The 54,359-nt window shown below is 68.8% G+C and carries 55 protein-coding genes and 6 pseudogenes (1 of these 61 running past the window's edge); 29 read left to right on the top strand and 32 right to left on the bottom strand.

Annotated features, from left to right (window positions below):
* Together BMG07_RS11300 and BMG07_RS11295 are read left to right on the top strand one after the other, a co-directional pair.
* Positions 1 to 765, top strand: the 3' portion of a protein-coding gene (locus BMG07_RS11300) for a crotonase/enoyl-CoA hydratase family protein (protein WP_374221263.1). It extends 12 nt beyond the left edge of the window; 765 of the gene's 777 nt are visible here — the last part of the coding sequence; its start codon lies beyond the left edge, outside the window; it ends in the stop codon at positions 763 to 765.
* A 49-nt stretch (positions 766 to 814) separates the two neighbouring features.
* A complete protein-coding gene (locus tag BMG07_RS11295; RefSeq protein WP_198084649.1) occupies positions 815 to 2,347 on the top strand; it encodes a class I adenylate-forming enzyme family protein in 1,533 nt (510 codons plus the stop codon).
* On the opposite strand, the gene BMG07_RS11290 is transcribed toward BMG07_RS11295, so the two are convergent.
* Positions 2,344 to 3,732, bottom strand: coding sequence for a PLP-dependent aminotransferase family protein (locus tag BMG07_RS11290; RefSeq protein ID WP_198084648.1), 1,389 nt, complete (start codon positions 3,730 to 3,732; stop codon positions 2,344 to 2,346). The genes BMG07_RS11295 and BMG07_RS11290 overlap by 4 nt on opposite strands.
* Before the next feature lie 149 nt (positions 3,733 to 3,881).
* Between BMG07_RS11290 and BMG07_RS11285 the strand changes: the two genes are divergently transcribed.
* From BMG07_RS11285 to BMG07_RS11275, 3 genes are read left to right on the top strand one after another with little or no spacing between them, the layout of a single operon-like run.
* Positions 3,882 to 5,171 (top strand): hydroxymethylglutaryl-CoA reductase, degradative, encoded by a 1,290-nt coding sequence (locus BMG07_RS11285; RefSeq protein WP_198084647.1) that lies wholly within the window; start codon positions 3,882 to 3,884, stop codon positions 5,169 to 5,171.
* A gap of 55 nt (positions 5,172 to 5,226) precedes the next feature.
* Complete coding sequence (locus BMG07_RS11280) at positions 5,227 to 5,709, top strand: hypothetical protein (RefSeq protein ID WP_198084646.1); 483 nt, start codon at positions 5,227 to 5,229, stop codon at positions 5,707 to 5,709.
* Positions 5,706 to 7,094: a tripartite tricarboxylate transporter permease gene (locus BMG07_RS11275; RefSeq protein WP_198084645.1), complete on the top strand. Its 1,389-nt coding sequence runs from the start codon at positions 5,706 to 5,708 to the stop codon at positions 7,092 to 7,094. The genes BMG07_RS11280 and BMG07_RS11275 overlap by 4 nt, the downstream gene beginning before the upstream one ends.
* On the opposite strand, the gene BMG07_RS41920 is transcribed toward BMG07_RS11275, so the two are convergent.
* On the bottom strand, positions 7,078 to 7,761 hold the full coding sequence (locus tag BMG07_RS41920; protein ID WP_269758853.1) for a hypothetical protein: 684 nt from the start codon (positions 7,759 to 7,761) through the stop codon (positions 7,078 to 7,080). The two genes, BMG07_RS11275 and BMG07_RS41920, sit on opposite strands and share 17 nt — an antisense overlap.
* Positions 7,762 to 8,493: 732 nt before the next feature.
* Between BMG07_RS41920 and BMG07_RS11265 the strand changes: the two genes are divergently transcribed.
* Positions 8,494 to 8,916 carry a hotdog fold thioesterase gene (locus BMG07_RS11265; protein ID WP_198084644.1) on the top strand — a complete coding sequence of 141 codons (423 nt, stop codon included), beginning with the start codon at positions 8,494 to 8,496 and terminating at the stop codon, positions 8,914 to 8,916.
* Between the two features lie 9 nt (positions 8,917 to 8,925).
* Here BMG07_RS11265 and BMG07_RS11260 read toward each other — a convergent pair whose 3' ends face one another.
* Positions 8,926 to 9,381, bottom strand: a complete 456-nt coding sequence (locus BMG07_RS11260) for a lysozyme inhibitor LprI family protein (RefSeq protein WP_198084643.1) — start codon at positions 9,379 to 9,381, stop codon at positions 8,926 to 8,928.
* Positions 9,382 to 9,608: 227 nt separating this feature from the next.
* Here BMG07_RS11260 and BMG07_RS11255 point away from each other — a divergent pair.
* The 4 genes and pseudogenes from BMG07_RS11255 (at position 9,609) to minE (ending at position 12,970) form a co-directional block, all read left to right on the top strand.
* Positions 9,609 to 10,891 (top strand): annotated as a pseudogene (locus tag BMG07_RS11255) (solute carrier family 23 protein).
* 139 nt (positions 10,892 to 11,030) lie between these two features.
* Positions 11,031 to 11,801, top strand: a pseudogene (minC, locus tag BMG07_RS11250) (septum site-determining protein MinC).
* Positions 11,802 to 11,872: 71 nt separating this feature from the next.
* A complete protein-coding gene (gene minD / locus BMG07_RS11245) occupies positions 11,873 to 12,688 on the top strand; it encodes a septum site-determining protein MinD (protein WP_198084642.1) in 816 nt (271 codons plus the stop codon).
* Positions 12,689 to 12,691: 3 nt separating this feature from the next.
* Positions 12,692 to 12,970 carry a cell division topological specificity factor MinE gene (gene minE, locus BMG07_RS11240; protein ID WP_093242098.1) on the top strand — a complete coding sequence of 93 codons (279 nt, stop codon included), beginning with the start codon at positions 12,692 to 12,694 and terminating at the stop codon, positions 12,968 to 12,970.
* Here the strand turns inward: minE and BMG07_RS11235 are convergent.
* Positions 12,948 to 14,591, bottom strand: coding sequence for a rhodanese-like domain-containing protein (locus tag BMG07_RS11235; RefSeq protein ID WP_198084641.1), 1,644 nt, complete (start codon positions 14,589 to 14,591; stop codon positions 12,948 to 12,950). The genes minE and BMG07_RS11235 overlap by 23 nt on opposite strands.
* Before the next feature lie 315 nt (positions 14,592 to 14,906).
* A complete protein-coding gene (locus tag BMG07_RS11230) occupies positions 14,907 to 15,887 on the bottom strand; it encodes a tripartite tricarboxylate transporter substrate binding protein (RefSeq protein WP_198084640.1) in 981 nt (326 codons plus the stop codon).
* 150 nt (positions 15,888 to 16,037) lie between these two features.
* Here BMG07_RS11230 and BMG07_RS11225 point away from each other — a divergent pair, with 150 nt between their 5' ends.
* Positions 16,038 to 16,973: a fatty acid desaturase gene (locus tag BMG07_RS11225; RefSeq protein WP_198084639.1), complete on the top strand. Its 936-nt coding sequence runs from the start codon at positions 16,038 to 16,040 to the stop codon at positions 16,971 to 16,973.
* A 7-nt stretch (positions 16,974 to 16,980) separates the two neighbouring features.
* Here the strand turns inward: BMG07_RS11225 and BMG07_RS11220 are convergent, their stop codons facing one another.
* Together BMG07_RS11220 and BMG07_RS11215 are read right to left on the bottom strand one after the other, a co-directional pair.
* Positions 16,981 to 17,904, bottom strand: a complete 924-nt coding sequence (locus BMG07_RS11220) for an alpha/beta hydrolase (RefSeq protein WP_198084638.1) — start codon at positions 17,902 to 17,904, stop codon at positions 16,981 to 16,983.
* 217 nt (positions 17,905 to 18,121) lie between these two features.
* A complete protein-coding gene (locus BMG07_RS11215) occupies positions 18,122 to 18,724 on the bottom strand; it encodes a TetR/AcrR family transcriptional regulator (RefSeq protein ID WP_198084637.1) in 603 nt (200 codons plus the stop codon).
* Between the two features lie 179 nt (positions 18,725 to 18,903).
* Between BMG07_RS11215 and BMG07_RS11210 the strand changes: the two genes are divergently transcribed.
* Positions 18,904 to 19,848, top strand: a complete 945-nt coding sequence (locus BMG07_RS11210) for a CysB family HTH-type transcriptional regulator (protein WP_198084636.1) — start codon at positions 18,904 to 18,906, stop codon at positions 19,846 to 19,848.
* Positions 19,849 to 19,974: 126 nt separating this feature from the next.
* Positions 19,975 to 20,238, top strand: coding sequence for a hypothetical protein (locus BMG07_RS11205; RefSeq protein WP_130427739.1), 264 nt, complete (start codon positions 19,975 to 19,977; stop codon positions 20,236 to 20,238).
* 81 nt (positions 20,239 to 20,319) lie between these two features.
* Here BMG07_RS11205 and BMG07_RS11200 read toward each other — a convergent pair whose 3' ends face one another.
* A complete protein-coding gene (locus tag BMG07_RS11200; RefSeq protein ID WP_198084635.1) occupies positions 20,320 to 20,736 on the bottom strand; it encodes an RcnB family protein in 417 nt (138 codons plus the stop codon).
* A 126-nt stretch (positions 20,737 to 20,862) separates the two neighbouring features.
* On the bottom strand, positions 20,863 to 21,456 hold the full coding sequence (locus BMG07_RS11195) for a dihydrofolate reductase family protein (protein ID WP_198084634.1): 594 nt from the start codon (positions 21,454 to 21,456) through the stop codon (positions 20,863 to 20,865).
* 113 nt (positions 21,457 to 21,569) lie between these two features.
* Between BMG07_RS11195 and BMG07_RS11190 the strand changes: the two genes are divergently transcribed.
* Entirely contained in the window at positions 21,570 to 21,887 is a 318-nt protein-coding gene (locus BMG07_RS11190; protein ID WP_269758852.1) for a helix-turn-helix domain-containing protein, read from the top strand.
* Between the two features lie 166 nt (positions 21,888 to 22,053).
* Entirely contained in the window at positions 22,054 to 22,446 is a 393-nt protein-coding gene (locus tag BMG07_RS11185; RefSeq protein WP_198084633.1) for a VOC family protein, read from the top strand.
* Here BMG07_RS11185 and BMG07_RS11180 read toward each other — a convergent pair.
* The 7 genes and pseudogenes from BMG07_RS11180 to BMG07_RS11150 form a co-directional block, all read right to left on the bottom strand.
* Positions 22,443 to 23,879 carry a hypothetical protein gene (locus BMG07_RS11180; protein WP_198084632.1) on the bottom strand — a complete coding sequence of 479 codons (1,437 nt, stop codon included), beginning with the start codon at positions 23,877 to 23,879 and terminating at the stop codon, positions 22,443 to 22,445. The two genes, BMG07_RS11185 and BMG07_RS11180, sit on opposite strands and share 4 nt — an antisense overlap.
* 94 nt (positions 23,880 to 23,973) lie before the next feature.
* Positions 23,974 to 24,891, bottom strand: coding sequence for a VOC family protein (locus tag BMG07_RS11175; protein ID WP_198084631.1), 918 nt, complete (start codon positions 24,889 to 24,891; stop codon positions 23,974 to 23,976).
* A gap of 24 nt (positions 24,892 to 24,915) precedes the next feature.
* Positions 24,916 to 25,761, bottom strand: a complete 846-nt coding sequence (locus BMG07_RS11170; protein ID WP_269758851.1) for an ABC transporter ATP-binding protein — start codon at positions 25,759 to 25,761, stop codon at positions 24,916 to 24,918.
* Positions 25,758 to 26,599 (bottom strand): annotated as a pseudogene (locus BMG07_RS44805) (ABC transporter ATP-binding protein). The gene BMG07_RS11170 and the pseudogene BMG07_RS44805 overlap by 4 nt, the downstream one beginning before the upstream one ends.
* Positions 26,583 to 27,161, bottom strand: coding sequence for an OsmC family protein (locus tag BMG07_RS11160; protein WP_198084630.1), 579 nt, complete (start codon positions 27,159 to 27,161; stop codon positions 26,583 to 26,585). The pseudogene BMG07_RS44805 and the gene BMG07_RS11160 overlap by 17 nt, the downstream one beginning before the upstream one ends.
* Positions 27,162 to 27,175: 14 nt before the next feature.
* Positions 27,176 to 29,005 carry an ABC transporter permease gene (locus BMG07_RS11155; RefSeq protein ID WP_198084629.1) on the bottom strand — a complete coding sequence of 610 codons (1,830 nt, stop codon included), beginning with the start codon at positions 29,003 to 29,005 and terminating at the stop codon, positions 27,176 to 27,178.
* Positions 29,006 to 29,066: 61 nt separating this feature from the next.
* Entirely contained in the window at positions 29,067 to 30,251 is a 1,185-nt protein-coding gene (locus BMG07_RS11150) for an ABC transporter substrate-binding protein (protein WP_198084628.1), read from the bottom strand.
* A gap of 164 nt (positions 30,252 to 30,415) precedes the next feature.
* Between BMG07_RS11150 and BMG07_RS11145 the strand changes: the two genes are divergently transcribed.
* Complete coding sequence (locus tag BMG07_RS11145; RefSeq protein ID WP_198084627.1) at positions 30,416 to 31,069, top strand: GDSL-type esterase/lipase family protein; 654 nt, start codon at positions 30,416 to 30,418, stop codon at positions 31,067 to 31,069.
* Positions 31,070 to 31,072: 3 nt separating this feature from the next.
* On the opposite strand, the gene BMG07_RS11140 is transcribed toward BMG07_RS11145, so the two are convergent.
* The 4 genes from BMG07_RS11140 to BMG07_RS11125 all read right to left on the bottom strand — a co-directional run bounded on the left by BMG07_RS11140 (position 31,073) and on the right by BMG07_RS11125 (position 33,305).
* Positions 31,073 to 31,588 (bottom strand): class IV adenylate cyclase, encoded by a 516-nt coding sequence (locus BMG07_RS11140; RefSeq protein WP_198084626.1) that lies wholly within the window; start codon positions 31,586 to 31,588, stop codon positions 31,073 to 31,075.
* A 243-nt stretch (positions 31,589 to 31,831) separates the two neighbouring features.
* Positions 31,832 to 32,191 carry a hypothetical protein gene (locus BMG07_RS11135; protein ID WP_198084625.1) on the bottom strand — a complete coding sequence of 120 codons (360 nt, stop codon included), beginning with the start codon at positions 32,189 to 32,191 and terminating at the stop codon, positions 31,832 to 31,834.
* Positions 32,188 to 32,784, bottom strand: a complete 597-nt coding sequence (locus BMG07_RS11130) for a cob(I)yrinic acid a,c-diamide adenosyltransferase (RefSeq protein ID WP_198084624.1) — start codon at positions 32,782 to 32,784, stop codon at positions 32,188 to 32,190. Before BMG07_RS11130 ends, BMG07_RS11135 begins: the two co-directional genes overlap by 4 nt.
* Before the next feature lie 20 nt (positions 32,785 to 32,804).
* Positions 32,805 to 33,305 carry a DinB family protein gene (locus tag BMG07_RS11125; protein WP_198084623.1) on the bottom strand — a complete coding sequence of 167 codons (501 nt, stop codon included), beginning with the start codon at positions 33,303 to 33,305 and terminating at the stop codon, positions 32,805 to 32,807.
* A gap of 76 nt (positions 33,306 to 33,381) precedes the next feature.
* Between BMG07_RS11125 and BMG07_RS11120 the strand changes: the two genes are divergently transcribed.
* A complete protein-coding gene (locus BMG07_RS11120) occupies positions 33,382 to 34,806 on the top strand; it encodes an FAD-binding oxidoreductase (RefSeq protein WP_198084622.1) in 1,425 nt (474 codons plus the stop codon).
* A gap of 83 nt (positions 34,807 to 34,889) precedes the next feature.
* On the opposite strand, the gene BMG07_RS11115 is transcribed toward BMG07_RS11120, so the two are convergent.
* From BMG07_RS11115 to BMG07_RS11070, 10 genes are all read right to left on the bottom strand, one after another.
* Complete coding sequence (locus BMG07_RS11115) at positions 34,890 to 35,789, bottom strand: CsgG/HfaB family protein (RefSeq protein WP_198084621.1); 900 nt, start codon at positions 35,787 to 35,789, stop codon at positions 34,890 to 34,892.
* A gap of 114 nt (positions 35,790 to 35,903) precedes the next feature.
* On the bottom strand, positions 35,904 to 36,872 hold the full coding sequence (locus BMG07_RS11110) for a ParB/RepB/Spo0J family partition protein (RefSeq protein ID WP_198084620.1): 969 nt from the start codon (positions 36,870 to 36,872) through the stop codon (positions 35,904 to 35,906).
* The gene (locus tag BMG07_RS11105; protein ID WP_198084619.1) at positions 36,872 to 37,417 is read right to left on the bottom strand and encodes an alpha/beta hydrolase; all 546 of its coding nucleotides are present in this window, start codon (positions 37,415 to 37,417) and stop codon (positions 36,872 to 36,874) included. Before BMG07_RS11105 ends, BMG07_RS11110 begins: the two co-directional genes overlap by 1 nt.
* A gap of 19 nt (positions 37,418 to 37,436) precedes the next feature.
* Positions 37,437 to 38,375, bottom strand: a complete 939-nt coding sequence (locus BMG07_RS11100; RefSeq protein ID WP_198084618.1) for a ParA family protein — start codon at positions 38,373 to 38,375, stop codon at positions 37,437 to 37,439.
* 18 nt (positions 38,376 to 38,393) lie between these two features.
* Positions 38,394 to 39,008: a LysE family transporter gene (locus BMG07_RS11095; protein ID WP_198084617.1), complete on the bottom strand. Its 615-nt coding sequence runs from the start codon at positions 39,006 to 39,008 to the stop codon at positions 38,394 to 38,396.
* A 128-nt stretch (positions 39,009 to 39,136) separates the two neighbouring features.
* On the bottom strand, positions 39,137 to 39,778 hold the full coding sequence (gene rsmG / locus BMG07_RS11090) for a 16S rRNA (guanine(527)-N(7))-methyltransferase RsmG (RefSeq protein ID WP_198084616.1): 642 nt from the start codon (positions 39,776 to 39,778) through the stop codon (positions 39,137 to 39,139).
* The gene (gene mnmG, locus BMG07_RS11085) at positions 39,775 to 41,721 is read right to left on the bottom strand and encodes a tRNA uridine-5-carboxymethylaminomethyl(34) synthesis enzyme MnmG (RefSeq protein WP_198084615.1); all 1,947 of its coding nucleotides are present in this window, start codon (positions 41,719 to 41,721) and stop codon (positions 39,775 to 39,777) included. The genes rsmG and mnmG overlap by 4 nt, the downstream gene beginning before the upstream one ends.
* A 176-nt stretch (positions 41,722 to 41,897) precedes the next feature.
* On the bottom strand, positions 41,898 to 42,785 hold the full coding sequence (locus BMG07_RS11080) for a transglutaminase family protein (protein ID WP_198084614.1): 888 nt from the start codon (positions 42,783 to 42,785) through the stop codon (positions 41,898 to 41,900).
* A 12-nt stretch (positions 42,786 to 42,797) separates the two neighbouring features.
* Positions 42,798 to 42,944, bottom strand: a complete 147-nt coding sequence (locus BMG07_RS11075; RefSeq protein ID WP_198084613.1) for a hypothetical protein — start codon at positions 42,942 to 42,944, stop codon at positions 42,798 to 42,800.
* Between the two features lie 2 nt (positions 42,945 to 42,946).
* Positions 42,947 to 43,132, bottom strand: a complete 186-nt coding sequence (locus BMG07_RS11070; RefSeq protein WP_013538518.1) for a DUF1328 family protein — start codon at positions 43,130 to 43,132, stop codon at positions 42,947 to 42,949.
* Between the two features lie 195 nt (positions 43,133 to 43,327).
* On the opposite strand from BMG07_RS11070, the pseudogene gstA reads away from it, so the two are divergent.
* The 9 genes and pseudogenes from gstA to BMG07_RS11030 all read left to right on the top strand — a co-directional run bounded on the left by gstA (position 43,328) and on the right by BMG07_RS11030 (position 50,186).
* Positions 43,328 to 43,935 (top strand): annotated as a pseudogene (gene gstA / locus BMG07_RS11065) (glutathione transferase GstA).
* A gap of 157 nt (positions 43,936 to 44,092) precedes the next feature.
* Complete coding sequence (locus tag BMG07_RS11060; protein WP_198084612.1) at positions 44,093 to 44,878, top strand: enoyl-CoA hydratase/isomerase family protein; 786 nt, start codon at positions 44,093 to 44,095, stop codon at positions 44,876 to 44,878.
* Positions 44,875 to 46,064 (top strand): annotated as a pseudogene (locus tag BMG07_RS11055) (acyclic terpene utilization AtuA family protein). Before BMG07_RS11060 ends, BMG07_RS11055 begins: the two are co-directional and overlap by 4 nt.
* A complete protein-coding gene (locus tag BMG07_RS44800; RefSeq protein WP_374221262.1) occupies positions 46,046 to 46,690 on the top strand; it encodes a hypothetical protein in 645 nt (214 codons plus the stop codon). Before BMG07_RS11055 ends, BMG07_RS44800 begins: the two are co-directional and overlap by 19 nt.
* An 85-nt stretch (positions 46,691 to 46,775) precedes the next feature.
* A pseudogene (locus BMG07_RS11050) lies at positions 46,776 to 47,878 on the top strand (alkene reductase).
* 103 nt (positions 47,879 to 47,981) lie between these two features.
* A complete protein-coding gene (locus BMG07_RS11045) occupies positions 47,982 to 48,452 on the top strand; it encodes a DUF2007 domain-containing protein (protein WP_198084611.1) in 471 nt (156 codons plus the stop codon).
* 29 nt (positions 48,453 to 48,481) lie between these two features.
* Positions 48,482 to 48,970 (top strand): RidA family protein, encoded by a 489-nt coding sequence (locus BMG07_RS11040; protein WP_198084610.1) that lies wholly within the window; start codon positions 48,482 to 48,484, stop codon positions 48,968 to 48,970.
* Positions 48,967 to 49,428 carry an N-acetyltransferase gene (locus BMG07_RS11035; RefSeq protein ID WP_198084609.1) on the top strand — a complete coding sequence of 154 codons (462 nt, stop codon included), beginning with the start codon at positions 48,967 to 48,969 and terminating at the stop codon, positions 49,426 to 49,428. Before BMG07_RS11040 ends, BMG07_RS11035 begins: the two co-directional genes overlap by 4 nt.
* A gap of 8 nt (positions 49,429 to 49,436) precedes the next feature.
* Positions 49,437 to 50,186, top strand: a complete 750-nt coding sequence (locus BMG07_RS11030) for a VOC family protein (RefSeq protein WP_198084608.1) — start codon at positions 49,437 to 49,439, stop codon at positions 50,184 to 50,186.
* Positions 50,187 to 50,202: 16 nt separating this feature from the next.
* Here BMG07_RS11030 and BMG07_RS11025 read toward each other — a convergent pair whose 3' ends face one another.
* Together BMG07_RS11025 and BMG07_RS11020 are read right to left on the bottom strand one after the other, a co-directional pair.
* Positions 50,203 to 51,594, bottom strand: coding sequence for a sensor histidine kinase (locus tag BMG07_RS11025; protein WP_198084607.1), 1,392 nt, complete (start codon positions 51,592 to 51,594; stop codon positions 50,203 to 50,205).
* A 7-nt stretch (positions 51,595 to 51,601) separates the two neighbouring features.
* On the bottom strand, positions 51,602 to 52,291 hold the full coding sequence (locus BMG07_RS11020; RefSeq protein WP_198084606.1) for a response regulator transcription factor: 690 nt from the start codon (positions 52,289 to 52,291) through the stop codon (positions 51,602 to 51,604).
* A gap of 136 nt (positions 52,292 to 52,427) precedes the next feature.
* Here BMG07_RS11020 and BMG07_RS11015 point away from each other — a divergent pair, with 136 nt between their 5' ends.
* The 3 genes from BMG07_RS11015 to BMG07_RS11005 all read left to right on the top strand — a co-directional run.
* Positions 52,428 to 53,288, top strand: coding sequence for a carboxylesterase (locus tag BMG07_RS11015; protein WP_198084605.1), 861 nt, complete (start codon positions 52,428 to 52,430; stop codon positions 53,286 to 53,288).
* Positions 53,289 to 53,322: 34 nt separating this feature from the next.
* The gene (locus tag BMG07_RS11010) at positions 53,323 to 53,625 is read left to right on the top strand and encodes an acyl carrier protein (RefSeq protein ID WP_198084604.1); all 303 of its coding nucleotides are present in this window, start codon (positions 53,323 to 53,325) and stop codon (positions 53,623 to 53,625) included.
* Positions 53,622 to 54,359: beta-ketoacyl synthase N-terminal-like domain-containing protein (locus tag BMG07_RS11005; RefSeq protein WP_269758850.1), on the top strand; the 738-nt coding region annotated here is incomplete at its 3' end. The genes BMG07_RS11010 and BMG07_RS11005, both read left to right, overlap by 4 nt.

Below are 54,359 nucleotides of genomic sequence, written 5' to 3'. Positions count from 1 at the left end.
AACTGTGAGGTGGATCGCTCGGTCTTCACCATCACGCTGAACCGGCCCGACAAACGCAATGCCGTCGACGGCGCCGTGGCCGCCGAGCTGCGCGAGGCCTTCGCGCGCTTCGAGGCCGACGACGCACTGCGCGTGGCGGTGCTGACCGGCGCGGGCGGCAACTTCTGCGCCGGTGCCGACCTCACCGCCGTGGGCGACCCGGCGCGCCGCAACGAGCTGGACCTGGAAGGCGGCGGCAGCGGCCCGATGGGGCCGACGCGCATGGCGCTGTCGAAGCCGCTGATCGCGGCGGTCAACGGCTACGCGGTGGCGGGCGGGCTCGAGCTGGCGCTGCTGGCCGACCTGCGCGTGGCCGACGACGACGCGGTGTTCGGCGTGTTCTGCCGCCGCTGGGGCGTGCCGCTGATCGACGGCGGCACGGTGCGCCTGCCGCGCATCGTGGGCATGGGGCGCGCGCTCGACATGATCCTGTCGGGCCGCCCCGTGGGCGCGGCCGAGGCGCTGGGCATGGGCCTGGTCAACCGCGTCACGCCGCCGTGCGGCGCGCTGGCCGCCGCACGGGAGCTGGCCCACCAGCTCGCGGCGTTCCCGCAGCAATGCATGCTGGCCGATCGCCGCAGTGCCTACGCGCAATGGGACATGCCGCTGGCCGAAGCGCTGCGCCGCGAAGGCGCGCAGGGCACGCCGATGGTCTTCGCCGAGGGCGAGGCCGGTGCCGCGCGCTTTACCGGCGGCGCCGGCCGCCACGGCGAGTTCAAGCGCTGAGCGCACCCCAGCGTTCCCGCATCCACAAAGAACCGACAGGAGACAAGCCTTGCATTCCCCCGCCCCGACCTACCTCGAGCTGATCCGCCGCGGCGCGCTGCAGCACGGCCCGCGCACCGCCATCGTGTTCGGCGACAGGACGCTGACGTTCACCGAGGTCGACCACCTGAGCAGCCGGCTCGCGCATGCGCTGCACGCGGCGGGTGCGGCGCCGCGCACGCGCGTGGCGCTGCTGCTCAACAACGGCCTGCACAGCGTGCCGCTGGACTTTGCCTGCGTGAAGGCCGGCATCAACCGCGTGCCGCTGAACTCGCGGCTGTCGCTGGCCGAGCATGCGCGCATGGTGGCGGAAACGGGCAGCACGCACCTGGTGTTCGGCCCCGACCTTGCCGAGCGCGCGGCCGCTCTGCGCGATGCGGTGCCGGGGCTGGCCTGCATGGGCATGGGCGCATCGCTCGAAGGCGCGGCCGACCTGCTGGCGCAAGCCGCCTCGCACCCGACCGAGGCGCCGGCCTTCACGCCGTCGCACGACGACGTGGTGCTCACGCTCTTCACCTCGGGCACCACCGGCACGCTGAAGGCCGCGCAGCACACGCAGGCGTCTTATGCGGCCATCTGCCGCAACGTGCTGCTCAACCTGCTGCCGGCCACGCCCGACGACGCGATGCTGCACGCGGCCTCGCTGATCCACGCGAGCGGCGTGTTCGTGCTGCCCTTCTGGCTGCGCGGCGCGCGCACGGTGATCCTGCCGGGCTTCGAGCCGGGGCTGTTCCTGCGCACGCTGCAGGCCGAGCGCATCACGGCCATCAACCTGGTGCCGACGATGCTGCAGATGCTGTTCGAGCACCCCGACGTCGCCACCACCGACGTGGCCGCGCTGCGCTACGTGATCTACGGCGCCTCGCCGATGCCGCGCCCCGTCATCCAGCGCGCCATGGCCGCCTGGGGCCGGCACCGCTTCTGGCAGTACTACGGCCAGACCGAGGTGCCGCTGTGCCTGGCCGTGCTGCGGCCCGAGGACCACACCGACGACCTGCTCGACGCCTGCGGCCAGCCCGCGATCGACATCGAGATGCGGCTGGTCGACGAGGCCGGCCGCGAGGTGCCGCACGGCACGCCCGGAGAAATCGCGGTGCGCGCGCCCTCGGCCGTGTCGGGCTACCACAACGCGGCGGGGCTCAACGCCGAGACCTTCACCGCCGACGGCTGGGTGCGCACGCGCGACGTGGGCGTGTTCGACGAACGCGGTTATCTGCACCTGAAGGACCGCACGTCCGACATGATCATCAGCGGCGGCTACAACGTGTACCCGCGCGAGGTGGAGAACGCGCTGAGCTCGCACCCGGCCGTGCGCGAATGCGCGGTGGTCGGGCTGCCGCACGAGAAGTGGGTGGAAGTCGTCACCGCCGTGGTGGTGCTGCGCGCCGGCCAGCAGGCCACCGAGGCCGAGCTGGTCGCGCATGTGGCCGGGCAACTGGCTTCGTACAAGAAGCCGCAGCGCGTGATCTTCGCCAGCGAGATCCCGAAGACGGCCGTGGGCAAGCTCAACCGCAAGCAGTTGCGCGAGCAGTACCGGGGCTAGCCGCCGAGCCGGCGCAGCGTGGTGCGCAGCGCCTTCGCGAAACGCGGGTCGGCCATGGCGCCGACGTTGAAGCGCGACCAGCGCGAGACCTGCGTCGAATCGACGCTGAAGATGCGCCCCGGCGCCATCACGATCTTGCGCGGCAGCAGCTCTTTCGCGAAGGCCAGCGAGTCGGCCACGCCGGGCAGCGCCGCCCACACATAGAGCGACTGCGGGCTGCGCGCGAACACCTCGGCGTCGAGCGCATCGAACAGCTTGATGGCGTTGCGCGTGGCCTCGCCGAGCCGGGTCTGCAGGCGGTTCAGGTGGCGCTGGTAATGGCCCTCGCTCAATATGACGTCGACCGTGCGCTCGCAATACTCCGAGCTGCTCACGTGGATCAGCGCCTTCAGGTCCGCCAGGTCGCTGGCCAGGTCGGCGCCGCAGGCGATGAAGCCCACGCGCAGCGCGGCCGAGAACGACTTGGAGAAGCTGCCGATGTAGATCGTGCGCTCCAGCTGGTCGAGCGCGGCCAGGCGCGGCAGCGACGTGGGCTTGAAGTCGGCCAGCGGGTCGTTCTCGACGATCAGCAGGTCGTGCTTCTGCGCGAGCTGCAGCACGCGAAAGGCCTTGGCCGGCGAGATGTCGGAGCCCGTGGGGTTGTGCGCGATCGACTGCGTGAAGAACAGGCGCGGCCGCTCGGCAACGAGCAGGCGCTCCAGCGCCTCGAGGTCGGGCCCGTCGGCCAGGCGCGGCACGGCCAGCATCTGCGCGCCCGCGAGCTTGAGCTTGCCGAACAGCGGGTAGTAGCCGGGGTCGTCCACCAGCACCTTGCCGCCGGGCGGCACGAAGTAGCGGATGACGATGTCCATCGCCTCGTTGGCGCCGTGCGTGAGCACGATCTGCCGCGGCTCCGCGCCGATGCCGAAGTCGGCCAGCTTGCGCACGAGGTGGTCGCGCAGCGGCGCATAGCCGAAGCGGCTGCCGTAGCGGAACAGCGCGCCGAGCCCCGTGCGGACCACCTTGGGGTGGTACTTGTCCAGGCGCACGTCGGCCAGCCACTCGACCGGCGGAAAGCCGTCGCCCACGGCAACGGCGTCGGGCTGCGTTTTCAGCTGCTCGCGCATGAGCCACACGATGTCCATCGCGCGGCCGAGGCTGCCCGCGTCTTCTTCCGCCGGCCTGGCGGCTGCTTGCCGCGCCAGCACGAAGTAGCCCGAACCGCGCCGCGGCTCGACCAGCCCGCGCGACACCAGCAGCTCGAAGGCGGCCACCACGGTGTTCTTGGCGTAGTTGTGCAGCTGCGCCAGTTCGCGCAGCGACGGCAGCTTGTCGCCGGCCTTGTAGGCACCGCTCGCAATCTGTCGTTCGAGGGCGTTGGCGAGCGAATCGGCAATGGTCGTCATGGGCTGTGACTGTGACACAGCGGGCGCGAAATGCCGGTCACTGTCCGCACTGTCCCGCCAAACTGTGCCTTCCGCCGGCGGTACAGCCGACCTAAATTGCCTGCTCCCGAATTCGCCTTCCGAACCCTTTTTCGAAGAGACACGCAACGATGGTCGCCGACTCCCGCATTCCCAATTTCCGCGCGCTGACACCCGCGCAGCGCTTCGCGCACATCGCGCGCGCCGCATCGCTCACCGACGACGAGGTGGCGCTGCTCGCCGCGCCCGGCGCGCTGAGCGTGGACCGTGCCAACGGCATGGTCGAGAACGTGATCGGCACCTTCGAGCTGCCGCTGGGCGTGGCCGGCAACTTCCTGGTGAACGGCCGCGAATACCTGGTGCCGATGGCGGTGGAAGAGCCCTCGGTGGTGGCCGCCGCGTCGTTCATGGCCAAGCTGGCGCGCGAAGGCGGCGGCTTCGAGACCTCGAGCACCGGGCCGCTGATGCGCGCGCAGGTGCAGGTGATCGGCCTGGCCGACCCCTGCGGCGCGCGGCTGGCGCTGCTGCGTGCGCGCGAACAGATCCTGGAAGTGGCGAACAGCCGCGACAAGGTGCTGATCGGCCTGGGCGGCGGTTGCCGCGACATCGAGGTGCAGGTGTTCGACAGCACGCCGCGCGGCGCGATGGTGGTGATGCACCTGATCGTCGACGTGCGCGACGCGATGGGCGCGAACACCGTCAACACCATGGCCGAGGCGGTGTCGCCGCTGGTCGAGAAGCTCACGGGCGGCACCGTGCGCCTGCGCATCCTGTCGAACCTGGCCGACCTACGGCTGGCGCGGGCGCGCGTGCGGCTGGAGCCCGCCGCGCTCGCCACGCGCGAGCGCAGCGGCGAAGAGGTGGTGGAAGGCGTGATCGACGCGTACACCTTCGCGGCCGTCGACCCGTACCGCGCGGCCACGCACAACAAGGGAATCATGAACGGCGTCGACCCGGTGATCGTCGCCACGGGCAACGACTGGCGCGCGGTCGAGGCCGGCGCGCATGCCTACGCCTGCCGCAGCGGCCGCTACACCTCGCTCACCACCTGGGAAAAGGACAACGCGGGCGCGCTGGTCGGCACCATCGAGATGCCGATGCCGGTCGGGCTGGTGGGCGGCGCGACCAAGACGCATCCGCTCGCGCGGCTGGCGCTGAAGATCCTGGGCGTGCAGTCCGCGCAGGAGCTGGGCGAGGTGGCCGTGGCGGTCGGCCTCGCGCAGAACCTCGGCGCCCTGCGCGCGCTGGCCACCGAAGGCATCCAGCGCGGCCACATGGCGCTGCACGCACGCAACATCGCGCTGGTCGCGGGCGCCACGGGCGACGAGATCGATGCCGTGGCCAGGCAGATGGCGGCCGAGCACGACGTGCGCACCGACCGCGCGGTGGCGCTGCTCGACGCGCTGCGCACACAGAAATAAGCAGGCAGGCAAACATCGCGGGAGGGCCCGCATCAACAACGACGGAGACAACAACATGAAGACGGACAGTGCAGGCCGCGCGAGCTGGCGGCTGGTGGAAATATGGGGCGACACGGCCGACCTGGGCCACCTCGCGTGGTCGATCGCGATCGGCGTGGCCGTGAGCCTCGCGGGCTTCCTGGTGGCCAGCCGCGTGCTCGCCAGCACGGTGGGCACGCCCGAGCTGGCGCGGGCCTACGCCATGCTCGCCGGGCTGGCGGGCTGCGTGGTGTCGGGCGTGATCTGCGCCTTTCTGTTCGCGCCCAAGCGCGAGGTGGTCGAGGGCACCGACGCCGACCCGCGCTGGCGCGAAGAGGTGCTGGCCGAGCTGGCCGGCGAGCACGGCACGCTGGGCTCGGTCGACGACCTGCCGCCCTCGGTGGTGCGCGAGATGAAGGAACTGGAAATCTACGACCTGTTCGCGTCGTACCAGCCTCGTGCCCGTGCCCGTGCCCGTGCCCGCGCCGCGAACGGCGCCGCCGAAGGAGCCGCCTCGTGATCGACGCCGCGCTGCTCAACCAGATCCTCGTTGCCACGGGCATGGGCCTTGTCGGCGCCGTGGTGTTCGCGGCCATCGGCCTCGTGTCGGGCACCGACGAGACCACCACGCTCGCGCCGCTCACGCTGCTGGTGGTGCTGCTCGGCGTGCCGCCCGAGGGCGTGTTCACCTTCTTCCTGGCGGCCGCCGTCGCCAAGCACATGACGCACGCGGTGCCCACGGCGCTGCTGGGCATTCCGGGCGACACCATGGCCACGCCGCTGCTGCAGGACGCCAACGTGCTGCGCAACCTGGGCGTGCCGCACATCGCGCTGCGCAAGATGGTGTCGGGCGCGATCATCGCGGCCTTCATCGCGGTGCCGCTGGCCGTGCTGTTCGCGGTGCTGCTGGCGCCCTACGGCGCGGCCATCACCAAGGCGGCGCCGTGGATCTTCGTGGTGGCGGCCGTGGCCATTGCCTACTTTTCCAGCGGGCGCTGGGCCTCGGTGGCCACGCTGGTGCCGTTCGTGGTGGTGATCGTGGCGCTGCAGGCGCTCACGGGCAAGTACGGCGTGAAGCTCAGCATCAGCTACTTCCTGGGCATTGCCATCGGGCCGCTGGTGGCCGATTTGTTCTCGGTGATCTCGCCGGCGGCGCGTGCGCGCATGAAGCGCGAGAAGGTACGCACCTTCTCGCTGGCGCCCGACGTGAAGGGCTGGTCGGGTTACTTCCCCAACCCGTTCAAGGTGCTCGACCGCGGCCAGGTGAAGTGGACCTTTGCCACCGCCGCCATCTCCAGCGCCACCTTCGTGTTCAGCCCGGTCGCGATGACGGTGGTGCTGGGCGAACTGGTGGGCTCGCGCATCAAGCATGCGTACCACCGGCTCACCACCACGCTGGCCGCGCGCAACGGCGTGACCGAGGCCACGTACATCGCCGAGGCGCTGATTCCGCTGATTGCCATCGGCCTGCCGCTGAGCCCGGTGGCCGCCGGGCCGGCCGCGCCGCTGTTCAATGCGCCGCCGGTGTTCACCATCGATTCGGCCACGGGCCAGACCCACAACCTGCACAACCTGCTGAGCCACTGGGAGTTTCTGGGCTACGGCATGCTGGCGGTGGTGCTGGCGGCGCTGGTGGCCTACCCGTTCACGATGAACTTCGCGCGCCGCGCGGCGCTGTTCGTGTCGCGCAAGGTGAGCCACGAGGCGATCATCGCGACCTTCGTCGGGCTGATCGTGGTCATCAGCGTGTGGGAAGGCCAGCTGCTCGGGCTGCTGGTGATCCTCACGATGGGACTGCTGGGCGGGCTGCTGTCGCGCGCCATCGGCTTCAACACCGGCGTGCAGTTCATGGGCTACTACACGGCGGTGCTGACGGTGCCGGCGGTGATCAAGGCGTTTTCCTAGGCGGGGCAGGTTTGGCGGGCGGCTTCTTGTCCCCGCCGAACAGCTTCTCGACCTGCTGCCCCACGCGCGCGCCGATGGCCGTGCCCACGCCCGGCAGCACCGCGCTGCCGATGGCCGCGCCGGTGAGCGCGGCGCCGGTCAGCGACAGCTCGGGGTCGCTCATGGTGCCGCCGATCTTCAGCGGCACGCCGACCACGCCGTCGACCAGGTCCACCGCGATCTCGCCGTCGAGCTTGCGGTTGAACATCTTCAGGTGGCCGCTGGCCGTGAGCACGCCCGAGCGGGCCTTGAGGTTGGTGTACTGCAGCACCACGCCGTTGTCGGTGCCCTGGGTGTCGAGCGTGCCGGTGAGTTCGTCCAGCGGCGTGCGCCCGCCCCGGCTGATGCCGGCGGTGGTCACGGCCTTGGCCACGTCCAGCCTGGTGAGCGTGGCGGGCTGCACCGAGAAGGTGGTGCGGGTGTGCAGGCTGCGGATCAGCGCGCCCAGTTCTTCGGTGCCGCCGGCCTCGGCCGTGAGCGTGGTGTGGCCCGAGACCTTGCCCGCCACCGAGGTGCGGCGGTCGAAGGCCTGCACCAGGCTTTCGATGTCGATCTGGCGCGGGTCGAGCTCGGCCGACACGCGCAGCGTGCCGTTGGCCAGCGTCTCGAAGCGCGCACCCCGTTCCACGTGCCGCCGCCGACGTCGATGCGGGTGCGCCAGCGGTCCTGCCCGGCCTCGCGGTCCAGCCGCAGGCGCGCGGGCGGCGTGACCCCGGCGCGCTCGATGCGGGCCTGGCGCGGGCGCACTGGGGGTCGAAGGCGATGTCGCCGTCGTAGGCCAGCGCGATGTCGCGCCGGTCGATCCAGGTCAGGTCGCGCCAGCGCACCCGTTCCACGGGGATGGCCGCCAGCGTCCAGGGCGCGGGCAGCGCGATGGGGGCCGCGCCCTCGGCGGGCTTGGGGCCCTTGCCGCGAAAGGCCTGCACCGAGGCGCGCGGCAGCACCAGGCCTTCGAGCTCGACGTCGTCCAGCGCGATGACGCGGTGCAGCAGCGGCGCGAGCTTCAGCCGCAGCGCCACCCGGCTCAGGGTGATCGGGCGGGGCTGCCCGGTGGCGATGTCGGTCAGCACCAGCACAGGCGCCGGCAGCAGCGACCAGTGGGCGCCGCCCACCTTCAGCGGCACGCCGAAGCGCTGCTCGAAGCCCTCGGCGATCTTGGCGGCCACCTCGGCGTCGGTGGGCAGCTTGGCGCGCACCACCAGCACCAGCACGCCCGCGCCGATCACCAGGGCGGCGGCGATGCCAATGAGCCAGCGGCGGACGGGGTGCTTCATCGGGCCAAGGTACCACGCAAAGGCGACTGCCGATGTCGGCGGTCGTCGCTATAGTTTTGGGCACATCCACTGGAAAGAAAACCCGAATGCGTATCTGGAAAAAAGAGATCTCCGTCGAACAGCTGACCCAGAACCATGTCGGCACCGCCGTCTCGGCGCTGGGCATGGAATTTCTGGAGGTGGGCGACGACTTCATCCGCGCCCGCTGCCCGGTCGACGAGCGCACCCGCCAGCCCTACGGCATCCTGCACGGCGGCGTGTCGGTGGTGCTGGCCGAGACCCTGGGCTCCTGCGGCGCCCACTATTCCGCCCCCGAGGGCGACCGCGCCGTGGGCCTGGACATCAACGCGAACCACATCCGCTCGGTGACCAGCGGCTGGGTGATCGGCACCGCGCGGCCGATTCACCGGGGGCGCACCACCCAGGTCTGGCAGATCGACCTGACCAATGAAGCGGGAGAGCTGACCTGCGTGTCGCGGATCACGATGGCGGTGCTGCAGCCGCGCTGAGCCCGTTTCCTATCGGCGGGGGCAGGCGCTCATGCGCAGCATCTGCCCGGCCATGCGCCGGGTGCTGTCGGCAAGGCAGAGGTTGCGCGCGGTGGGCTCCATCGAGCCACCGCCCCATTCCTTGGCGGCGCTGCGGGCGCACATCTTGTCGCGCCGCGACTTCCAGCGCGCCACCCGGGCTTCGGTGGCGGCCTGGCAGGCGGGGAACCGCCGCTCCTTTTCCGCGACGACGCGCTGGAGCTTCAACTCGGCCGCGACGACATCGCGGTAGGCACAGAAATACATGCTCTGCTGACCGGCCGCGCAATCGGCGGTCAGGCGGCGGAGTTCGTCTTCGGGGAGCTTGCTGCGGGCGGAGAGCTCGGACATGACCTCCCCGGCGGAAGCGCCCTCCTGCGCATGCGCCACCGCACCGAGGCCCAGCGCAAGCGTCAGGGCCAAGGCGATCAAGCCTGATGTTTTCACGGTGCGCGCCTTGCCGGATGTGGTGACGCCCGAAGAATAGGGGCCCGTCCCCGAGCCCCCAACCCATTCCGTCACGGTCCGGCGGCAAATCAAGGCGGCGCATGCGGATGTTCAGCCCCAGTCGCTTCGACCACAATCACGCCCCGGGAGCGCCAGGGCGCGCTGGCACAAGCGCAGGCACATCGACCACAACCACCACTCACACCCCCACAAGAGGAGCAAGAAGAATGTTCAACTGGACTGAAAGGCCCGCGTCCGCGCTGGCCAACGGCGCGGTCATCGCGCCCGACGAGCGGCTGCCCTGGCTGCAGACCGGCGCCATGGGCGTGCAGCACGTCATCGCCATGTTCGGCGCCACGGTGCTGGCGCCGATTCTCATGGGCTTCAGCCCCAACATCGCGATCCTGATGAGCGGCATCGGCACGCTGATCTTCTACTTCGTGACCGGCGGCAAGGTGCCCAGCTACCTGGGCTCGAGCTTCGCCTTCATCGGCGTGGTGATCGCGGCCAGCGGCTACGCGGGCAAGGGGCCCAACGCCAACATCGCGGTGGCGCTCGGGGGCATCGTGGCCTGCGGGGTGGTCTACATCCTGATCGGGGCGCTGGTGCAGGCCATCGGCACGGGCTGGATCGAACGCTTCATGCCGCCGGTGGTCACGGGCGCGTGGTGGCGGTGATCGGGCTCAACCTGGCGAGCGTGCCGATCAAGAACATGGCGGCCAGCAACTTCGACTCGTGGATGCAGGCCGTGACCTTCCTGTGCGTCGGGCTGGTGGCGGTGTTCACGCGCGGCATGCTGCAGCGGCTGCTGATCCTGGTCGGGCTGATCCTGGCCACGCTGGTGTATGCGGTGCTGACCAACGGCATGGGCATGGGCAAGCCGGTGGACCTGAGCGGCATCGCCAACGCGGCCTGGGTCGGCCTGCCGACCTTCACGACGCCGGTGTTCACGGCCAACGCGATGCTGCTGATCGCCCCGGTGGCGATCATCCTGGTGGCTGAAAACCTCGGCCACCTGAAGGCGGTGACGGCCATGACCGGCCGCAACCTGGACGCCTACATGGGCCGTGCCTTCATCGGCGACGGCATTGCCACGGTGGTCAGCGGCAGCGCCGGCGGCACGGGCGTGACCACCTACGCCGAGAACATCGGCGTGATGGCGGCCACGCGCATCTACTCGACCGCGGTGTTCGTGGTGGCGGCGCTGATTGCGCTGGTGCTGGGCTTCAGCCCCAAGTTCGGCGCGCTGATCCAGGCGATTCCGCTGCCGGTGATGGGCGGGGTGAGCATCGTGGTGTTCGGCCTGATCGCCATCGCGGGCGCCAAGATCTGGGTCGACAACAAGGTCGACTTCTCGCAGAACAAGAACCTGATCGTGGCGGCCATCACGCTGATCATCGGCACGGGCGACTTCACGCTGAAGTTCGGCGACTTCGCCCTGGGCGGCATCGGGACCGCCACTTTCGGCGCGATCATCCTGTACGCCCTGCTGGGCCGCTCGAAGAACTGACGCCAACCGGCGCGCCGCACCCCGGAAAAGTGCAACCTCATGAAAGAAGTGTTGTCCGGGGTGCTTCAGGCGGGGCCCGGTCACCGGGGTTTGGCCCGCGCCCGTTAGACTCCAACGCTTTTCGCACCGACGTTTTCCAATGGCCGATGTCTCCGCCGCGCGCACCAAGGCGGTTTTCGAATTCAAGAGCGCCACGCTGCCGCTGATCGCAGTGATCCTCAAGACGTCCGACCTGGACGTGCTGGCCGAGGCGCTCGACGCCCAGCTGGCGGATTCGCCCGACTTCTTCGAGCAGGAGCCGGTGGTGATCGACCTCTCGCTGCTGCAGGAAGCACAGGGCGAGAGCGGCGAGCCGCCGGCGACATCGACTTCGCCGCCCTGCGCAGCCTGCTGGCGCGCCACCAGACCCAGCCCATCGCGGTGCGCGGCGGCAATGCCGACCAGCATGCCGCGGCGCGTGCCGCAGGCCTGTCGGTGGCGGCCATGCCGTCCGCTCCCGCGCCGCGCGCCCCGCCCGCCCGCCGAGGCCCCCGTGTCGGAAGCCCCGCAGATCGTGCGCGAGGTGCCGGTGCCGGCCAACGGCACGCTGCTGATCGACAAGCCGCTGCGCTCGGGCCAGCAGGTCTACGCCCGTGGCGGCGACGTGGTGGTGACGGCCGTGGTGAGCTTCGGCGCCGAGGTCATCGCCGACGGCAACGTGCACGTGTATGCGCCGCTGCGCGGCAAGGCCATTGCCGGCGCCCGCGGCAACACCGAGGCCCGGATCTTCTCGACCTGCATGGAAGCCCAGCTGGTGGCCATTGCCGGCATCTACCGGACCAACGAAGTCGCGCTGCCCGACGCGGTGCTGGGAAAATCGGCCCAAGTTCGCCTGGACGGCAAAAAAATAGCGATCGACCCCATTCCGTGAGCCCCCAGCTGACTCACGAAACGCGGCGACCCTGACAACAAACAACTGAATCGAAACAAGAAGGAATGGCCATGGCCAAAATTGTGGTGGTGACTTCGGGCAAGGGCGGCGTCGGCAAGACGACGACGAGCGCCAGCTTCGCATCCGGCCTCGCGCTCGCGGGCAAGAAGACGGCGGTGATCGACTTCGACGTGGGCCTGCGCAACCTGGACCTGATCATGGGCTGCGAACGCCGCGTGGTGTACGACCTGATCAACGTCATCCAGGGCGAAGCCAACCTGAGCCAGGCCCTGATCAAGGACAAGCAGTGCGACAACCTGTTCGTGCTGGCCGCCTCGCAGACGCGCGACAAGGAAGCGCTGACGCAAGAGGGCGTGGAAAAGGTGCTGGCCGACCTGGCCGCGATGGACTTCGAGTACATCGTGTGCGACTCGCCCGCGGGCATCGAGACCGGCGCCATGATGGCCATGCACTTCGCCGACGAGGCGCTGGTGGTGACCAACCCCGAGGTGTCTTCGGTGCGCGACTCGGACCGCATCCTGGGCATGCTCAGCAGCAAGACCAAGCGCGCCAAGGACGGCGGCGACCCGATCAAGGAGCACCTGCTGATCACCCGCTACAACCCGAACCGGGTGGCGGGCGGGCAGATGCTGTCGCTGGAAGACATCCAGGACATCCTGCGCATCAAGCTGATCGGCGTGATTCCCGAGTCGGAAAGCGTGCTGCATGCCTCCAACCAGGGCGTGCCGGCGATCCACGACAAGGACACCGACGTGGCGCAGGCCTACAGCGACGTGGTGGCGCGCTTCCTGGGCGAAGACAAGCCGATGCGCTTCGTCGACGCCGAGAAGCCGGGCTTCTTCAAGCGGATTTTCGGAGGCAAGTAGGCCATGTCCTTTCTCTCGTTCCTGCTGGGCGAAAAGAAGAAGACTGCCAGCGTCGCGAAGGAGCGGCTGCAGATCATCCTCGCGCACGAGCGGTCCAGCCTCAGCGGCAAGAAGCGGCCCGACTATCTGCCCGAACTCCAGCGCGAGCTGGTGGCGGTGATTTCCAAGTACGTGTCGATCAACGCGGACGACATCAAGGTGCACCTGGAGACCCAGGACAACCTCGAAGTGCTCGACATCAAGATCGAGCTGCCCGACCCTACGCCAGCGCCCGCGCGCTGAGCGCGGCCGAAAAGAACCGGAAGCGCACGGACGGGTCCCGCAGGACCCGTTCGGCCAGCGCGCGCTCCCACGCGAGGTAGTCGGCCCAGGCCGCATCGCGGCGCGGACCGAAGACGCGCATCACCGAGCCCCAGTCGTCGTCGAAGGGGGTCAGCAGCTGGGGCGGCACGAAAGCGGTCGCCAACGGCCGTCCTGACGCCTTCCAGCCCTGCGTTCCGCCCTGGAGCCAGGTGAACACCGCCCCCGAACCCGGCCATTGCTGCCGTGCATCGCGCGCCACGCGGGCGGCGGCCGTGCCGTCGGGCGAGGCAAAGACCAGCGTGCGGCCGGCGACGGCATGCGAGGCCAGCGGCGCGAGCGAGGCCGCCAGCATATAGAGCGCGCCCGGCAGGTGGCCGCGCTCGTAGTCGAGGCTGGGGCCGACGTCGATGACGGTGACGGCGCCGCTTCGGCGCAGCTGGGCCAGGGCGTCGGGGGTGAGCGGGGCCGGGGCGCCCGTCACCGCCGTGGCGGTGGAAGGCGGGGCCTGGTCGGCGCTCAGCGCGCCTTCGAGGACGTAGACCTCGGCCTGGTTGAGCTGCGTGAGCCAGAAGCTCGTGATGGCCGCGCGCAGCCGGTGGGCGGGGTCGTCGAGCAGCACGATGCGGGCGCCGCGCGTGCCGACGAGATTCTCGAAATGCATCAGCAGCTGGCCGCCCGGCACCTGCTGCACGCCCGTGCCCGCCAGGGCCGCGTCGGCGCCGGGGCGCACGTCGAAGACGTAGAGGGTGCGGCTGTCGTCGTCGCGCCAGCGGGCGAGTTGCGCGGCGTCGGCCACGGGCAGCCCGAAGCGCTGGAGCAGGTCGTCGGCGATGCGGCGCAGCTGCTCGGGAGATTCGGGCGGCAGTTCGTCTTGCGGGGCGGCGTTCTGCACGGTCGGCGCGCCTTGCAGGCCCCAGGCCATGACGCCGTCTTCCACGAACACCGCCTCGGGCGCGCGGCCCAGCAGCCGCAGCGTGGTGGCGCCGACGATGCCGCGCGTGCGGCTGAAGCAGTTGATGGCCCAGAGGTGGTCGGCCCCTTGCGGCTCGAAGCGGCGCAGGGCGAGCTCGGTGCCGGCGTGGTTGCGCGCGCCGGGCAGCGAGAGAAACTCGAACTCGGCGCGTGGGCGTGCGTCGACGAGCGTGGTCGGGCGGCCTTCGCGTTGCCGGGCGCGCAGTGCATCGACGGGCAGCGAAGGCGTGCCGTAGTGCAGCCGGGCGCGGTCGCCGAAGGCCTTGACCAGGGTGCCGTAGCCGTCGATGGCGGGCAGGCCCTCGGTCACCCAGCGCTGCAGGCCGCCGTCGAGGGTGCGCACGTCGGTGTAGCCCAGGCGGGCGAGCACTTGCGCCGCGGCCAGGGCAGCGCCGTCGGGCGCGTTGTAGTCGTCGTAGAGCACGACGGGGGTGGCGCGGCGCGGCACGAGGGTGCCGATCTGCAGTTCGAGTCCGCTGAAGGGTGCGTTGCGCGCGAGGTTGGGGTGTCGCTGCACGAACCAGCGGGTTTCTCGCACGTCGAGCAGTGCGAGTTCTTTTGTCGACTCTTCCAGCAGGCGCTTGTTCAGTTCCGCGGGGGTGATGGGCTTTTCGAGGGGGCGGCTCATTTTGGTTTTCTACTACGCTGGGGTTGCTTCGGGTTGCTGTGAATGCGTTTGGGGCGGGTGCACAGGACACCGGGTACTTCCCTCCGCGAATGTCCCCCGGGCTTCGCCCTCCTCCTTTATTTCGCTGCGGGAAGCACCCGATGCCCTGTGCACTTGGGCACGCTGCCGGTGTGCGGCCGATCAACCAGTGCTCTGAAAACGCTCACGTCGGCGGTGTGCTCTGCGCAGCGAAATAAAGGAGGAGGGGCGAAGCCCCGGGGGACATTCGCGGAGCAGAGCACACCGTCGGCGTGAGCGCACCACGAACACCCGTCGTCAGTTCGGCTGAATACCGGCCTGCTTCACAACCGCAGTCCACTTCACAGTCTCCGTCTGGATGAAGCGACCGAACTCCTCCGGCGTATTGCCGACCGTGAACGCGCCGATGTCGTCATAGCGCTTCTTGAAGTCCGCCGTCTGCACGATGTCATGCAGCTCGCGCGACAGCCGCTGCACCAACGGCGCGGGCGTGCCGCTGCGCACCACCACGCCGTACCACGACGTGACCTCGAAATTGGGCAGGCCGGCCTCGGCCGTGGTGGGCACGTCGGGCAGCCACGGGGCGCGGGTCTTGTAGGCCACGGCCAGCGGCTTGAGGGTGCCGGCCTTCACGAACGGAATGGCGGTGATCACCTCGTTGAAGATGAACTGCGTCTGGCCACCGAGCAGGTCGTTGAGGGCCGGGGCGCTGCCCTGGTAGGGAATGGCCGTGAAGTCGGCGCCGGTTCGGGTCTTGAGCAGTTCGCCCGCGAGGTGCGAGTACGCGCCCACGCTGATGCCGTAGTTGACCTTGCCGGGGTTCTTCTTCGAATAGTCGATCAGCTCGCGCGGGGTGCTGACTGGCAGCCTGGGGTTCACCAGCAGCACCTGCGGCGTCTGCACCAGCAGCGACACGGGCGTGAAGTCGCGCGCGAGGTCGTAGGTCAGCTGCTTGAAGAGCGCGGGCTGCACCGTGAGGTTGGACGCCGGCGCGAGCAGCAGCGTGTAGCCGTCGGCGGGCTGGCGCGCCACGTGGTCGAAGCCGATGTTGCCGGCCGCGCCGCTGCGGTTCTCGACCACCACCGGTTGCTTCAAACGCTGCTGCAGCTGCTCGGAGACCTCGCGCGCGATCTTGTCGGCGATGCCGCCGGCCGGGTACGGCACGACCACGCGGATGGTCTTGCTGGGGTAGTCGTCCGGGGCTGCGGCGTGGGCTTGCGCAAGGCCGGTCAACGCGACGGACAGCACGAGGGCCAGGCGAGGGAAAGAGGGTTTCATGGGGAGCGCAAAAGGCACGCGAGAACGCGGCAAAAGCGGCTGAGCGTAGGTCTCGCCCGCGCTGCGGGGAACGAAGTTTCACGTTCATGCTTATGAGAAAAGCGCGCATGCAAGGCGTCGCTTGCTACCTAGCATCGCAGTCTTTTCCCCATGACCTCGACTGCCGTTCCCCTCACCGCAAAGCAGCCCGTGCGCCGGCACTGGTGGTGGCACTACGAAGTGCCCACGCTGCTGCTGGCCGGCGCGCTCTATGGCGCGTGGGCCGCGCTGGTGTGGTGGCATGCGGCGCTGCCGGGCTGGGCGCTGTTCGTCGTCGGCGGGTTTCTGGCGCAGCTGCATTTCTCGCTGCAGCACGAGAGCATCCACGCGATGCGGCATCTGCCGAAGGGGTTGCGCCATGCGGTGGTGTGGCCGCCGCTGAACCTGTGGCTGCCCTACCCTTTCTACAACCGCGGCCACAGTTCGCACCACGTCAACTACCACCTCACGCACCCCGAGCGCGACACCGAGAGCGCCTACCACTCGGCACCCGCGTGGGCGAGCTACGGGCCGGCGTGGCGATGGATCTACATGGCGAACCAGACGATCGCGTTTCGCGTGGTGCTGGGGCCGTTTCTTCGGCTGTGGAAGCTGGTCCGGTTCGAAACGGCGCAAGTTCTGTCGGGCAATTTCTCGCGGCTGCCGACATGGTTCTGGCATGCGCTGAGCGTGGCGCCGGTGCTGTACTACGTGATCGGCGTCTGCGGCATGGGGCTTGGCGAGTACCTGCTGTACTTCGTGTACCCCGGGATGATGCTGGGCTCGCTGCGCACCTTCACCGAGCATCGCTGGGCCGACACGCCGCACGAGCGCGTGGCCATCGTGGAGTCGAACCTCGTGTTCGGGCTGCTGTACCTCTTCAACAACCTGCACCACGTGCACCACCGCGCGCCGACCATGCCCTGGTACGAGATCCCGGTGTACTTCCGCCGGCACCGCGCGGCGGTGCTGGAGGCGAACGGCAATTTCTACTACCGGGGGTACGGAGAGATCGTGCGGCGGCACCTGTTCAGGCCGGTGTTCACGCCGGTACACCCGACCTGGTAGCGTGGCTTCAGTCCGCCGGCGCCGCCACGAAGCGCGCAACGCGCGCCAGCACCTCGGCCTCCTTGAGGATGCGGCGGTGGCCCCAGCCTTGTGTCTCCATCAGTTGCGCGTGGCGAATCGCATCGCGGTAGGCCTCGGCATCGGCGAAGCGGTTCACGCGGTCGTCGCGGTCATGCACGATCAACGTGCGCTGCGCGATGCGCGGCCCCACGGCGGCGGGCTCCAGTTGCGGCATCAGCACGCCTTCGCGCGACTCGAACAGGCGCTGCATCGCAAGGCGCGTGGCTTCGTTCAGGCCGAAGGTGTGCGCGAAGTAGCGCGTGTATTCGCGCGGCGATGCGGGCGGCGCGAGCAGCACGAGCCGGTCGGCCGGCAAGCCGCGCGAGGCCGCGAGTGCCAGGCCGTTGGCGCCCAGCGAATGCGCGACGGCCGCGCGCAGCGCATGGCCGTCGGCCGCGAGCCGCGCCGCGACATACGCGATGGCGCGTGCGAACTGCGGCGAATTGCTCATCGTGCCCGCGCTGCGGCCGTGCGCCGGCAGCTCGAGCAGCACGGGCCTCAGGCCCGCATCGGCCACGGCCTGCGCGAGCGGCAGCATCTGCCCCGCGTGCCCGCCCCAGCCGTGCACCAGCAGCACGACGGGCGCCGACTCGGCCCCCGAGTCTTGCGCGGCCAGGTGGTAGATGCCGACGCTCGCGTCCTCGAAGGCCCAGCCTTCGCGGCGCCATTCGACGCCCGGCCCCTGCCCGCGATAGAGCCACTTGGGCGGCAGCGGCGTGCCGAACAGGCGATACGCGGCGCGCACGCCCAGCGCGGGCCACAGGCGCTGCGAGGTGGTCAGGCCGAAGCGCAGCGTGCGCATGGTGCGGCTGGGGCGGTAGTAGTTCGACTGCGCGGCATGGCCGGCCGCGGGGGTGGAAGTGCTCGTCATGGGGTGCGGTTCCTGCGGGCGTTCAATACCAGACCCAGTCGCTGTTGCTGCGGGGCAAGCTGCGCAGGGTGTCCCGGAAGCACCGGACACCGACGACGCCGGCGTAGGCGGCGAGAAAGAGGGCAATGATCAGCATGGTGCTTCTCCTTTTTATCGCACGACTGTGCGAAATTCTGGCAAATGGAAACGTGGGAAATCCGCCTGCTTCGCGAGCGACTCAGGCGCGGTAACTGGAAAGAAGCCGCTGCCAGGTCTGCGTGGCGCGGTCGGCGGCCTGCGGGTCGCGCAGGAAGCGCGCGTCGTGCAGCTGGGTCATCATCACGCCGTTGAGCTCGCTCACGAGCTGCGCGGGGTCGGTGTCGGCCTTCAGCTCGCCGCTGTCGACGGCCTGCAGCACGGTGCGGCGCAGCGCGGCGCGCCAGCGGGTGATTTCGTCGAACAGCAGGTCGCGCAGTTCGCCTTCGCGGTCGTCGAACTCGAAGGCGCCGGCCGTATAGAGGCAGCCTGTGTACATCTCGACGTCGCGCGTGCGGGCGATCCAGCGCGCGACGATCTCGTTGAGCCGGGGCAGGCCCTTGGGCTTCTGCATGGCGGGCACGAACACCTCGGCCAGGAAGCCGCGGCCGTACTCCTCGATGACGGCCTTCTGCAGCGCCTCGCGCGAACCCACGCGCGAGAACACGCCGCTCTTGGACAGGCCCAGCCGGCTGGCCACGGCCTGCAGCGTGATCGCTTCCAGGCCCTCGGCCAGCGCGAGGGTCATTGCCGCGCCGACGATGGCGGCGCGGGTGAGTTCGCTTTTCTGGGTCTTGGCGTCCATGCCGCGAACTTTAGCACAGTCGTGCGAAATAACAAGACGAGGCGATGAAGGCGACCCGAGAGGGCCTTAAAGATGTTTTGCTCATGTGAAACCAACAAACGCATCGTTCCCCGAATAAGCACTTGTGCCGAGAATCCCCGGTCGGCCCCAGCCGGGGCCCCGACTCTCTTGCGTGGCAGATGAACTTCCAACAACTGCGCTCGGTACGCGAGGCCGTTCGTTGCGGCTTCAACCTGACCGAAGTCGCCCACACCCTTCACACCTCCCAGCCCGGCGTGAGCCGGCAGATCCGCGAGCTCGAGGAAGAACTCGGCATCGAGCTGTTCGTGCGCGCCGGCAAGCGCCTCACGGGGCTCACCGAGCCTGGCGGGCATGTGCTGCCGATCATCGAGCGCATGCTCATGGAGAGCAGCAACCTCAAGCACGCGGGCCAGGAGTTCGTGGCGCAGCAAAGCGGCCTGCTCTCGGTGGCGGCCACGCACTCGCAGGCGCGCTATGCGATGCCGGTGGCGGTGCAGGAATTCCGCACGCAGTTCCCCAACGTGAAACTGCACCTGCACCAGGGCTCGCCCAAGCAGATCGCGCAGATGCTGCTCGACGGCGAGGCCGACGTGGGCATCGCCACCGAGGCGCTGGGCGACTATCCGCAGCTGGTCGCCCTGCCCTGCTACCGCTGGACGCATTCGGTGATCGTGCCGCCGGGCCACCCGCTGCTGGACGCACCGCTCACGCTCGACGCGCTCACGCGCTACCCGCTGATCACCTACGACACCGGCTTCACGGGGCGCTCGCGCATCGACGAGGCCTTCGAGCAGCGCGGGCTGCAGCCCAACATCGTGCTGGCGGCGATGGACGCCGACGTGATCAAGACCTACGTGCAGCTGGGCCTGGGCGTGGGCATCGTGGCCGGCGTGGCCTACGAAGCCGAGCGCGACACGCAGCTGCGCGCGCTCGACGCGGGGCGGCTGTTCGGCATCAACCTCACCAAGCTCGCGGTGCGGCGCGGCACCTACCTGCGCAAGTATGTGTACGCCTTCATCGAGTCGTTCGCACCCACGCTGACCCGTGCCGTCGTCGAAAAGGCTCTGGGAGACGAAGCCCGGGCCTCGCACTACGAAATCTAGGGCCTGTCCAGCGCCAGTTGCGCGGTGTGTACTACTGACGACAGAGAGGTTAAAAAGAAGAATCTTGTTTCACACAGGGAGCGTACATTCGGGTTAATTCCTTGGCTTCCTGGAAACGGATCAGCAATGGCATCGACCCCGCAGCAGCAACAACAGCAAACCAGGGCCGCCCTCAAGGCGGCCGATGCCGCGGAGCGACGGGAACGCTTGAGACGGGCGCTGCCCGCCACGGTCGAACTGCTGCAAAGCCGCCAGGCCGATCGCATCGACGACGCCGACATCGACGCGTATGTGAGCCTCAACTGGCTCGAGTGGCATGGGGGCGGCCTGCGGCTGACCATCACCGGGCGCAACGTGTGCGCCCAGTCCGTGCCCACCGCGCTGGTCTGACGGCCGGCCCCTGACAAAAGAAAAGCCGCCACGGCTGCCCGTGGCGGCTTTGCGCTGCGCGCGTCGCGCGCGGCCTCTTGCTTACTGGCCGGCGATGATGTTCGCGATCACGCCGGTGGCAATGGCAGCGAGCACGAAGTCGCCGCCCACGCCCACCCACTGGTAGCCGCGGGGCGGCTGCTGCAGGCGGTAGGCGCGCCAGTCCTGCACCACGTAGTTGCGGCCACGGTACTCGGGCGGCACGCGGCCGCCACGGCGCCATTCGGCGTGCGGCTGCGGGAAGCCACGGCGATCGAACTGGCGGCCGTCGCGGAAGTCCTGGTTGCCGCGATAGCCCGGTGGGCCGCGGTGATCGAAATTGCGGTCGCGCTGCTCGTAGCGGCCATCGCCGGGGCGACCGTTGTCGAAGCGGCGGTCTTGCGCAAAGGCGCTCCCGGCGGCCATGCACATCGCGAGCGCCGCGGCTGCGACGGCCATGCTCTTGGACTTGATGTTCATCTGGAATCCTTCATGCGTTGATGATGACGAGTCCATTGTGTGCCCCGCATGTGTCCGTTACAGCCGCTTCAGGTCGCGGTCAGGTGAAATCAGGTAAGCACTGGTATCCGCGCGAGGCCTTGTCCTTCACGCGGGCGCGTAGCGGTTCACCACCACGCCGCATTCATGGGCGGCCGAGTCCAGCAGCCGCAGCCTGTGGCCCTTGCGCGTGTCGTGGAACACCGAACGGCCGCCGCCGACCGCCGTGGGGTTCACGAAGAACTGGAACTCGTCGACCAGCCCCTGCGCCACCAGCGCCGACGCGAAGCCCACGCCGCCGATGCACAGGATGTGCCGGTCGCCCGGCTCGCGCTTGAGCGCGTTCACCTCGTCGGCCATGGCGCCGCGCGCCACGACCGTGCGCGGCCATCGCGAGGCCTGGAGCTTGTCGGTGAGCACGACCTTGCGCGCATCGATCACCTTCCGCGCGAAGGCGTAGTGGCGATTGGCAGGAAAGTTCTTCGCGGCGCGTCCCCAGTGGTCGAGGTAGCCCTCTTCGATGATCGGGCGGCTCAGCAGAAGGGTGTCGATGCCTTCGAACACGGCGTTGAAGCGGTCCTTGAGCCCGTCGTCCCAGGCCCAGCGGTCGCCCCAGCCCCACAGCTGCCAGTCGAGCCCGCCGTTGGCGGGCGAGACAAAGCCGTCGACGGACATCTGCATTTGCAATATGAGCTTTCGCATGCCGACTCTCCTTCAGGGTGCCTGTGTTGAAACCGATCTTGAAATGCAAGCAGTTGGAGTATTCTTCGACCGGTGCGAAAATGCAAGCAGTCACAAGGCAAGCCGAACACCCGATGGCCATCCAGCAAAAATCCCCCTGTCCGATCAACCTCGCGCTCGAAGTCTTCGGCGACCGCTGGAGCCTGCTGATCGTTCGCGACCTGATGTTCGCGGGCAAGCGGCATTTCAGGGAGTTCCTGCAGTCCGAGGAAGGCATCTCCTCGAACATCCTGACCGAGCGCCTCCACACGCTGGTCGCGCAGGGCGTGCTCAGCAAGGCCGACGATCCGACCCACAAGCAGAAGGCCATCTACAGCCTCACGCCGATGGGCATCGACCTGCTGCCGGTGGTGACGCAGATCGGCATCTGGGGCCGCAAGCACCAACCGTGACCCGGGAAAGCGGCGCGCCGTCGGCGGCGCTGGAAAAAGGCGGGCCGGCGCTGCAGAAGAAGATGCAGGCCGCGCTGCGCAAGGAGCACCTCGGCCGCCGCTAGCCGCTTGGGCACAATGACGGCGAGTTCGCCGAATACCGAAACCATCGAGGAGAAAAAAGCGCATGCCGGATCAAGCCCTTGCAGCGGCGGTCATCTACGCCAAGGACGTCGCGCGTGTCGGCGCGTTCTACGCCCGCGTCGCGGGCCTTGCGCTCACGCACACCGAGGCCGACCATGCGAGCCTGGAGTCACCGGCGCTGCAGCTCTTCATCGTCGCGATGAATTCGGCCGTTGCCGCCAAGGTCGAGATCGCGCAGCCGCCGGTGGTGCGGGAGAACACGGCGTTGAAATTCATCTTCCCGGTGGCGAGCCTCGCCGCGGCGCGCGCGTTCGCGGCCGAGGGCGGCGGTGCGCTGAAGCCGGCGCAGGCCGAATGGGCCTTCAACGGCTGGCGCCATTGCGACGGGCACGACCCCGAGGGCAATGTGTTCCAGCTGCGCGAGCGCGCGGCCTAGTTGCCGGCCCGTGGCACGGCGCCGAGCTCCGGGTACTGCAGTTCGGTCACGAGGCGCATGAGGATCGTGCTGACGTACCCGTTGTGCGTTCCGGTGAGGCCGCCGGTGCCGAAGTCGAAGACGCTCTTGTCCGACCTTGCGTTCCAGACGCCCCGCATCGGCGGGTCGGCTTGCTGGCCGGGCTCGTAGCCGAAGTCCACCGAGCGGATGCGCGCATCCTCCGCATGGAGCTTGTTGCCCTCCCGCCTCGGGAACGCCAGGAAGAGCGTCTGAGGCTTCTCGAACCACCGAGGCTCCGACGCGGCGATCTTGCCGGCGATCTTCGGATCGACAGCACCATCGCAATCCGTGCAACCGACGTTGTCGAGCGAGCGGTTCAGATACGGGCGGTAGTGGCCGATGGTCTTGCGGGTTGCGTCGGGGTGGCAGGTGTCCACCAGGTTGAGGCCGACGGAGACGGGGTAGATCCACCCCGTGGCCCAGTCGTCTTCGCTGGTGAAGTTCAGCCACGTGGGCCGTGAACTCACGGGGTTGTTCCTGGCGCCGCCGAACACCCCGTCGAAGCAATCGGCGCTGACGGCCGCGTTCACGGTCACGATGGTGGTGCCCGCGCCCAGCGGCTGGGCCTTGCCCGCATTCAACTCGCGGCCGAAGGTCGAGGTGAGCATCCGTCCTCCGAAGGAGTGGCCGTACACGGTCATGCGGCTCGCGGCGCCACCCCGCGCGCGCATCGCATCCGCGATGGCCAGCAGATCGGCCTTGAGCACGCCCTTGTGCCCGATCTGGTCCGCGACCTTCGAGCGGCTGTCGACGGAAAGCACCGTGCGCACGGGGTCGACGTATTTCTCGCCCTGCCAGCCCACGTAGATGCCCAGCACCCGGGGCGGCGCCAGGTGGTCGGTCAGCGCCAGGCGCTGCAGCGAATCGACCTGGCGCGCCATCATCAGCGCGAACTTGTGGGCATTGCTGCGGGGGTTGCTGTTGTCGGTGTCGGCGTTGTGGTGCCAGCCGTGGACGTAGACGGTGATGTGCAAGGGCCCTTGCTGCGCCTTGATCCAGCGCAGGATCGCCTCGCGCTGCCAGCGGCTGTGCGGCTCGCCCTGCACGTCGTATTCGAGCCATGCCTCGTTGTACGACACCTTCTCGTGGGTCGTGCGCTCCTCGTCGGAGCATCGCGCATCCTCCACGGCCACGCGGCTGCCGGACAGTTTGTGCCTCTCGTCGGTGACGCATGCCTCCCAGCCATAGGGGCCGATGCGCACGTCGTCGCGAACTTCGACGGCCGCCCGCAGATCGGTGTCGGAACAACTGGCCGCGCCGGCGCAGACCGGGTGATAGACGGCATCCGCGACCGCAGCGCAGCCCTGCAGCACGCCCACGATGAGCAAGAGCGCGCCAACGACCGCCGCGCGGCCCCACTTCATCCGGAACATGGACTCCCCTCCCGCCTTCGTGAATCGAAGGCCCGATTGGAATCGCGGCTCCGCCCCTTCACATCCCCTGAAAAGGTAGGCGCGGCGCGGGCGTTCAGCCGCCGACCGTGCTGTCGGCCTGGTGGCTGCGTGCGTTGCCCTGCTTCGCATGACGGTCGGGCGGGGGCAGGTCGAGTTCGATCAGCGCGCCGTGCGCGCGCGCAAGGTCGAAGGTGCCGGTCGACTGCGGGCGCTCGGTGTGCAGCACCAGCGCGTACGGGCCTTCGCCGCGCGCGGCGATGCGTTGCCCGAGCGCGTCGTTGCGGCCGCCCTCCCCCACGTGCGGTGCATCCGGCACATCCGGCGCGTTCTCGCGCGGCGACGAGAGCACCAGCACGCTGCCGCCCAGCGTGACGATCGCCACGCGCACGTTGCTGCCGGGCACCGCCACGGGCTCGCCGATGTGCGTGTCGGCGTCGACGGGCACCGTGCCCAGCAGCGCGCGATAGCGCGCCAGCGTGGCGTCGAGGTCGCGCACGGCAATCGCCAGGCTCGCCACGCCGAGCGCGCCGTTGGCATGCACGCGCACCTCGCCTTCGGGCACGCGCAGCGCGCGCGGCGTGAGGTCGCCGCACAGGAAGGGCAAGTCGGCCGAAGGCGCGCGTGCGGTCTGCCAGCGCAGGCGTTCGCCGTCGGGGCGCACTCGCCCGCCGTCGAGCGGGCCTTCGAGCAGGAGGCCACGCGCCTTCGCGTCGGCCACGGTGGCGGCGGTGTCGCGCGGCAGCAGCGCGAAGTCGACGATGCCCTCGCCGTGCTTGTGCAGCAGCTGCCACCAGCGCTCGGCGGGCGACGGCTCGCGCCACGCGATCAGCTCGAAGTAGCTGCCGTCGCCGAACACCACCAGCGCGTTGTGCGTGGCGCGGCCCGGATGGTTGCCGCCGCGCAGCACGTGAAAGCCCAGCGCGCCGTAGTCGGCGATGGTGCGTTCGAGGTCGTGCACCGCGATGACGATGTGGTCGAGTTTCAATGGCATGTGTTTCCCCGGCGGATGAATCGATCAGGAGGCGGTGCGCGCGGCCTCGGCGCCGCCCAGGTACGCATCGCGAATGCGCGCATCGGCCAGCAGCTCGCGCGCCGGGCCCGAGAGCACGATGCGCCCGGTCTGCAGCACGTAGCCGTGGTGCGCGATCTGCAGCGCCAGGCTGGCGTTCTGCTCGACCATGAACACCGACACGCCCTGCGCGTTGATGCGCGCGATCAGCTCCAGCACCTTGTCGACGTACAGCGGCGACAGGCCCATGGTCGGCTCGTCCATGCAGAGGAGCTTGGGCCGGCCCATGAGCGCGCGCGCCATGGCCACCATCTGCTGCTCGCCGCCCGACAGCGTGCCGGCCTGGAACTCGATGCGCTCGGCCACGCGCGGAAACAGCGCGAGCATGCGCTCCAGGTCTTCGGCCACGGCCTTGCGGTCGCGGCGTGCGTAGGCGCCCATCAGCAAGTTCTCGCGCACGGTCATCGCGGGGAACAGGCGTCGCGCCTCGGGCACCGAGCCGATGCCCTGGCGGATGATCTGCGGCGTGCTCAGGCCGAGCGTCGACGCGCCGTTGAAATCGACTTCGCCCGAGCGCGGCTTGAGCAGGCCGAGCACGATCTTCATGGTGGTCGACTTGCCGCTCGCGTTGCCGCCGAGCAGGCTCACGATCTGGCCCTTGCGCACCTCGATGTCGAGGTCGAAGTGGGCCTGAACGGGGCCGTAGAAGCTGTTGATCTTCCTGAGCTGGAGCAGGGGTTGCGCGGCCTCGTTGGAAGCGGGGGCCGTGGTGCGTTGGGGCAGCCCCTCACCCCAACCCTCTCCCCAGAGGGGCGAGGGAGGCAAGCCGGAGCGGGCGACGGTGGCGATCATGCGGGCACCGCCTCTGCCGCGCCCACATGGCGATGGCCGAGGTACGCCTCGATCACGGCCGGGTCGTTGCGCACCTCGTCGGGCAGCCCCTCGGCGATCTTGCGGCCGTCGTCGAGCACGGCCACGCGGTCCGACAGCTGCATCACGAGGTCGAGCTTGTGCTCGATCAGCAGGATGGTCTGGCCGCGCGCCTTGAGGCCGCGAATGATCTCCAGCATCTCGGCGGTCTCGCTCTCGTTCATGCCGGCCGTGGGCTCGTCGAGCAGCAGCAGGCGCGGCTTGAGCGCGAGCGCGCGTGCGATCTCCACGCGGCGGCGGTTGGCGTAAGAAAGGCTGTAGGCCGGATGGTCGGTGCGTGGCGTGAGGCGTTCGCCGAAGAGCGCGATGATTTCATGCGCCTCGTCGCGCAGCTGCTGCTCCTCGCGGCGCACGCGCCGGGCTGCACCAGCGCGAGCGCGAGCTCGGCCAGCGCGCCCAGCCCCGGCACGCCGCCGACGCGCGGTTTCACGGCACGCAGCCGCGTGTGCGCGCCGACCAGCACGTTGTCGAGCACCGAGAGGTTCGCGAACACGCGACCGTGCTGGAAGGTGCGCGCCAGGCCGCGTTGCGCGAGCTGCTGCGCGGGCAGGCCGGTGATGTCCTGCCCGTCGAACAGCACCTGCCCTTCGTCGGGCCTGTCGAGGCCGGTGACGAGGTTGAAGAGCGTGGTCTTGCCCGCGCCGTTCGGCCCGATCACGCTCAGCAGTTCGCCTTCGCCCACATGCAGGTCGACGGCGTTGACGGCCGTGAGCCCGCCGAAGCGGCGCACCAGGCCGCGTATTTCAAGCAGCGACGGCATCGCCCGCTTTCCGCGGTGCGTTGGCCGCCTCCGCCTTCGAGTCGACGAGCTTCACCTCGGCGCGGATGGTCTGCGGATTGCGCAGCAGGTTGAGGATGGGGCAGTTGCGCTCGACCGCCTCGAACAGCGCGTCGATGTCCTCGCGGCTCGCGGGCGAATCGATGTGCACGACGTAGCCGATCTCGTGCGGCCAGATCGGCGTCTGCTCATGGCCCGGCTTGCCGCCGCGCGGATCGATGATGCCGGTCACCTCGACCTCGAGGCTTTCGAGCGGCACCTGCCGTTCGGCCGCATGGATCAGGAAGATGTGCGTGACGCAGGTGCCGAGCACGCCCAGCTGCAGCTCGGGCGAGCTGGGGCCCAGGTTGTAGCCCGCGAAATCGGGCGGGCTGTCGCTGATGACCTGGTGATCGCGAATGCGCAGGCGGCGCACGCCGCTGCGGCCTTCGGCGCGCACGTTGGCCTTCAGTTGCACGGGTTGCGCGGTGCCGGCCTCGACGGCGGCATTGCGCGCCAGCACGGCGGCGCGTTTCTCGGCGAGGTAATCGTTCAGGTGGCTCATGGTGTGGTGTTCTTTCAGACGGTGCCCAGCAGGCCTTGCGGGCGGAAGCGGATGAGGAGCAGCAGCGCGACGCCGTAGATCAGCATGCGGTACTCGGCGGTGACGCGGAACAGCTCCGGCAGGCTCACGAGCGCGACCGCGCCCAGCAGCGCGCCGCTGATGTTCCCGAGCCCGCCGAGGATCACCATCGTGAGCGCGAGGATGGAAATCTGCGAGCCGAAGGTCTCGTGGTTGATGTACGAGTACATGTGCGCGGTGAAGGCCCCGCTCACGCCGGCCGCGAAGCCGCCGAAGCCGAAGGCCAGCGCCTTGTAGCGGTCGGGGCTCACGCCGTAGGCGCGCGCGGCCACCTCGTCTTCGCGCACCGCGCGGAAGGTGCGGCCCAGGTGCGAACGCAAGAGGCGCCACTGCAGCAGGGCCAGCAACACCATCGCACTGAATGAAGCCCAGTAGATGGCCTCGTTCGACGAGGCATCGCGCCCGAACAGCGACAGCGGCGGAATGCCCGACACGCCGATGGGCCCGCGCGTGAGGCTCTCCCAGTTGAGGATGGTGAGCGCCACGATCTCGCCGATGCCCAGCGTGGCAATCGACACGTAGTGCCCGCGCAACCGGAACGCCGGGAAGATCAGCGCGGTGCCGATCAGCGACGTGAGAATGCCCGCGACCACGATGCCCGTGCCCACCGGCAGGTGCAGGTCGAGCACCAGCAGCGACGACGCATACGCGCCGATGGCCAGCAGCCCCGCATGGCCCAGCGAGATCTGCCCGATGGTGCCCGCCACGAGCGTGAGGCTCAGCGCGAGCGCGCCGTAGAGCCATGCGTTGGTGAGCGTCTGCAGCAGGTACGGCGAAGGGTCGAACAGCGGCAGCGCCACCGCCGCGGCGAACAGCGCAAGCAGCACGCGCGGCGGAATGCGCCACGGCTTGCTCGGCGCGATGAAGGTGCCTGTGAGCGGCTCGGGCGGCAGCGCGCGCTTGCGTCCGAACAGGCCGTTGGGCTTCCACACCAGGATGACCAGCAGCAGCGCGAAGGCGAACAGGTTGCGGTACGGCGTGCCGAGAATGGCCACGCCGTAGCTCTCGATCAGCCCCAGCAGCAGGCTGCCGACGATGGCGCCCGGCACATTGCCCACGCCGCCGACCACGGTCGCCACCACGCCCTTGAGCGTGGCCTGGAAGCTCATCGCCGGGCTGATGTTGTTGTAGTACATGCCCACCAGCAGGCCCGAGAGCCCGCCCAGCGCGGCGGCAATGGCAAACACCGTCTGGTTCACGCGGTCGACGTCCACGCCCATCTGCTGGGCCGCGTCGCGGTCCTGCGCGGTGGCGCGCACGGCCCAGCCGAGCCTGGTGAATCGCAGGAAGCCGAACAGCACGGCCGCGCTCGCGATGCCGATGCCCGCGATCAGGATGTCCAGCGCGCCGATGGTGCCGGTGCCGATCTGCAGCCGCCAGTCGGGCAGCTGCGTGGGCAGCGAACGCGGGTCGGGGCTGAACACCAGCTGCACGAGGATGTCGAGCACGAAGCTGATGCCGATGGTGGCCAGCAGCGGCGCGATGCGCGCCGCGCCCTGCAGCGGGCGCAGGCCCACGCGCTCGATCAGCATGCCGAGCGCGCCCGAGCCGAGCACCACCAAGAGGATGGTCACGGGCAGCGGCGTGTGCAGGTACGTGATCGACGCCCAGCCGATGTACGCGCCCACGGTGTACACCGAGCCATGCGCGAAGTTGATCAGGTGCGAGACGCCGAAGATCAACGCGAGGCCGACGGCGAGCAACGCGTAGATGTTGCCGATGATCAGGCCGTTGACGGTGTAGTCGAAGAAGGAGGTGAAGCTCATGGGCTGGCTCCCGTTTTGCTCCCTCTCTCCCAGAGGGAGAGGGAGCCATGCAAAGCGCCTGTCATTTCGTGGAGGCAACAGCCGCCTTCTCATCCACCTGCGCCCACCTCCCCTCCTTCACCACGAGGTTCACGCTCTTCACGCCCACCACCCGCCGCGTCTGCGCGTCGAAGCTCGCCTTGCCGAAGATCACGCTCGGCACGTCCTTGATCTTGTAGAACGCGTCGCGCACGGCCTTGCGGTCGGCCTTGGGGCCGGCCTGGCGCAAGGCGGCGGCCGCGTACACCACGGCGTCGTACGCATAGGCATTGAACGCATCGGGCTCCTTGCCGTATTTCGCGCGGAAGCTCTTCACGAAGTCCTGCACCTCGGCGCGCGGCTCTTCGGGGTAGAACGCGGTGTTGGTGTAGATGCCGTTCACGGCAGCGCCGCCGAGCTCGATGAACTTCGGCGAATACACCGAGCCCACCGCGGCGATGGGCTGCTTGAGCCCCACGCTGCGCACCTGGCCCGCGATGAGCGCGCCGTCGGGGTAGTAGGAGATCAGCACCAGCCCGTCGGGGTTGGCGTCGCGCACGCGCACCAGCGTCGAGCGGAAGTCTTTCTCGTCGGGCTGGTAGCCCTCGGCAATCGCGACCTGCGCGCCGCGTTCCTGCGCGGCCTTCACGAGCACGTCCTTGCTGGTGCGGCCCCAGTCGGTATTGAGGTACAGCACCGCGATGCGCTTGAAGCCCAGCGTCTTCACCGCGAGTTCGGCCAGCAGCGGCTGTGCGTCGGCCTGGCTGATCGACGGGCTCCAGATGTAGTCGCCGCCCTTGGTGAAGTCGGGGTGCGAGTTGGTGAAGCCCAGCTGCACGAGGCCCGCGCGCTGATAGATGGGCGAGGCCGCCATCGACGCCGGGCTCGAGAAGTCGCCCAGCTCGATGAGCACGCGCTTGTCGTTCACCAGCTTCTGCGCAATGGCCACCGACTGGCGCGGGTCGCTCTGGCTGTCCTCGAAGTTGTAGGCCAGCGGACGGCCGTTGATGCCGCCCTGTGCGTTGACGTGTTCCAGCGCCAGGTCGAAGCCGGCCTTCCACTGCGCGCCGTACTGTGCGTTCTGCCCAGTGAGCGGACCGCTCACGCCGAACCACACGGGCTCGCCGGTGGCGGGCGCGGCCCAGGCCACGAGCGGCGCGGCCAGCAAGGCGGCGGAAAGAACGGCCACACGGCGCAGGAAGCGGTGGCGGGAAAGCAGCAGCGACATGGTGTCGGACCTTGGTGATGAGTGAACGTGCAGGGCCGCGATTCTTCGCCTGCACCCTCCCCCGGGGAACGAACAAAAACGGGGAGGCTTATGCGCTTTCCGAGCAAAGGGGCAAGCGCCCGCGCGCGGTGCCGCTGCGTTTAAGCTGCGCGCCACACACGAACATGAAGCGACGTCACCTCTTTCATCTGCTGGCCGGCGTGCCCGCCGTGCCCGTCTTGGCCGTGCTGGCGGCCTGCGGCAAGCGCAAGGCCTCCGCCGCCGCGCTGAAGCCCGGCGCCCGCGTGCTGGCGCTCGGCGACAGCCTGACGCACGGCTACGGCGCGCCGCCCGATGCGGCGTGGCCCGTGAAACTGGGCGAGCTCACGGGCTGGCGGGTGGACAACGCGGGCATCAACGGCGACACCTCGGCCGGGGCGCTGGAGCGCCTGCCGTCGTTGCTGGGCGCGGGCGCTTCTTCCTACGACGCGATCCTGATCGGCATCGGCGGCAACGACATGCTGCGCGGCGTGCCGGCCTCGGCCACGCGCGACAACCTCGCGGCGCTGATCAACCAGGCGCGCGCGCACACGCCGTATGTCGCGGTGCTGGCCACGCCCGCGCCCGACGCCATGCGCGCGTTCGTCGGCTCGCTCAGCGATGCGCCGTTCTATGAAGAGGTGGCGAAGTCAGGGCAGGCGCTGCTGATCGCGAATGTGTATTCGAGCGTGCTGTCGGACGCGTCGCTGCGCTCCGACCGCATCCATGCCAACACGCAGGGCTACGCGAAGATCGCGCAGCAGCTTGCGGACCAGCTCAAGGCCGCGGGCTGGCGCTGACGCTCAGGCGTTGAGCAGGTCGACGTAGGCGCCCTGCACGAGCTGCTCGGTGCCGACGCCGAGTTGCGCCATGAGGGCATGCGCTTCGGCAATGCCGGCATCGGCGGTCTCGCCCTCTGTCAGCACCACTTCGAGCTCGAGGAATTCACCGAGGCCTTCGACGCGGTCGAGGTGCACGCGCGTGCGCCCGACCAGGAACAGCCGGCGCTGCTTGCGCACGCGGCCGGCCTGGCCCCAGGCAAGCGTGAGCGATTCGCGCAGTGCGTCGGGCGTGGCGCAAGGGGTGATGAGATAGAACGACTCTTTCGGGCCGCTGCTGTTGGCGCGGCGGTAGAAGATCAGCTCGGCGCGGTCGGGCGCGAAGGTGCGCAGCTTGAGGCGATCGGCGCTGTCGCTGCAACGGAAGAAGGTGTCGTCCTGTGCGATCTCTGCGGGGCCTTCGCTGGCCAGCGTCGCGGCGATGCGCGCGATGCGGTCTACGCTGTCGATGCGGGCTTTGATCTCGATGTTTCTTGCCATGTCCGTGGGTCTTGTTTGCGTGTCTTTGTTCGGGGCGCTGTTGTTCAGGGCATGTGCACAGGACACCGGGTATCTCCCTCCGCGAATGTCCCCCGGGGCTCCGCCCCTCCTCCTTTATTTCGCTGCGGGAGACACCCGATGCCCTATGCCCTTGGGCAAGCTGCTGGTGTGCGGCTGATCAACCAGTGCTCTGAAAACGCTCACGCTGGCGGCGTGAGCGCACCCCGAACGAAACGAACGACATCAGGGCGCAGCGCCCTGCGGCCCCACGGGCGGCGGCGCTGCACGACCGCTGGACCCCGGCGAAAGCTTGCGACCGAACGCCTCGCCCACGTTCCGCACCGGCCGGCTGGCTTTCTCCGACACGTTGTTGACCCCGCGTCGCGTGGCTGCGTCGGCGCGGTCGATGCCCCGGCCGGCGGCGTTGGTGCCGCGCTGCACGCTGCCCACCACCTTGCCGCTGCGGGCGGGCTGCTTGAGCGTGTGGGCGCGTTGGGCCTTGGGCGGGTTGTCGGCGCTCTGGGCCTGGGCCGCGATGGGCAGGCAGAACGCGGCGGCCATCGCCACCGCGAGCGACGTGCCGAGGATGTTCGTGAATTTCATGGGGCCTCCTTGTTGTCCGCTTCTTCTGCTGCGGCAGCTGCGCGCGCCATGCGCTCGCTCTTCCAGTAGACGTCGTCGCCGCCGTTCATGCGGTTGAGCACGCGCGCCAGCACGAAGAGCAGGTCGCTGAGCCGGTTGAGGTACTGGCGCAGCGCGTCGTTGAGTTCGGCCGTGGCGCCAAGGGCGACCACCGCGCGCTCGGCCCTGCGCGCCACCGTGCGGCACACATGCGCGAGCGAGGCCGCGCGCGTGCCGGCCGGCAGGATGAACTCGGCCAGGCGCGGCAACGCGGCGTTGTGCTCGGCCAGGGCGTTGTCGAGCTGCAGCAGCGCATCGGCCTTCAGCAACGTGAAACCCGGCATCGACAGTTCGCCGCCGAGGTTGAACAGCTGGTGCTGCACGTCGACCAGCAGCTCGCGCACGGGCTCGGGCATGGGCTCGCAGAGCAGCACGCCGATCTGCGAGTTGAGTTCGTCCACGTCGCCCATCGCGTGCACGCGCAGGTGGTCCTTGGGCACGCGGGTGTTGTCGCCGAGGCCGGTGGTGCCGTCGTCGCCGGTGCGGGTGGCAATCTGGGAAAGTCGGTTGCCCATGGAAGGCTCCTGTCGTTGGTCTACCGGCCGACGGTCGATGCGTCGATCTTGCCGGCCAGCCATTGCAGACCTGCAAGATGCTGCTGGTCGTGGCTGCAAAGGTAGTGAATGAGGCTGCGCATGGTCAGCGGGCCGTAGCCCTCGAACACCGCGGTGCGGGCCAGCTGCGCGTCGCTCAGGCTGGAGACGATCTCCATGGTCTGGATGCGCGCCATGCGGAAGTCTGCCAGCACCTGGGCCGCGTCGGCCTCGCCGTAGTTGCGCTCGATGGCCAGCGGTTCGCTGTCGATCGAGGCCAGCGTCGGGTGCGTCTCCTGCAGCGTGCGGCGAAAGCGCACGTGGTAGCCCTCGGTCTCGATGTCGCGCACATGGCACAACTGCTCGATGGCGGTGAATGCCTCGCTGGGCACGCCCTCCCACGAGGGCGGCGCCCAGTGCCTGAAAGCCGTGGGAATGGCCGCGTAATGGGCCTCCAGTTGCGCCGGAAAGGCCGCGAGTGCGCTGAGGGTCGTGGGGTTCATGTTTTTTCCGAAGCGCATTATGGTGCTCGCTCCGTAAAATGACCGATCCCCCTCACCCCATGCAGGAGACGCCCCGATGAACGCCCCGACCCAAACCTCGCACCTGATGCCGGAGCTTCATCTGCGCGATGTCCCCGCCGCGCTGATCGACGGGCTGAAGGCCCGCTTCGGCGCCAACTGTTCCACGGCCATGGCGGTGCGCACGCAGCACGGGCGCGACGAGTCGTCGTTCGATGCGCCGCCCCCCTCCGCCGTGGTGTTCGCCGAGAGCACGCAGGACGTGGCCGACGCGGTCAGGCTGGCCAGCGAGCACAGCGTGCCGGTCATTCCCTTCGGCGTGGGCTCCTCGCTCGAAGGCCACCTGCTGGCGGTGCAAGGCGGCATCAGCATCGACGTGTCGCGCATGAACAAGGTGCTGTCGATCAACGCCGACGACCTCACGGTCACGGTGCAGCCCGGCGTCACGCGCAAGCAGCTCAACGAAGAGATCAAGAGCACGGGCCTGTTCTTCCCCATCGACCCGGGCGCCGACGCCTCCATCGGCGGCATGACGGCCACGCGCGCCAGCGGCACGAACGCCGTGCGCTACGGCACCATGCGCGAGAACGTGCTGGCGCTCGAAGTGGTCACGGCCTCGGGCGACGTCATTCGCACGGGCACGCGCGCGAAGAAGTCGTCGGCCGGCTACGACCTCACGCGCCTCATGGTGGGCAGCGAAGGCACGCTGGGCGTGGTCACCGAGGTCACGCTGCGCATCTACCCGCTGCCCGAGGCGGTGTCGGCCGCCATCTGCTCGTTCCCGAGCATCGAGGCCGCCGTGCGCACCACCATCGAGACCATCCAGCTGGGCGTGCCGATCGCGCGCGTGGAGCTGATCGACGTCAACACCGTGCGCATGGTCAACGCCTACGCCAAGCTCGGCCTGCGCGAAGAGCCGATGCTGCTGATGGAATTCCACGGCTCGCCCGCCGGTGTGAAGGAGCAGGCCGAGACGGTGCAGGAGCTGGCCAGCGGCCACGGCGGCAATGCCTTCGAATGGGCCAGCACGCCCGAGGAACGCACGCGCCTGTGGACCGCGCGGCACAACAGCTATTTCGCGGCCGTGCAGTCGCGCCCGGGCTGCCGCGTGATTTCCACCGACACCTGCGTGCCGATCTCGCGCCTGGCCGACTGCCTGCTCGACTCGGTGGCCGAGGCCGATGCCAGCGGCATCCCCTACTTCCTGGTCGGCCACGTGGGCGACGGCAACTTCCACTTCGGCTACCTGCTCGACCCGAACATCCCCGAAGAGCGCGTGAAGGCCGAGGCGCTGAACCACGCGCTCGTGAGCCGCGCGCTGGCGCTGGAAGGCACCTGCACCGGCGAGCACGGCGTGGGGCTGCACAAGATGGACTTCCTGGTGACCGAAGCCGGCGTGGGCGCGATCGACATGATGCGCACCATCAAGCGCGCGCTCGACCCGAAGAACATCATGAACCCCGGGAAGATCTTCAGCCTCTGATCGACGGGCGCGCTGCCCGCGCCATGAAAAAGCCCGGCGGCTCGCAAGAGCCCCGGGCTTTTTCATGGCCGAACGGCGATCGCTCAGTTGGTGCGGCGGCGCGTGGGCGCGGGCTTCTCCGCCGGCACGTAGGTCTGCGACGGTGCGGCACCGCCGTCGACGCCCAGCCGGCCGCCGCCGCCCAGGCCCTGGCCGCGCACCGTCTGCGCCTTGTAGTTGCGCAGCGAGCGGACCATCTGGTTGAAGGCGTCCATGAATGCGGCCGCAATCACCTTGCCTTGGGCCGTGTTGGTGTAGCCGCCGATGTTGCCGCCCGCGCTGCGGCCGGCCAGCGCGCCGAAGGCGCCGAAATCGGTCTTGGAGGCGCTGCCTTCCGAGGCCGCGACCTGCACGCCCGAACGGTTGTCGATGAGGGTCAGCAGCGCGCTGGCTTCCTTGGTCTGCATGCTGCCGCCGAGCTGCGCGAGCGCACGGCCACGGCCGCCACCCACGAGGCCGCCGAGCGCGCCGCCGATGCCGCCGGCATCGCTGTTGCTGAACACGATTTCGGGCGACAGGCCGTAGTCGGAGGCGACCATCTGGCCGCGGCCGAAGTTGCTGCCGCCGCGCATTTCGCCCGACTGCTGCAGCGCGCGTTCGCGCGTCATGGCGTTCATGCCGGCCGCGCCGCGCTCCACCACGATGAAGCAGTTCGATTGCTGCACCAGCAGGCGCAGCAGGTTGGCCGTGGGCGGCAGGCGGTATTCGCCGGTGAGGATGGTGTACCAGCCCGCGCTCTGGTTCTCGATCAGCGAGACGGTGCCCAGCGGCGACTCGCAACGCTCGAGCTGGCTGCTGGCGTTGTCGGTGGCACCGCCGGCCGCGCTGCCCGTGGCCATGGTCTTGGCCGACTGGCTGCCCATCTGCATGTCGGTGGCGGCACAGCCGGTAAGAAGAAGTGCGCCGACGGCCACGGCCGCGAGCGGGAACCTGGTGAACTGCATGGATGGACTCCCTCGGTTGTCAGAGATCTGGGGTGGAAAAAACCAGCGGTCGAGGATACGCGCAAAGGATTGCAGGAATCAATCAAACGAACGCCAGCCCCCCGGTTCACAACCCTAGGCCGTTCGGCGGATGCGCTCGATCAATCCGTTGAGGGCCTCGATGGAGCCGAAGTGAATGGCCAGCTCGCCGCTCTCCTCGATGCGGCCGCCGCGCTTGCTGCGCTTCTTGATGCGCACCTCGACCTCGGCCGTGAGCAGGTCGGCCAGTTCTTCTTCCACGCGCTGCAGGTCGCGCGACTTCTCGCCGTCGTTGCCGCGGCGCGAAGGCGTGAGCGTGAACTCGGCCGCGAGCTTCTTCACCAGCGCCTCGGCCTCGCGCACCGACATCTTCTTGGCGGCGATCTGGTTGGCCGCCGTGATCTGCGTGCCCCGGTCCAGCGACAGCAGCGCGCGGGCATGGCCCATGTCGATGTCGCCGGCCATCAGCATCTGCTGCGCGGGCTCGGCCAGGTTCAGCAGGCGCAGCAGGTTGCTGGCGGCGCTGCGCGAACGGCCCACGGCCTGCGCGGCCTGCTCGTGCGTGAGGCCGAATTCTGTAACTAAACGTTGCAGGCCTTGGGCTTCTTCCAGCGGATTGAGGTCTTCGCGCTGGATGTTCTCGATGAGCGACATTGCCGCCGCAGCCTCGTTGGGCACGTCGCGCACCAGCACCGGCACGCTGTCCAGGCCCGCGAGCCTGGCGGCGCGAAAGCGTCGCTCGCCCGCGATGATTTCGAACTCGGCGTTCTTGGCCGCGGCCGATTCGGCGTCGAGCCGGCGCACCAGGATCGGCTGCATGATGCCCTGCACCTTGATGCTCTCGGCCAGCTCGTACAGCGCGCCTTCGTCCATGCGCGTGCGCGGCTGGTAGACGCCGGCGACCATCTGGTCGAGCATCAGCGTGTTCGGGTTCTGCGGCGCGCCGCCCTCTTCCGAACCGCTGTTGCCGCCACCGATGCCGTTGTTGTCGGCGGAAGGCGCGGCCGTCGGGCCGAGCAGCGCTTCGAGGCCGCGGCCCAGGCCCTTGGGTTTCTTGGTCGCCATCAGTTCTTTTCTTTCGAGATTTCGTTCAGTAGTTGCCGGCCTTCGGGCCAGTCGCCCAGGCCGGATTCGGCATTCAGGTGGCCGCGCGCGCCGGCGTCGACGAAGCGCGCGCCCCAGTCGCCGGCCAGCTGGCGCGAGCGCGAGGCTTCGCAGTACGGGTCGTCGTTGGCGGCGATCAGTACCGCCGGGAACGGCAGCGGCTGGCGCACGATGGGCGCCCAGCCGGGAATCTGCTGGCGCAGGTCGTCGCGCTCCAGGTCGCCGGGGCCGACCAGCAGTGCGCCGCGCACCTTGTGCGTGTTGCGCGAGTGCGCGGCCCAGGCGGCCACGAGGATGCAGCCGAGGCTGTGCGCCGCAAGGACGACGGGGCCGGGCGACGCCAGCACTTCTTCCTCGAGCCGGGCGGACCAGTCGCCGCGACGCGGGCGCATCCACTCGTGCTGCTCGACGCGGTGATCACCGTAGACCGATTCCCAGCGGGTCTGCCAATGGCCGGGGCCGCTGTTCTGCCAACCGGGCAGCAGCAGGATGCGAGGCGCTGTCATGGGATGGGGCGGCCTCGCCTCAGGCGTTGTTTTCGCTGGGGGAATCGGATGTGGATGCGGACGCGGCGGCCGGTGCAGCGGCCGGCGCCATCACGTCGTCCGGAATCGGCAGGTCCGGCGCGATGCGCTCGACCGGCGCGATCGGCGGCGCCACCGCACCCGAGGCGAACGCGCTCGCGGGCGGCATCTTCTCGATCAGCTCCTGGGCAAAGGCAATGAAGGCCTGGCTGCCGCGCGCGGCCGGGTCGAACACCACGCCGGGCAGGCCGTAGCTGGGTGCCTCGGCCAGCCGCACATTGCGCGGGATCACAGTGTCGAACACCTTGTCGCCGAAGTGGGACTTGAGCTGCTCGCTCACCTGCTGCTGCAGCGTGATGCGCGGATCGAACATCACGCGCAGCAGGCCGATGATCTGCAGGTTCTTGTTGAGGTTGGCGTGCACCTGCTTGATGGTGTTGACCAGGTCGGTCAGCCCTTCGAGCGCGAAGTACTCGCACTGCATCGGCACGATCACGCCGTGGGCGGCACACAGGCCGTTGAGCGTGAGCAGGCTCAGGCTGGGCGGGCAGTCGATCAGCACGAAGTCGTACTCGGCGCCCACCGCGGCCAGGGCCGTGCGCAGGCGCTTTTCGCGGCGGTCGAGCGCCACCATTTCGACCTCGGCGCCGGCCAGTTCGCGGTTGGCGCCCAGCACGTCGTAGCCGCAACCGCCCTCCACCAGCTTGTCGGCCTTGACCCGCGCCTCGGCCACCGAGGCCGATTCGAGCAGCACGTCGTACACCGTCAGCTCGAGCTGGCGCTTGTCGATGCCCGAGCCCATGGTCGCGTTGCCCTGGGGATCAAGGTCGATCATCAGCACACGCTGGCCAACCTTGGCCAGGCCGGCCGCGAGATTGACGGTGGTGGTGGTCTTGCCGACGCCGCCCTTTTGGTTGGCAATGCAGAAAATCTTGGCCATGTCGTCAGTACCGGAGGGTCAGCGGGAAATCGCGAGCTTGATGCCGAAGGCGATCAGGAAGGTGCCGGCGAGCTTTTCGAGGGTGCTCGAAATGCGGGGATTGGCACGGATGCGCTCGGCCAGGAAGTGCGTGAGCAGCGTCGAGGTCAGGCCGTACAGGAAGGTCAGCGCGGCAATCGTGACCGCCATCGCGCCGAAAGTGACCAGGCCCTGGTGACGGGCGGGGTCCACGAACAGCGGGAAGAAGGCCATGTAGAACACGATCGCCTTGGGGTTCAGCAGGGTGATGGTGAAGGCCTGGCGCAGGAAGTGGCTGGGCTTGATGTTCAGGATGGGCGCCGAGCCGGGCTTGGCCAGCAGCATCTTGAGGCCCAGCCAGCCCAGGTACACGGCACCGAGCCACTGCACCGCCTTGAATGCGGCCGGGTAGGCAGCCAGCACGGCCGACACGCCCGCCACCGCTGCCCACATCAGGCACTGGTCGCCAAGGATCACGCCGGTGGTCGCTGCCAGTCCGCCACGGATTCCGCCTTTGCTGGTCGAGGTGATCAGCGCCAGGTTGCCCGGACCGGGAATCAAAAGGAAGAGGACGATGGCGGCGACGAATGCGCCGTAGTCAGCGATGCCGAACATGGGTTTTGCCTCGAAAAAGCGAGCCGGGAGAGAGAGACCAGAGGGAGGCATCGAGTCTAAGCGAGCACGACGCCGTGAAGACCGTTCCGGCGCCGGCTTTTGCCGGGGTCGCCGTCTCTTTCGCGTATTTACGCGGTCTCTTTGCGCGCCCAGACGATGCAGCGCTCAGCATCCAGGCCCGGAACCGTCAGTTGTTCCACGTGAAACACTGCAACGCCGGCAGGCAAGGCGGCGAGTTCGTCGGTCGGTAGCTTGCCCTTCATGGCCAGCCAGACACCGCCCGGTGCGAGCAGATTCATCGAGCCGTTGAAGAAATCAGGCAGCGAGGCGAAGGCACGCGAGCTGATGACTTCGTAGCTGCCGGCCAGGGATTCGACCCGGGCGTGCAGCCCGCGAAGGTTCGGCAGCTCCAGTTCGGCGGCCACTTGCTGCACGAATGCAGCCTTCTTGGCGACCGCGTCCAGGCAACTCACCTCGATGTCGGGTCGCATGATGGCGATCACCACACCGGGCAAACCACCGCCCGAGCCCACGTCGAGCAGCTTGCCCTTCCCTGCCCACTCGCGCTGCAACGGTGCGACGGCCGCCAGGCTGTCGAGCAAGTGGTGCGTCAGCACGCTGGCCGGATCCCGCAGGGCCGTGAGGTTGTAGACCTTGTTCCACTTGAGCATCAGCGTGCCGTAGGCCAGCAGCTGTTCGCCTTGGGCGTCGGACAGGGCAACGCCCATGGCGGCTGCGCCTGCGCGCAGCGTGTCGATCGGCGCCGTCATTCGGCAGATGCTTCCGTGGTCGCAGCGTCGCGGGCGAAGGCCTTGTGGCCGCCCTTGCGCAGGTGAATCATCAACAGCGAGATGGCAGCCGGCGTGACGCCGGAGATGCGCGAGGCCAGGCCCAGCGTTTCCGGACGGTGCTTGTCCAGCTTCTGGCGGACTTCAAAACTCAGCGCCTTGACCTGCCCGTAGTCGAAATCAGCCGGGAGCTTCAGGTTCTCGAAGTGCGCCGCACGCTCGACTTCGTCGTGCTGGCGTTCGATGTACCCCGAGTACTTGGCCGAGATCTCGATCTGCTCGACCTCGGTTTCGCTGAGCGCAGCGGGTGCGCCGTACTTGCCACCGTCCAGCGACATCAGCGTTTCGTAGTTCACGTCGGGCCGGCGCAGCAGGTCGGCCAGGTTGTATTCGTGGTCGATGGCCTTGCCCAGCACCCGCTCCGACTCCGAAGCAGGCAGGTTGCGCGGGTTCACCCAGATCGACTTGAGTCGCTCTGTTTCACGTGAAACATTGTCACGCTTGCGGCTGAATGCATCCCAGCGCGCGTCGTCCACCAGGCCCAGCTTGCGCCCTGCTTCGGTCAGGCGCATGTCGGCGTTGTCCTCCCGCAGTTGCAGGCGAAACTCCGCGCGGCTGGTGAACATGCGGTACGGCTCGGTCACGCCCTTGGTGATCAGGTCGTCGACCAGCACACCCAGGTAGGCTTCATCGCGGCGCGGCAGCCAGGCGTCTTCGCCCCGGCACTGCAGCGCGGCGTTGATGCCGGCGAACAGGCCTTGGGCCGCCGCCTCTTCGTAGCCGGTCGTGCCGTTGATCTGTCCTGCAAAGAACAAGCCCTTGACCGAGCGGGTCTCGAAGCTGCTCTTGAGTTCACGCGGGTCGAAGTAGTCGTACTCGATGGCGTAGCCCGGACGCAGGATGTGCGCGTTCTCCAGGCCCGGCATCGACCGCACCAGCTGGTACTGGATGTCGAACGGCAGGCTGGTCGAGATCCCGTTCGGGTAGTACTCGTTGGTCGTCAGGCCTTCGGGCTCGAGAAAGATCTGGTGGCTTTCCTTGTCGGCAAAGCGGTTGATCTTGTCTTCGACGCTCGGGCAATAGCGCGGGCCCACGCCGTCGATCTTGCCGGTGAACATCGGGCTGCGGTCGAAGCCCGAACGAATGATGTCGTGCGTGCGCGCGTTGGTGTGGGTGATCCAGCAGGCCATCTGCTTCGGATGCATGTCCGTGCGGCCCATGAAGCTGAACACCGGCATCGGCCCTGCCCCACCGGGCATGCCGTCGCCGGGTTGCTCGGTGCACTTCGAAAAGTCGATGCTGCGACCGTCGAGCCGCGGCGGCGTGCCGGTCTTCAGGCGGCCTTGCGGCAGCTTGAGTTCCTTCAGGCGTGCCGACAGGCTGACGGCCGGCGGGTCGCCCGCGCGGCCGGCCTGGTAGTTGTCGAGGCCGACGTGGATGCGTCCGTCCAGAAAAGTCCCCGCCGTGAGCACCACGGTGCGCGCGCGAAAGGCAATGCCCACCTGCGTGACGGCGCCGACCACGCGGTCGCCCTCCACCATCAGGTCGTCGACCGCTTGCTGGAACAGGCTCAGGTTCGGCTGGTTTTCCAGGCGATGGCGAATGGCCGCCTTGTACAAGACACGGTCGGCCTGCGCGCGCGTGGCACGCACGGCCGGGCCCTTGCTCGAATTGAGAATGCGAAACTGGATGCCGGCCTCGTCGGTGGCAATGGCCATCGCGCCGCCCAGCGCGTCGACCTCTTTCACGAGGTGGCCCTTGCCGATACCGCCGATCGACGGGTTGCAGCTCATCTGCCCCAGCGTCTCGATGTTGTGGGAGAGCAGCAGCGTCTTGGCGCCCATGCGCGCGGCGGCGAGCGCGGCTTCGGTGCCGGCATGGCCACCGCCGACGACGATCACGTCGAATTCTTCGGGGTACAGCATTTGAAAATGGGGGCGCACAACTGACGCGTGCGCGGCGCAAAAGGGGGCACCAATTTTAATCGCCGGTGCCCGTCTGCGCCCATTGTGTGGACAAGCTAGAGGGCCATGCCAATTCGCCCGCCAAGGCCCGCCGCTTCTTCAAAGTTTGCTATATATTTAATAGCAACCAACCCACGTCAGCCCGTCACTTCCGCCACTTGCACCACCGGCACGGGCTTCTCGATGCCCACCAGTTCACCCGTGGGCGGCGGCGCCTTCGACGGCTGCAGGCTTTCGTCCTGCAGTTCGCGGACCATGAGCTTCTTGTCGGTCATGCGCACGTTGCCGAAGATCGTGCAGAAGGCCACGTCCTTCGCGTCGCGCCCGGTGCCCACGCGCACCAGCCGGTCGACCGGCGCCATGCGCGTGGCGTCGAACAGCACCCACTGGCCGCCGAGCCAGGCTTCGAACACGGCATGGAAGTCTTGCGGCGGCTCGTCGAACCACACGTAGCCCACCACCAGCCGCGCCGGGATGTTGAGCGCGCGGCAGAAGGTGATGCCCAGGTGCGCGAAGTCGCGGCACACGCCGGCACGTTCCACGAACACTTCGCGCGCGGTGGTGGTCGAGTCGCTGCTGCCCGGCTCGTAGGCAATGCTTTCGTGGATCCAGTCGACGATCGCCTGCACGCGGCCGATGCCCGGCGGCAGGTCGCCGAACAGCTGCTGCGCGCAACGCGACATCAGGTCCGACTCGCAGTAGCGTGTCGGCATCATGTAATGCAGCACTTCGTCGGGCACCTCGCTCACGGACACCTCGCGCAGGTCGGGCGGCACCAGCAGGTGCGCGCGCTGCACCGTGGCCTTGTAGCTGATCGTGAGCGGGCCCGGCGCCGCATCGAAGCGGATGAAGCGGTTGCCGCTCGACTCGTCGCAGAACACCTGCATCGCCGTCGGCGGCTCGATGCTCAGCGCCTCGCTGACCACGGCCTGCGCGCCCGAGCGCGCCGCCTCGATGTTGAGCAGCAGGTGGGCCGGCCCGGCCACCTCGTAGTCGAGCCGCGCGTCGATGTGGGAGATGTGCATGGGTTTTCCGGATCAGGTGCGTCGTCGACGCGAGCGGTGTTCGGGCAACTGCCAGTGCGCCTGCGTCACCAGCAGCACCCGCAACACGCGATGCGCCGGACTCTGCAGCAGCCAGCCCAGCGGCCGCGCCCGCAGCCACCGGGGTTTGTCACGCGGCATCGTCAGTCCAGCGCTTTCTTGACAGCACCCACGCCCAGGGCGGCCAGCACCACGAACAGCACCGCCAGCACCAGGAACAGGCCGAACAGCAACTTGGCGATGCCCGCCGCGCCGGCGGCCACGCCACCGAAGCCCAGCAGGCCGGCCACCAGCGAGATGACGGCAAAGATGATCGCGTACTTCAACATTCGAGACTCCTTCGTCGGCGGACCCCTGCCCACCGTGCGACGCAGCTTAGAAACGGCCGCGCGGGCGCCCGATAGTCGCCCCGCGCATGCGCCGTAGGACAAAAACGCGATGCCGCCAAACCCGCTAGCATGCGCAGCGGTCTCCCAGAAAAATCACATCTGGCCACCTCGCCAAATCCACTGGAGTTATTTCGAATGAAGCTGTACTACTCGCCCGGCGCCTGCTCGCTCTCCCCCCACATCGCCATGCACGAAGCCGGCCTGGCCTTCGAACCCGTGCTGGCCAGCACCAAGAGCCACAAGCTGCAAGACGGCACCGACTACTACGGCATCAACCCGCTGGGCTATGTGCCGATGCTCGAACTCGACGACGGCACCCGCCTGCGCGAAGGCCCGGCCATCCTGCAATACATCGCCGACCTGGTCCCCACCAAGAACCTGGCACCGGCCGCCGGCACCATGCCGCGCTACCGCCTGCAGGAGTGGCTGACCTTCATCGGCACCGAAATCCACAAGGGCTTCAGCCCGCTGTTCAACCCGGCCATGCCCGAAGAAGCCAAGACCATCGCCAAGGACAAGCTGGCGTCGCGCTTCAAGTGGCTCGACAGCGAACTGGCCGGCAAGCAGTACCTGATGGGCGACACCTTCAGCGTGGCCGACGGCTACCTGTTCACCGTCACCAACTGGAGCAAGCGACTGGCGTCGACATCTCCGGCTACCCCAACGTGCAATCCTGGCACGCACGCGTCGGCGCCCGCCCCGCGGTTCAGGAAGCAATGAAGGCTGAAGGCCTGCTGAAGTAAGACGAAGCAAGCAGAAGTCTTCAAAAGACCGAAACAGGCCGGGCACCCTTCAGGGAAAACCCGGCCCGTTTCAGCCACAAGCCGCATGCCGCGGCTTTTTTTTCGGGTCACGCTACGGGCAGAACTTCAGAAGGCTGAAGACGAAGGAACCCGCGCCATGCCCGACACCCCTCCCCCCACCAGCGAACTGCGCGAAGAAATGCGCGGGCCCGTCATGTGGCTCACCATCGACCGCGAAGAGCGCCGCAATGCCATCAGCGCCGCCGTGCTCGCCGGCCTGGGCGATGCGCTCGCCCGCGCCAACAACGACCCCGCCGTGCGCGCCGTGGTCATCACCGGCGCCGGCACGCGCGCCTTCTGCGCGGGCGCCGATTTGCAGAGCGGCACCGCCTTCAAGTTCGACTACGCGGCGCCCTACCAGGGCTTCGCCAACCTGTTCCGCCAGGCCCGCCAGTCGACCGTGCCGCTGATCGCGCGCGTCAACGGCGCCTGCATGGCGGGCGGCATGGGGATCATGGCGATGTGCGACATGGCCGTGGCCGGCAGCCAGGCCGTGTTCGGGCTGCCCGAGGTGAAGGTCGGCCTCTTTCCCGCGCAGGTCTTGAGCGTGCTCGGCGGCCTGCTGCCGCGCCGCGTGCTGGCCGAGATGTGCATCACCGGCGAACCCATCACCGCCGCGCAGGCGCTCGAACTCAGGCTCGTGAACCGCGTGAGCGACGACGTCGACGAAAGCGTCGACTGGCTGCTCGGCCGCATGCTCGACAAGTCGCCTGCCGCCATCCGCCGCGGTCTCTACACGATGAAGAAGATCGAGGCCATGGCCTTCGAGGAGTCGATGGCCTTCACCGAAAGCCAGATCGGCCTCTTCGCGCTGACCGAAGACGCGGCCGAAGGGCAGCTCGCCTTCCGCGAGAAACGCAAGCCACAGTGGAGCGGCCGATGAGCAGCAACAGCAGTGAACGTGTGGTCCGCATCGGCGGCGCCTCCGGCTTCTGGGGCGACAGCAGCGTGGGTGCGCCGCAGCTCGTGCAAAGCGGGCAGATCGACTACCTCGTGTTCGACTACCTCGCCGAACTCACGATGTCGATCCTTGCGGCGCGCGGCTCAAGAAGCCCGAGCTGGGCTATGCGACCGACTTCGTTTCCATCGCGATGAAGGCCGTGCTGAAAGACGTCGTGCAACAAGGCATCCGCGTCGTGAGCAACGCGGGCGGCGTGAACCCGCAAGGCTGCGCCGACGCACTGGCCGCGCTCGCCGCCGAGCAAGGCATTGCACTCAAGATCGCCGTGGTGAGCGGCGACGACGTGTCCGCCCTGCTCCCGGCGCTGCGCCAGTCGCAGCCGCCCGTGCGCGAGCTTCAGAGCGGCGCCGCACTGCCCGAGCGCGTGCTCACCGCGAATGCCTACCTCGGCGCGCGGCCCATACAAGCCGCGCTCGACGCGGGCGCGCAAGTCGTCATCACGGGTCGCTGCGTCGACTCGGCCGTCACGCTCGGCGTGCTCATGCACGAATTCGAATGGCAGGCCGACGACTTCGACCTGCTCGCTGCCGGCAGCCTCGCGGGCCACATCATCGAATGCGGCTGCCAGGCCACCGGCGGCCTGCACACCGACTGGGACACCGTGCCCGACTGGCCGAACATCGGCTACCCCATCGTCGAATGCAGCGCCGACGGCAGCTTCGTCGTGACCAAGCCCGCGGGCACCGGCGGCAAGCTCGTGCCCGCCGTGGTGGGCGAGCAGATGCTCTATGAAATCGGCGACCCGGCCGCCTACCTGCTGCCCGACGTCACGGCCGACTTCACGCAGGTGCGCATCGAGCAGGCGGGCGAACACCGCGTGCGCGTGCACGGCGCGCGCGGCCATGCGCCGACCGCGAGCTACAAGGTCAGCGCGACCTATGTCGACGGCTTCAAGACGGCGGCGCAGCTCACCATCGTGGGCTTCGACGCGGTGGCCAAGGCCAGGCGCACGGGCGAAGCGATCCTTGCGCGCACCGCCGCGCTGTTCGCGCAGCAAGGCTTCGGCCCCTACAGCGCGACGCAGCTCGAAGTGCTGGGCGCGGAGTCCTGCTACGGACCGCATGCACAAGCCCTTCAACGCGCGAGGCGGTGTTGCGCCTGGCCGTGACGCACCCGCGCAAGGACGCGCTGGAGCTGTCCGCGCGCGAGGTGGCACCGGCCGGCACCTCGTGGGCGCCAGGCACCACGGGCGCGGGCGGCGGCCGCGCGTCGGTGTCGCCTTCGATACGGCAGTACGCCTTCCTGCTGGACAAGTCGCGGGTGGAGGCTTGCGTGACTGTCGACGGACAAGCCGTCGACCTTCCTCGCGCCGAAGCGCATGCGGTGACGGCCCTGCGCATCTCTTCACCTGCCAGAGCCACGCAAACAGATACGGCAGCGCAGGGCACGGACACCGTCGAGGTCCCGCTGATTCACCTGGCCTGGGCCCGCAGCGGCGACAAGGGCGACACCTCGAACATCGGCGTCATCGCGCGCCACCCCGCCCTGCTGCCGCTGCTGCGCGAACAGCTCACCGAGGCGCGCGTGGCCGAGTGGCTCGCGCACCTCGTCAAGGGCCGCGTCACGCGCTACGACGTGCCGGGCATCGATGCCTTCAATTTCGTCTGCGAGCAGGCGCTGGGCGGCGGCGGCATGGCGTCGCTGCGCAACGACCCGCTGGGCAAGGGCATGGGGCAGATCCTGCTGGCCATGCCGGTGCGCGCAAGCCCTGCATTGCTGGCGCTGCTCCCCTAGCATCAATCCGGACAACCGTGTGGCAGCAGGGTTGAGGCCGGGGCCTTAGCCTTGCGCCTGTTTCAACTCTGCTTCCGATTGCACGATGTCCACCCTATTCGACCCCGTCCAGGCCGGCGACCTGAAGCTCGCCAACCGCATCGTGATGGCGCCGCTGACGCGCAATCGCTCGCCCAACGCCATTCCGCCCGACATCGCCGCCACCTACTACGCCCAGCGCGCCAGTGCCGGCCTGCTGATCACCGAAGCCACCGCCATCAGCCACCAGGGCCAGGGCTACGCCGACGTGCCCGGCCTGTACGGCACCGAGCAGCTCGACGCCTGGAAGCGCGTGACCGACGCCGTGCACGCCAAGGGCGGCAAGATCGTGGTGCAGCTGTGGCACGTGGGCCGCGTCTCGCACACCGAACTGCAACCCGATGGCGGCAAGCCCGTGGCCCCCTCGGCCATCACCGCCAAGACCAAGACCGTGCTCATCAAGGACGGCGTGCCGACCTTCGTCGAGACCTCCGAGCCGCGCGCGCTCGACGCCGGTGAACTGCCCGGCATCGTGCACGCCTATGCAGTGGCCGCGCGCAGCGCGGTCGAAACCGCCGGCTTCGACGGCGTGGAAGTGCACGGCGCCAACGGCTACCTGCTCGACCAGTTCCTGAAGGACGGCAGCAACAAGCGCACCGACGACTACGGCGGCTCCATCGAGAACCGCGCCCGCCTGCTGCTGGAAGCCACGCGCGCCGTGGTCGACGCCATCGGCGGCGGCAAGACCGGCATCCGCCTGTCGCCCGTCACGCCCGCCAACGACGTGCACGACAGCAACCCGCAGCCGCTGTTCACCTACGTGGTGAAGCAACTCGCGCAACTCGACCTGGCCTACATCCACATCATCGAAGGCGCCACCGGCGGCCCGCGTGAAATCGAGGACCGCCCCTTCGACTACGAAGCCCTGAGGCCGCGTACCGCGAAGCCGGCGGCAAGGGCGCATGGATGGTCAACAACGGCTACGACAGGCCGCTGGCCGAAGAAGCGCTGAAGGAAGGCGACGACCTCGTGGCCTTCGGCAAGCCCTTCATCTCGAACCCCGACCTCGTGCGCCGCCTGCGCGACAACGCACCGCTGAACGAGCTCGACAAGGCCACCATGTACGGCGGCGGCGCCAAGGGCTACACGGACTATCCGGCACTGGCCTGAGTCTGGTCCCACGGCCTACGCGCGGCAAGGCGCGTGGGCCGATTTGCCTGCGCGGCCGCGAGCCCGTACGCTCGGCCCTCATCCGATACGGGAAGGAGACCGCATGGCAATGGACAACAACGGCAACGACGAAGCCTCGGCACTGGCCGCGCGCCTCGCGATGCTGAGCGACGAAGAACTGGTGCGCCGCTGCGCATCGGGCACATTCACCGAGCAGGCCCACGGCATCGCCGCGGCCGAATTGCGCGGGCGCGGCATCACCGCGCCGTCGCCACGGCCCGAGCCATCCGAAGCACCCCGCGACCCCGCGCCCTACCAGGGCGACATGGTCACCGTCGCGCGCCGCTTCACCCCCACCGATGCGCAGATGCTCTGCGGCTGCCTCGAGGCCGCGGGCATTCCCGCCACCGTGGCCGACGCGGAGCTGGTGCAGACCAACATGCTGTGGAGCATCGCGCTGGGCGGTGCCAGCCTGCGCGTGCCGCAGGCCTTCGTCGAAGAGGCCAACGAGGTCATCGCCGCATTCGAGCGCGGCGAGTTCGCGATCGACGAAGACTTCGATCCCAACGCCTGAGCCCTTCCTTTCACCCCCATCGTTCCCGCATGGCCCACCACATCGAACACGAGCTCGCCGCGCTCGGCCTCGTGCTGCCGCCCGCCGTCACGCCACCACCGGGCGTCGTGCTGCCCTTCGCCTTCGTGCGCGTGGTTGACCGGCGCGCGTTGATCTCGGGCCACGGCCCGCTCAACGCCGACGGCACCATTGCCGCGCCGCTCGGCAAGCTGGGCCGTGAAGTCACGGTCGAGCAAGGCTATGCCGCGGCGCGGCTCACCGCGCTTGCGATGCTCGGCAGCCTGCGGCGCGCGCTCGGCGACCTGGACCGCATCACCGCGTGGACGCGCGTGTTCGGCATGGTGGCTTCGGCGCCCGGCTTCGACCGGCAACCGGCCGTGATCAACGGCTTCTCCCACCTCATCCTCGAACTCTTCGGGCCCGACATCGGCGCGCATTCGCGCAGCGCCGTGGGCATGGCCGAGCTGCCGTTCAACATCCCGGTCGAGATCGAAGGCGAGGTGGAGTTCGACGCATGAGCGGCACGCCCTGGACCTTGCGGCGCGCCGATGCAGCCGACGCCGCCGCCATCGCCGAATGCGCCGTGGAAGCCTTTCGCCACTACATTCCGCGCCTGGGCCTCACGCCGCTGCCGATGACCAAGGACTACGGCGCGGCCATCGCCAGTGCGCAGGTCTGGGTCGCGACACGGCAGGCGCAAACCGTTGCCGCGCTGGTGCTCGACACCACCGACGAAGGCTTCCTGATCGACGTGATCGCGGTGCGGCCACGGCACCAGGGCACGGGCGTGGGCCGCGCCCTGCTCGAGCTGGCCGAGCACGAAGCGCTGCGGCAAGGCCACGATTCGATCTACCTTTTCACCAACGAGAAGATGACCGAGAACCGCGCGCTCTACGAGCGCATCGGGTACGTCGAATACAAGCGCCTCGTGCTCGCGCAACGCACCCGCGTGTTCCTGCGCAAGCCACTGAAATGAGCCTTCCGATGCAGCTCCAACGCATTCATCACGTCGCCATCATCTGCGCCGACTACGCGGTGTCGAAGCGCTTCTACACCGAGGTGCTGGGCCTGCGCATCGTTGCCGAAAACTACCGCGCCGCGCGCGATTCATACAAGCTCGACCTCGCGCTGCCCGACGGTTCGCAGGTCGAGTTGTTCTCGTTTCCCGATGCGCCCGCGCGCCCCACGCGACCCGAGGCGCAAGGCCTTCGGCACCTGTCCTTCGAGGTGCACGACGTGCAGGCGGCCGCCGACGAACTCGGCGCGCAAGGCATTGCGGTGGAGCCGCTGCGCACCGACGAATACACGGGCCGCCACTTCACGTTCTTCGCCGACCCCGACGGCCTGCCGCTCGAACTCTACGAAGCCGCGCCGGCCGAAGACCTCGACGCGCTGCTGCTGAAACTCGAAGGCGCACTGCATCTGCGCGAGGTGCGCGCGAGCGCCGCGCGACTCGAGGAACTGCTCGACGACGACTTCCATGAGCTCGGCGTTTCAGGCACCGTGTGGACGCGGCCCGCGATCATCGAGGCGTTGCGCGAAGAAGCTTTCTCGCAGCGGACGATGACCGACTTTCGCGTGCTGCGCATGGCGCCTGACGTGGCACTCGTCACCTACCACGTGCACCGCGAAGCCATTCCCGAAAGGCCGGGCGCGCAGTCGCTGCGCAGCTCGCTGTGGCGTTGTCGCGCAGGCCGCTGGCGCATGGCGTTCCACCAAGGCACGCCGCTGTGAACGCGCGGCAGCAGATTCAGGCGACTTCGCCGAAGGCCACGCTCACGCGCAGGCCCGTGGGCTCGGCGGCTTCGAGCCGCAACTCGGCGCCCAGCAGCTCCGCATAGCGCGACACGATCGACAGGCCCAGGCCCGAGCCCTGCCCCAGCTTCTCGCCGGCGGGCCCTTGCGACCAGCGCTGCATCAGGTCGCGCTGCGCTTCGAGCGGAATACCCGGGCCGTCGTCGATCACGCTCAGCGTGCGGCCCGCCAGTTCGACCGTGATGGTGTGCCCGCCGTAGCGCAGCGCGTTGTCGATCAGGTTGTCGAGGATGCCCTCCACCAGCGCTTCGTTCGCATGCACGACCACGCCGTCGTCGAGGCCGCGCGCACCCAGGTCGACGCCGCGCGCATCGGCGCGCGCCAGGTGGCGCAGCACCGTCTGCTCGGCCAGCACATCGAGGCGCACGGGCACGCGCTTGAGTTCGGTGCGCGCCTCTTCGGCCAGCGCCAGCGCCAGCAGCTGGTCGATCAGGTGGCTCGCGCGCCCCTGCCGCTCGGACACGCGCACGAGCTGCTCGCGCCACACGCTGGTGTCGTGCTGCGCCAGCCCGTACTCGGCCAGCGCGCGAATGCCGGCCAGCGGCGTGCGCAGCTCATGCGCCACGTTGCCCACGAACTCGCGCTGCGCCTGCACGCTCTGGCCCAGCCGCTCGAACAGCGAATTGACCGCATCGCCCAGCCGCTGCAGCTCGCGCGAGGTCTGCGCCACCGCCACCGGCGAGAGGTCGTGCACGTCGCGCCGGTCGAGCGCGCGCTGCAGGTCCGCGAGCGGACGCAGGTCGCTGCGAATGCCGTACCAGAGCCAGATCGCGAGCAGCACCAGCAGCAGGATCTGCGGCGCCAGTGCATAGCCGAGCAGTTGCCGCACCAGCGCGGTCCGGCTCAGCGTGGTCTGCGCGATGATCACGCGGTAGGGCATGCTGAGGTCGGGCTCGGCGTCATGCTCGAGCACCACCGCGCGCAGCACGCTGCCTTCGTAGTTGACGTCGGAAAAGCGGTAGCGCGAACCATCCACCGGCAGCGACGCATGCAGGCCCGCCTGGCCCGAAATGAGCGTGCCGTCGAGCCGCTGCACCGCGAAGTACACCTTGTCGACCTGGTCGAACAGCACCGTGGCCACTTCGCGCGGCGTCAGCAGCAGCTCGATGCCGCGCTCGCCGGCCTGCACGTTGGCCGACAGCGCATAGGCGTCGTCGAGCATGCCGCGGTCGAAGGCCTGCTCGGAGAAGTAGTTGGCAATGACCAGCGCGATGACGGCGCCGACCATCCACGTGAGCGCCAGCGGCACCAGCACGTTGCGCAGCACGCGCCGCGTGAGCGAAGGCGCGCGCTGCGGGGCCGGTTGTTCGGTCGACTCGCGGGTCACGCGCGGATCACGCCTCGGCTTCGAGCAGGTAGCCGATGCCGCGCAAGGTGCGGATGCTCGCGCCGGTACCCTGCAGCTTCTTGCGCAGGCGCGAGATGAAGGCCTCGAGTGCGTTGTCGCCGAGCGATTCGTCGAAGCTGGAGAGCTTGTCGGACAGCGCACGCTTGCTCACCGTGCGCCCCGGCGGGCTCATGAGCTCCCACAGCACCTCGAACTCGCGCGCCGGCAGGTCGAGCGGGCCGCCCGTGGTGGAGAAGCGGCGCGCCTTGCGGTCGAGCTTGAGCTGGCCCAGCACCACGATGTCTTCGGTGCCCTTGGCGCGGCGCACCAGCGCACGCAGGCGGGCTTCGACCTCTGCCAGGTCGAAGGGCTTGCCCAGGTAGTCGTCGGCGCCGGCATCCAGGCCTGCAATGCGCTCCTCGGTGCGCCCGCGCGCGGTCAGCACCAGCACCGGCGTGCGGTCGCCGCGCGCGCGCGCCTGTCGCAACGCGGTGAGGCCGCTGGCCAGGCCGCTGGTCGGGCTGGCGGTGGCGGGCAGGTTGAGGTCGAGCAGCACGGCATCGAAAGGTTGCACGCGCCACAGGTGGTCGGCATCTTCGACATTGGTCGACACGTCGACCCGGTGACCCGCGTCCGCAAGGCTGCGGACCATGACATCGCGCAGAACGGCGTCATCTTCGACAAGCAGAATTCGCATGGTGTTTGAGTGGTTGGGGTAATCTGCCCTTACGAATGACGGGTCAGCAGCCGGTCAGTCGCTCCAGCGATAAACGCAACATGAGCATACGACAGCAATATGAAACAAGGGCCATTTTCATGGCCGGCGCGACACGATGAGTGCGCGCGAACCCTCCGATCTGTTGAGCGTGGTGCCTCACGAGGTGCAGCGCACCGCCGTGGTCCTGCTGCATGGTTTGTGCAGCACGCCTGACGAGTTGCTGACCGTGCAGTCGGCGCTGCGCAGCCGCGGCTACTCGGTGCACCCGACGACGATCGAGGGTTACTCGTTCGATGCCAGCGCGCCCCTGCAGCGCGCCGCGCCCTTCGAACGCTGGATCGATGCCATCCAGGCCCAGGTCAAGGCGCTGCGCGCGCAGCACGACCGCGTGATGCTGATCGGCATCTCGGCCGGCTCGTCGCTCGCACTGGGCGCGGCCATCCGCTGCGGCAGCGACGTCGACGCGCTGGTGCTCATGTCGACCACGCTGCGCTTCGACGGCTGGGCCATTCCGCGCACGCAGTTCCTGCTGCCGCTGGCCTTCTACACGCCGCTGGGGCGCCTCTGGCAATACCGCGAACGCCCGCCCTACGGCGTGAAGAACGAACGCGTGCGCGCCTGGATCGAGCGCGAGCTGCGCCACCGCAAGGTCTCGCGCGCGGGCAGCTCGGTGATCGGCGTGGGCCATCTGCGCGAGCACGACCGGCTCATCCGCCATGTGCGCCGCAACCTCAACAGCGTGCAATGCGACAACGTGCTCGCGCTGCATGCCCAGCAGGACGAGGTGGCCAGCGTGGCCAACCTCGACATCCTGGCGCGCGGCCTGCGTTGCCGCGCCTTCCGCACGGTGGTGGTCGCGAACAGCTACCACATGATCACAATCGATAACGACCGTCAACAGGTGGTGCGTGAAACAGTGTCCTTTGCCGACGCGGTGGCTCATGGCACGATGCCCGAACATCCGCTGTACGCCTGACCTGCCCCTCCACGCCTGAAAGGAAAGCATTCCCATGTCTTCTTCCGACTCCACTTCCCCCACCTTCAACAGCATCGCGACGATCCTGGAGACCGACTTCCGCGTCGAGCGCTCGGCCATCTCGCCCGACACCGCGCTGTCCGACCTCGGTCTCGATTCACTCGCGCTGATGGAATTCGTCTTCGCCGTCGAAGACGCCTTCCACCTGCGCATTCCCGAAGACCGCCTCGACCCGCGCGAAGCCGGCATCACGCTGCAGCGCCTGTGCGAAGTGATCGACACGGAAAGCAGCGGCGCCGCGGCCAAGCCCGCGCAAGCCGTCGCAGCCCACGCATGAGCAGCGGAGCCGCCCACGCCGTGCTCGCCGCTTCCGCAGCGCGCGCCGCCTCCGCTCCCGTGCGCGTGAGCGGCCTCGGTTTCGTCACGCCCATCGGCCGCACCGTCGAAGCCTTCGACGAGGCCCTGTTCGCCGGCCGCTCGGCCGTGCGCGCGCAAACGCTCGAGATCAAGGGCATGGACCCGATGCAGCTGGCCGTTGCCGCCTGCGACTTCGATTCGAACGGCGTGCGCAGCACCTCCCGCCTGCCGCTGGACCGCGGCACCGCCATGGCACTGGCCGCCGCGCAGGACGCCGCCGCCGAAGCCAGGATCGACCTGCAGACCATCGACCGCGACCGCCTGGGCATCTTCTGGGGCTGCGGCCTGGCGGGCGCCGGCACCTTCGACAACACCACCAGCGCGCTCTACGGCGAACAGCGCCGCATGCGCCCGACCACCGTGCTCACGGTCATGCCCAACGCCGCCGTGGCGGAGCTGGCGCTGCACTTCGGCGCGCGCGGCTCGGCCATTGCCTACGCCTGTGCCTGCGCCTCCTCGGCCGTGGCCATCGGCGAAGCCATGCGCGCCATTCGCGGCGGCTGGATCGACGTGGCCATCGTCGGCGGCCACGACGCCATGCTCACGCCCGGCGTGATGGCCAGCTGGCACGCCATGCGCGTGATGGCGCCGCCGCCGGCCGACGCGCCCTCTTCGGCCTGCCGCCCGTTCTCGGGCGACCGCGCGGGCTTTGCC

Origin of the sequence: Variovorax sp. E3, from assembly GCF_016082275.1 — a bacterium.
Classification (GTDB): Bacteria; Pseudomonadota; Gammaproteobacteria; order Burkholderiales; family Burkholderiaceae_C; genus Variovorax.
Note: the sequence above shows the minus strand (reverse complement) of the source record. Positions and strands in the feature narration are given on the sequence as shown.

Bases quoted from the DNA above. Each gene is read 5' to 3' on its own strand.
- BMG07_RS11290 (WP_198084648.1), bottom strand. From the start codon at position 3,732: ATGACGACCATTGCCGATTCGCTCGCCAACGCCCTCGAACGACAGATT.
- BMG07_RS11285 (WP_198084647.1), top strand. From the start codon at position 3,882: ATGGTCGCCGACTCCCGCATTCCCAATTTCCGCGCGCTGACACCCGCG.
- BMG07_RS11280 (WP_198084646.1), top strand. From the start codon at position 5,227: ATGAAGACGGACAGTGCAGGCCGCGCGAGCTGGCGGCTGGTGGAAATA.
- BMG07_RS11265 (WP_198084644.1), top strand. From the start codon at position 8,494: ATGCGTATCTGGAAAAAAGAGATCTCCGTCGAACAGCTGACCCAGAAC.
- minD (WP_198084642.1), top strand. From the start codon at position 11,873: ATGGCCAAAATTGTGGTGGTGACTTCGGGCAAGGGCGGCGTCGGCAAG.
- minE (WP_093242098.1), top strand. From the start codon at position 12,692: ATGTCCTTTCTCTCGTTCCTGCTGGGCGAAAAGAAGAAGACTGCCAGC.
- BMG07_RS11235 (WP_198084641.1), bottom strand. From the start codon at position 14,591: ATGAGCCGCCCCCTCGAAAAGCCCATCACCCCCGCGGAACTGAACAAG.
- BMG07_RS11230 (WP_198084640.1), bottom strand. From the start codon at position 15,887: ATGAAACCCTCTTTCCCTCGCCTGGCCCTCGTGCTGTCCGTCGCGTTG.
- BMG07_RS11225 (WP_198084639.1), top strand. From the start codon at position 16,038: ATGACCTCGACTGCCGTTCCCCTCACCGCAAAGCAGCCCGTGCGCCGG.
- BMG07_RS11220 (WP_198084638.1), bottom strand. From the start codon at position 17,904: ATGACGAGCACTTCCACCCCCGCGGCCGGCCATGCCGCGCAGTCGAAC.
- BMG07_RS11215 (WP_198084637.1), bottom strand. From the start codon at position 18,724: ATGGACGCCAAGACCCAGAAAAGCGAACTCACCCGCGCCGCCATCGTC.
- BMG07_RS11210 (WP_198084636.1), top strand. From the start codon at position 18,904: ATGAACTTCCAACAACTGCGCTCGGTACGCGAGGCCGTTCGTTGCGGC.
- BMG07_RS11205 (WP_130427739.1), top strand. From the start codon at position 19,975: ATGGCATCGACCCCGCAGCAGCAACAACAGCAAACCAGGGCCGCCCTC.
- BMG07_RS11200 (WP_198084635.1), bottom strand. From the start codon at position 20,736: ATGAACATCAAGTCCAAGAGCATGGCCGTCGCAGCCGCGGCGCTCGCG.
- BMG07_RS11195 (WP_198084634.1), bottom strand. From the start codon at position 21,456: ATGCGAAAGCTCATATTGCAAATGCAGATGTCCGTCGACGGCTTTGTC.
- BMG07_RS11190 (WP_269758852.1), top strand. From the start codon at position 21,570: ATGGCCATCCAGCAAAAATCCCCCTGTCCGATCAACCTCGCGCTCGAA.
- BMG07_RS11185 (WP_198084633.1), top strand. From the start codon at position 22,054: ATGCCGGATCAAGCCCTTGCAGCGGCGGTCATCTACGCCAAGGACGTC.
- BMG07_RS11180 (WP_198084632.1), bottom strand. From the start codon at position 23,879: ATGTTCCGGATGAAGTGGGGCCGCGCGGCGGTCGTTGGCGCGCTCTTG.
- BMG07_RS11175 (WP_198084631.1), bottom strand. From the start codon at position 24,891: ATGCCATTGAAACTCGACCACATCGTCATCGCGGTGCACGACCTCGAA.
- BMG07_RS11170 (WP_269758851.1), bottom strand. From the start codon at position 25,761: ATGATCGCCACCGTCGCCCGCTCCGGCTTGCCTCCCTCGCCCCTCTGG.
- BMG07_RS11160 (WP_198084630.1), bottom strand. From the start codon at position 27,161: ATGAGCCACCTGAACGATTACCTCGCCGAGAAACGCGCCGCCGTGCTG.
- BMG07_RS11155 (WP_198084629.1), bottom strand. From the start codon at position 29,005: ATGAGCTTCACCTCCTTCTTCGACTACACCGTCAACGGCCTGATCATC.
- BMG07_RS11150 (WP_198084628.1), bottom strand. From the start codon at position 30,251: ATGTCGCTGCTGCTTTCCCGCCACCGCTTCCTGCGCCGTGTGGCCGTT.
- BMG07_RS11145 (WP_198084627.1), top strand. From the start codon at position 30,416: ATGAAGCGACGTCACCTCTTTCATCTGCTGGCCGGCGTGCCCGCCGTG.
- BMG07_RS11140 (WP_198084626.1), bottom strand. From the start codon at position 31,588: ATGGCAAGAAACATCGAGATCAAAGCCCGCATCGACAGCGTAGACCGC.
- BMG07_RS11135 (WP_198084625.1), bottom strand. From the start codon at position 32,191: ATGAAATTCACGAACATCCTCGGCACGTCGCTCGCGGTGGCGATGGCC.
- BMG07_RS11130 (WP_198084624.1), bottom strand. From the start codon at position 32,784: ATGGGCAACCGACTTTCCCAGATTGCCACCCGCACCGGCGACGACGGC.
- BMG07_RS11125 (WP_198084623.1), bottom strand. From the start codon at position 33,305: ATGAACCCCACGACCCTCAGCGCACTCGCGGCCTTTCCGGCGCAACTG.
- BMG07_RS11120 (WP_198084622.1), top strand. From the start codon at position 33,382: ATGAACGCCCCGACCCAAACCTCGCACCTGATGCCGGAGCTTCATCTG.
- BMG07_RS11115 (WP_198084621.1), bottom strand. From the start codon at position 35,789: ATGCAGTTCACCAGGTTCCCGCTCGCGGCCGTGGCCGTCGGCGCACTT.
- BMG07_RS11110 (WP_198084620.1), bottom strand. From the start codon at position 36,872: ATGGCGACCAAGAAACCCAAGGGCCTGGGCCGCGGCCTCGAAGCGCTG.
- BMG07_RS11105 (WP_198084619.1), bottom strand. From the start codon at position 37,417: ATGACAGCGCCTCGCATCCTGCTGCTGCCCGGTTGGCAGAACAGCGGC.
- BMG07_RS11100 (WP_198084618.1), bottom strand. From the start codon at position 38,375: ATGGCCAAGATTTTCTGCATTGCCAACCAAAAGGGCGGCGTCGGCAAG.
- BMG07_RS11095 (WP_198084617.1), bottom strand. From the start codon at position 39,008: ATGTTCGGCATCGCTGACTACGGCGCATTCGTCGCCGCCATCGTCCTC.
- rsmG (WP_198084616.1), bottom strand. From the start codon at position 39,778: ATGACGGCGCCGATCGACACGCTGCGCGCAGGCGCAGCCGCCATGGGC.
- mnmG (WP_198084615.1), bottom strand. From the start codon at position 41,721: ATGCTGTACCCCGAAGAATTCGACGTGATCGTCGTCGGCGGTGGCCAT.
- BMG07_RS11080 (WP_198084614.1), bottom strand. From the start codon at position 42,785: ATGCACATCTCCCACATCGACGCGCGGCTCGACTACGAGGTGGCCGGG.
- BMG07_RS11075 (WP_198084613.1), bottom strand. From the start codon at position 42,944: ATGCCGCGTGACAAACCCCGGTGGCTGCGGGCGCGGCCGCTGGGCTGG.
- BMG07_RS11070 (WP_013538518.1), bottom strand. From the start codon at position 43,132: ATGTTGAAGTACGCGATCATCTTTGCCGTCATCTCGCTGGTGGCCGGC.
- BMG07_RS11060 (WP_198084612.1), top strand. From the start codon at position 44,093: ATGCCCGACACCCCTCCCCCCACCAGCGAACTGCGCGAAGAAATGCGC.
- BMG07_RS11045 (WP_198084611.1), top strand. From the start codon at position 47,982: ATGGCAATGGACAACAACGGCAACGACGAAGCCTCGGCACTGGCCGCG.
- BMG07_RS11040 (WP_198084610.1), top strand. From the start codon at position 48,482: ATGGCCCACCACATCGAACACGAGCTCGCCGCGCTCGGCCTCGTGCTG.
- BMG07_RS11035 (WP_198084609.1), top strand. From the start codon at position 48,967: ATGAGCGGCACGCCCTGGACCTTGCGGCGCGCCGATGCAGCCGACGCC.
- BMG07_RS11030 (WP_198084608.1), top strand. From the start codon at position 49,437: ATGCAGCTCCAACGCATTCATCACGTCGCCATCATCTGCGCCGACTAC.
- BMG07_RS11020 (WP_198084606.1), bottom strand. From the start codon at position 52,291: ATGCGAATTCTGCTTGTCGAAGATGACGCCGTTCTGCGCGATGTCATG.
- BMG07_RS11015 (WP_198084605.1), top strand. From the start codon at position 52,428: ATGAGTGCGCGCGAACCCTCCGATCTGTTGAGCGTGGTGCCTCACGAG.
- BMG07_RS11010 (WP_198084604.1), top strand. From the start codon at position 53,323: ATGTCTTCTTCCGACTCCACTTCCCCCACCTTCAACAGCATCGCGACG.